Here is a 57,671-nt window from a genome sequence, read left to right as displayed (position 1 = left end):
AAATTGAAAGCGGTCGCCAAAACGCTGCTTCTGCAGCTCCAGAAACGCTTTCACATAATCCAGCTCCTTGTGCAGCGGAACGACGGTTTCCTCATTGTTCATGCTGTACCGCATCATTTTGCCGAGGGAAGAGATTAATTTATAAACATGCGGAGCTCCGGACTGTAGGGCTAAAGTTCCGATAGACTGCAGCGCATTGTTTAGAAAATGCGGATTGATTTGAGCCTGCAGCGTCTTCAGCTGATACGTCTTATTAGCCAGCTCAAGCCGATATTCTTGCATGATCAGCTTATTAATCGTCTGCATCAGAGAGCGGAAGCGCCTGGCGACCAGCCCGATTTCATCCTGGCTTTGCACTTCGATGTCTGCGTTGAAATTCCCGGTCTGAACCGCATTCATATATCCGATTAATCCTCGGATCGGCTTCGTAATACGGAACGATAAAAAGACCGTAGCTGTCACGGTAACAATTAAAAAGCCGAATAATACTTGGGTATTCAGTCCTGTAATCGTTCTTGCATCCCGAAAGAGCATATCGTTCGGAATTCGTTTGACCATCGTCCAATCCAAATATTCAGCAGTCATCCTCGTTACAAGATGGACCCCTTGAAATTTGTCGTCCCGCCATTCATAGCTGTTTTGATCCAATTGTTCGGACAGCGCCTCAGTTACCCACGATTCGTTCTTGGGCTGGCCGATCTCAGCCGGATTAGGGGAGTAAATGATCGTCCCCTTTTTGTCAAAAATAAAGAGTTCTTCTTCACCCGGAACGTACAGCTGCGAGCATAATTGACGGATCATATCCATGGAAATATCGATTGATAAAAATCCGAGTAAATGCTCGGTCGGCAGCCGGTATATCGGACGGTGCATCGAAAGCACGACAGGGCGCGAATAATAGGAAGGAAGTTGGATACCATATCCATGAGTGATATGCGGGGGCTCGATAAAAGCGCCGTACGCTTTTTCAGGACGCTCTAACTTCGTTCCGTTTCCCCGAGTACTGATTTGGAAGCCCTGCCTCATTAAGAACGAGCGATCGCTTTGGAGAAGATGCAAATTGACCTGCACGATCTCTTTCACAGCTTGCGAAGTGACGAGAAGCGCTTTCGTAATCTGCTGATTACTTGCCGTGTCGTCGTAATCCCGGTCGATAATTTTGTAAATGGTATCCTCGTAAAAGGTGTCGATATAGACGGACATCGAGTTTTTGTCGACGACATTTAAATAGTTAATGATATTAATTTTTCCTTGCTGCGTGAGCTTTAAGTTTTCGCTGACGCTCTGCTCGGTTACGGATTCTTTCGTATAAAAATACGTAATCAATATCGAGGTAGCAATCGGAATTACGGTAGCAATCAGCATAAACACGATCAATTTGCTGCGGATGCTTGTCCGTATGAAGTTCATGATGATGGCCTCCGAGAAAAGAATAACGGTCTCTTCTATTGTAGCATACAGGTCAATATATTCCACCAAACCGTTCATGTTCGTCAGTGCCAAATTTTTTACTCTTTTTCTATACTTAATAAATATCATCAATATGAGAAGGGTGAAACCAAATGTCCGGAACGAAAAAATCGAGCGAATGGCTGCAGCAAATCGTATTTGTGGGACCCGCTCTGATTTTCTTTACCATTATTGTGGTCCTGCCGTTTGTACTTGGCATGTATTATTCGTTCACCTCCTGGAACGGGGTGTCGGATGAGATTACGTGGGTCGGTTTGGCCAACTTTAAGGATGTACTGACCAACGATGACCAGTTTCGCAATTCGTTTTGGTTTACTGTCCGTTTTACGTTCACAGCAGTAATCCTTACAAATCTTGTCGGTTTCCTGCTCGCTCTGCTGCTTACTCGAAACCTGAAGACAAGAAACACGCTTCGTACCGTATTTTTCCTGCCTAACGTCATTGGCGGATTGCTACTCGGTTTTATCTGGCAGTTTATCTTTGTAAAAGGCTTTCAGTCCATCGGTGCAGTGACAGGTATTCCGTTCTTCACCATGCCTTGGCTTGGAACAGAGGAGACGGCATTTTGGGGCATTGTTATCGTTGAGGTTTGGAAGGGTGCCGGTTATCTGATGGTAATTTACATCTCAGGCCTGATTAACGTGCCGCGTGAGCTGATTGAGGCAGCAGATATCGATGGAGCCTCCTGGTTCCAGGTGCTTCGCAATATCATCGTTCCGCTGATTATGCCGGCGGTAACCGTTTGCTTGTTCCTCGCGATTTCGTGGTCCTTTAAGTCGTTTGACGTCATTATCGCCTTGACCAAAGGCGGACCGTTCAATTCGACGGAGGCGGTCGCAATCAACATTTATAATGAGGCGTTCACTCGAAACCGTTATGGAGCGGGAACGGCGAAAGCATTCATTTTCTTCATCATCGTAGCGGCAATTACGGCCCTTCAGGTTCGATTGACGAAGAGTCGGGAGGTTGAAGCATAATGGAAAACAAATATACGGGCCGGACCTTAACATTAGAAATACTGGGGATCCTCATTGGTCTGCTGTTTCTGGTACCTTTTTATTTCGTAATCGTCAATTCGTTAAAATCGTTCGCTGAACTGCTTACGAATTCGGCTGCGCTTCCGAAAGATATCGTTTGGAACAACTATACGAGGGCGTGGAAAATCCTTGATTATCCAAAGGTGTTTACGAATTCTCTGATCATTACCGTGTTCAGTAACCTCGGGCTCGTAGCCATCAGCTCGATGGCTGCTTATCGGCTCGTGCGCAACCCATCGAAATTCAATAATTTCGTTTTCGCCATATTCGTTGCCGCGATGGTTATCCCGTTCCAATCGATTATGATTCCGCTTGTGCGCGTAACGACCAATTTTGGTCTGATGGGAAGTATTCCGGGATTGATCGTATGTTATTTCGGATTTGGGGTATCTTTAACAATGTTCCTATATCACGGGTTTATTAAGACGATCCCGCGTGAAATTGAAGAATCGGCCCGTGTGGACGGCTGCAGCCCTTACGGGGTGTTTTGGCGAATTGTATTCCCGCTGCTGAAGCCGATGACGGTAACCGTAATCCTGCTTAACAGCTTATGGATTTGGAATGACTATTTGCTGCCGCTTCTTGTTCTTACGGATCCGGATCTCCGCACGATCCCGCTCGCAACAAGCGCCTTCTTCGCGCAATATACAAAGCAATGGGATTTGGCGCTTGCGTCGCTTGTGCTGGGGGTAACGCCAATTGTCATTTTCTTCTTGTCCATGCAGAAGCATATTATTGAAGGGATTACGGCTGGGTCGGTAAAAGGGTAACGCTTTCAAAGTTAATATGTTCCACCCTTTTGTTCAATATCGTCAGTGTAGCCAGTCATGCCAACCTTCTATAATTGGCATGTAAGCACATACAAAAATATTTTGGGAGGTCACATCCATGAAAAAGTTTTGGACCGTAGCGCTTGCCGCTACGATGCTTTCTTCCGCACTGACAGCCTGCGGCGGCGGTAAAGATGATGCAGGACAAACGAATACAGGTGGAGCTGGCGGAGATGCGAAGAAAGACGTAACCATCCGCATTTTCCAGTATAAGGTAGAGATTGCTGAGCAGCTGAACAAGCTGAAGGAAGAGTACGAAAAAGCGCATCCGGGCGTGAAGCTGCAGATTGAAACAGTCGGCGGCGGCGCGGATTACGGCGCAGCACTGAAAGCGAAGTTTGCTGGCGGCGAGGAGCCGGACATTTTCAATAACGGCGGTAACTCCGAGCTGGATTTGTGGATCGATAAAATGGAGGATCTGTCCGGCGAGCCTTGGGTTGCGAACATGATCGACTCCACAAAAGCTCAAATTTCCCGCGACGGAAAAATCTATGGGCAGCCGATTGGTATTGAAGGCTACGGCTTCCTTTACAACAAAGAGCTTTTTGATAAAGCAGGAATTACACAAGTTCCGAATACATTAGCTTCGCTTGAGGATGCGGCGAAGAAGCTTCAAGCTGCAGGCGTGGCAACACCGTTTGCGAACGGCTATCAAGAATGGTGGATTCTTGGCATTCACAACATGAACGTAGCACTTGCGAATCAGCCGAATCCGGACCAGTTTATTGCCGATTTAAAAGCAGGCAAGGTACAGCTTAAGGACAATAAGATTTTCCAAGATTGGGTTAACCTCCTTGACCTTACGGTAAAGTACGGCTCTAAAACTGCATTAACAACAGATTACAACACGCAAGTTACTGAATTTGCAACAGGTAAAGCAGGTCTGATGCAGCAGGGCAACTGGACGCAGGTTCAAATCAACAAGACGAACCCAGACATTAAGATTGGTGTGGCTCCAATGCCAATCAGCAACGAAGCTACAAGCAAAATTTTCACGGGCGTACCGAACAACTGGGCGGTTAACAAAAATTCGAAGGTAAAAGAAGAAGCAAAAGCATTCTTGAACTGGCTCGTATCTTCCGAAACCGGCAAGAAATACATTGTTAACGAATTTAAGTTCATGCCTGCATTCAAAAATATTGAATTCGACGCAGCAGCACTTGGCGATATCGCAGCATCGATTCAAACGTATACGAAGGACAACAACACGCTTCCTTGGCTGTGGTTCAAGCTCCCTGACGGAGCTACACAAGAAATCGGCGCTCATATGCAAGCTTATATCGCCGGCAAGATTCAAAAGGATCAGCTTCTGACAAACATTCAGGACACGATTGTGAAGCTGGCCTCCAAGAAATAAGCATAGCTCGATGAAAAACGGTCTCTGAGAGGCCGTTTTTTCCTTTTTCGGGAGATTTAGAGGTTTAATGGCGTTTCCTAATATTTGGATGAGTTTGCTACAATGAATGAAAAGGATTTCACAACGATGGAGAGAAGGCGCCGCCATGAACCTGATGTTTAGGAAATCGATTTTCTTTCAGTCCGCACTTCCTATGGAAAGGCGTTTATCGGGAAATGCGAAGCTTTCTCTAGCCATTCATTGGTGTTTTACATTCGGTTCGTCGATGTCTGGCGTATTTTTAAGCTTGTACCTATGGAGACTAACCAATGACCTCTGGGTAAATGGAATGTACCAGCTCATCAGCTTTGCCTGTACTCCTTTGGGGTTTGCTCTCGGCGGTTTGTTCGCCAAGAAGAAAGGCCCGATGGCCACTATCCGGGTCGGGATTGCCTTAACGGCGCTATTTTACTTGGCTGTTGTTATCGTACAAACGGACGTCGTTAAGTACTACGTTTGGTTTGCGATTTTTCAGGCTTTAGCCGGGTCGTTTTATTGGGTGAGCTATATTACGCTGATGTATGACGTATCTACAGATCAAAATCGGCTGCGTTACCTGGCACTCAATATGATCACGTTCACAACTGGCAATCTGGCGGGTCCGGCGTTGGCCGGTGCGATCATTGCGTGGAGCGTAGGCTTGACGGGATACATTTTCGTCTTTACGTTATCTTTTATTATGTTCGTGATGACGGCGCTGCTCAGCACCCGATTGCGGTCCGCATCCAGCCACCACAAGTCCTATTATTTAAAATACACCGGACTGCTCATGAAACGCAGCCGCCGGTTTACGAAGATGCTGTTCGGCTTTTTTACCATCGGATTATTCCAAGGAATTATATTATTTCTTCCAAATATATTACTGTTCGAAGCAGTGGGCCGTGAGGATGCTGTCGGTTATATCGGAATGGGGCTGGCAGCCTTAACGGTGACGACGGGTTGGCTGATTTCAAAGTACGGAAGGGAAAGCAGCGCTCAGCTTTATGTGAAAGCAGGAGCCGTGGGTTTGATTGCCGGGACTGTTCTACTCGTTGTAGACGGCCAGTCGTTATGGACGATCTTGTTGTTCATGTCTTTTCAAAATGTGTGCTTCCCCCTCATTGTCAATACCTTATCCGCATACCAATACCGAATCATTGGCGGGCTCCCGTTAAAAGGAAATTTGCGCATTGAAACCGTTGTCTTACGGGAGTCTTTCCTCAATGCCGGCAGAATGCTCGGTACATTTGGCATTATTTTATTTTCCGCAGAGGTGTCTTCGGTTTGGATCGGGATCATCTTATTGGCGGCTGCATCGGCTCAGCTGCTGCTTGGCTGGCTCATTGAGAAGGACGGGGATACTTTACAGAGATCTGCATAACCTACCCGTAGACCACGTTGAAGGAGGCAGTCTGTCTATGTACGATTGCATCATTGTCGGCGGTGGGATCGCCGGGCTTCAGGCGGCTATTCAATTGGGCCGTTACGGAAGGAACGTCATGGTTATCGATGCCGGTGAAGGCAGGTCGCTTTTATGTCACCGATACGGCAATATTCTAGGGTATCCGGATGGGGTGGACGGCGCGTATCTGAGAGAAGTAGGCAGAGCGCAGGCGGAATCGTACGGAACGCGGTTTGTAGCGGACAAGGTTGTGCGTGCGGCTCGTTTATCCGGGGGAGAAGGATTTCGCGTATTTGGGGAAAGCACGCTGCGTGAAGGGGAGGAATCTCGCGCACTGCTGCTTGCTACCGGTATTGCCGATCGTTTTCCAGAGCTTCCGGGCCTTAGAGAATGCTTTGGGATTTCCGTTTATATTTGCCCGGATTGCGACGGCTATGAAGTCCGCGGAAAGCGTACGGTTGTGCTAGGCGCCGGGGATGCAGGGGCCCGAATGGCACTCACCCTGACGTATTATACCGACGAACTTATTTTTGTTAATCATGAAAAAGAATTGGTACGAGAAGATCTGCGTGAAAAATTAGCGAAAAAGCAGATCGAGGTTGTCAACGAATCCGCGGCCGAAATTGTACAGGCTAACGGAGGATTTAACGGCATCCGCTTAAGCGGCGGGAAAGTAATTACCGGCGACAAAGCGTTCATTGCCTTCGGCGGCAATAAGGTGAAATCCGATTTGGCCTCCGACCTTGGAGCAGAACGGCTTGAAAGCCGCCACATTGTTACCGATCCGCGAACCAAAATGACCAGCGTACGCGGGCTCTGGGCAGCCGGGGACATCGGCGTCCATTCGGAGCAGCTTGTAATTGCGATGGCCGAAGGACATCAGGCCGCAATATGGATGCACAAATATTTAATGGAAAAAGGCTTTAAAAGACCTTATCAGGAGAAGTCGAACGAGTTTGTGATGTCGTAACGACCTCGGCAAATTCCTTCAGCCCGGCCTGGCCGCTTTCGGTTAAGCCGTATACCCCGCGCTCAATGCGGCGAAACCATCCGTATACGTTGCGTTGAAGGATGGCGGCTGCTTTGCTCGATCCGGTCCGTTCACGCAGTTCTCTGGGGCTGAGCGGGCCGTGTTCGGCAAGGCATTGCGCAATGGCGAGCGCTTTCTCGCGGTATGCGGTAACCAGCTTGACGCGTGTTGCGCCTCCGACGTTATAATCCCCGCTGCGTTCCGCAAATTCCTGGGCCATCCGAGCCCTTTTCAGCTTAGAAAGGCTTTTCGGCGGTAATCCAGCGGCATAGGGCTCACACAGCACTTCAACGAAGGGCTTTTTTTTGCTGTAGAAGGTTACCCCCAGCAGCCCGATGCCAAGACGCCGGCACAGCTCGAGAATATCTCTCCAGCGCCCGCCGGAAGCGGCGCGCTTGCGGTATTCGACGGCCGCATAGACGGAAGCTGTCAGGCTTTGCCGTTTCATGGCCTGCAGGACAAGCCCCAGCTGGAACGTTCGCTTCAGCTCCACGATCACCGGTTCGCCCGCTGCATCTCCCGTTGGGTAAGCAACCAAATCACAGCCGTTGACCTCGCTTTTTACCGTATAGCCCCGTTCCTCCAAAAATCGTTTGACCGGAGCGTACAGCTCCGTTTCATGCCTTATCGGCATGTCCATCAGCTCCTTCTTCATTCCCTCTACTATAGCAAAAAGCTTTTTCTTTAAAAACAGGTAAACTTACCTCACGCCGCCGCATACTTATTTAATACACTCTTAAAATCTTGTGAGCTGTGCAGTCTGGGAGGAGGGGTACCCATGAACCTTTTTGAGCGCATTCAACAGCATCGGTCGGAAGAGGAACGGTTAGCGTGGACGGGAACCTTTGCGGATTATATTGAATTACTGCGGCAAAATCCCCATTTGGCGATGACGGCCCATAGACGAGTTTATGAAATGATTGAATCGCTTGGCATTACCGATGAAAACGGACAGCGGACGTACAAGTTTTTTGAACAGGAGATTTTTGGCCTGGATCGGGCAATTGAAAAATTAGTCGAGGAGTACTTTCATTCGGCGGCAAGAAGATTGGATGTGCGCAAGCGGATTTTGCTGCTCATGGGACCGGTCAGCGGCGGGAAATCGACGCTTGTGACGCTTCTAAAGCGGGGGCTGGAACGCTTCAGCAGGACGGATCGCGGCGCTGTATACGCGATTAAAGGCTGTCCGATGCACGAAGAGCCGCTGCACCTCATTCCGAACGAGCTTCGTCCGGAGGTAGAGAAGGAGCTGGGCGTCATTATCGAAGGAAGTTTATGCCCTTCCTGCCAAATGCGTTTAAAAACGGAATACAACGGCCGAATTGAGGATGTTGAGGTGGAGCGGGTGCTCATCTCGGAAGAAGGCCGCGTTGGGATCGGAACCTTCTCTCCGTCTGACCCGAAATCGCAGGATATTGCAGACTTGACCGGCTCGATCGACTTTTCGACCATTACCGAATACGGCTCGGAATCCGACCCGCGGGCGTACCGCTTTGACGGCGAGCTGAACAAAGCGAACCGCGGTATTATGGAATTCCAAGAAATGCTGAAATGTGACGAAAAGTTTTTGTGGAACCTGCTTTCTTTGACGCAGGAAGGCAATTTCAAGGCGGGACGATTTGCCTTAATTTCCGCTGATGAACTTATCATAGCTCACACGAACGAATCGGAATACAAAGCGTTTATCGCTAATAAGAAAAATGAAGCGCTGCAGTCCCGTATGATCGTCATGCCGGTGCCATACAACCTTAAGGTATCGAAGGAAGAGCTGATTTATTCCAAATTGATCGGCCAATCCGATATGAGCCATGTCCATATTGCACCTCACGCGCTGCGAGCCTCCGCGATTTTCTCCATATTAACCCGACTCAAAGAAACGAAGAAGCAGGGCATCGATTTGCTGAAGAAAATGCGGCTGTACGACGGGGAAGCGGTTGAAGGGCTGAAGGATGGAGATTTGAAGGAGCTGCAGAGCGAATATGCGGAAGAAGGAATGTCCGGCGTCGATCCGCGCTATGTCATTAACCGGATTTCCAGCGCGCTGATCCGCCATGATCTGCAGTGCATTAATGCGCTTGACGTGCTGCGTGCGCTCAAGGACGGTTTGGATCAGCATGCCTCCATCAGTAAGGAGGAGCGGGAGCGTTATTTGAACTTTATATCGATTGCTCGTAAAGAATACGATGAACTCGCCAAGAAGGAAGTGCAGAAGGCCTTCGTCTATTCGTTCGAGGAGTCGGCGCGTACGCTGTTTGAAAATTACCTCGACAACATCGAGGCGTACTGCAACTGGCAGAAAATTCGCGACCCGTTAACGGGTGAGGAAATGGACCCGGATGAGCGGCTTATGCGCTCCATTGAGGAGCAGATCGGCATTAGTGAGAACGCGAAGAAGGCGTTCCGCGAGGAAATATTGATCCGGATGTCTGCCTATTCCCGCAAGTCCCGCAAGTTCGAGTACAACTCGCATGAAAGGCTGCGCGAGGCGATTGAGAAAAAGCTGTTTGCCGACCTCAAGGATATCGTTAAAATCACGACGTCGACGAAGACGCCGGATGAAACACAGCTGAAAAAGATAAATGAGGTGAGCGCACGGCTGATTGACGAGCATGGCTATTGCCCGGTCTGTGCGAATGAACTGCTGCGATATGTGGGAAGCTTGCTGAACCGATGAGGATGCTGTCAAACGAGTGTAAAGTGAACTGGCTGAGGAGCGCGTTTCTATTCCAAAGCCGGTTCATTTTTTTGAATAAAAAATGCCTGCTTATCTCATTCTACATTGGATACTAGGAAGGGATAGGATCAGTTCCTGCAGCGAAGGGAGGTAAAGGACATGAATGTAAGTTTAGACGAAATGTTGAAGTCCGGGAGGTTTAACGCGACGGCTTCCCGTGTGCTCGAAATTATGGAGGACTATATCCCGGTACATACTTGGTTCGTTGCTCTAAATAATCGAAAGCACAATGTAATTATTAAAGTGAACCGTAAGGATGGTATCGTGCAAGAAGGAGCGTCATCCCCCTTCGAGGAAACCTACTGCAAGCTGGTAACTGCCAACGGCAGGTTTCCAACCGTTATTCCCGATACGGAAAAAGACCCGTTAACCTCGGCCCTATTGATAACGAGCTCGCTCGGCAGCTGTTCTTTTGTCGGGCTTCCTTTGGTGTATGGAGAGACGGGGGAGTCGGTAGGGACGATTTGCGCTCTGGATAAAGAGGCACACCACTATACGAAGGCTGAAATTGAATTTTTGAATACGATGGCGGATGTGCTCTCTCGGGCAATCACGTTGGAGGTTACAAGTAAGGGAAGAGCATAAAACGCCGCACTCCAAAAGCCTAGGTAGAAAGGCTGGAGTCGGCGTTTTTGCGTGTAGTCCTAAGATTACTATTTATACAGGATATCGTCCTTTAGCGAAGCAACCTTTGCGATGACGGTATCGATGGAGTCCTGCGGTACATTGAAGTGAGCCAAGGCAGCGGCCAGGTGGTTGGCAATTGCCTGAAAATGCTGAGGCTGAATATTCATCCCCTCATGCGCTTTCGCCATGGAAAGGCCGGTGTACTGGTTTGGTCCGCCTAGAGCAAAACTGATGAATTTCGTCTGGTGCTTGCGCTGCTTTTCCATATCCGTGTGTGAAAAGAAATGGTTAACTGTGTCGTCAGCGAGAACCAGCTCGTAAAAATAATCGACAACCTTTCCAATCGTGCCTTCTCCGCCTAACTGCTCGTAAAGTGTAGTCATTCTCATTTTCTCCTCTCAATTTGTATCTAGCCAAATTTTAATCCTGCTACGCGGCATAGCGTGTGACCTGCGTCACAGGTGTACAACCAAATATAATTTGTGCGTGTTATAATTTGGATGAGGTGGATACCATGAAGCAAAATTCGATAGTATTATTCGACGGAGTTTGTAATTTATGTAATGGAGCGGTTCAATTTATATTGAAGCGAGATCGCAACGAACGGTTCCGCTTTGCTGCCCAGCAGTCGGAAGCGGGACAAAAGCTGATGAAGGCGCATGGGGTTGACCAGGAGGCTTCGGAGGGACATGGAGATACGGCAGGCAGCTTTGTTTTGATTGAGGGAGGGCGTGCGTACCTTCGATCTGCAGCAGCCCTGCGGATTGCCAAAGGGCTTGGCTTCCCATGGTCGCTGTGCTATGCCGGGATTGTGATTCCGAGACCGGTTCGGGATGCGATGTATCGATATGTGGCGAAAAATCGCTATCGCTGGTTCGGGAAGCAGGAGTCCTGCATGATGCCAACGCCCCAGCTGAAAAGCCGGTTTGTTGGCGACCATGAGGTTTAGTTACTCACTCCGAGAACACAAAGAGGCTTAGAAATTAAGGCTTTGAAACGGGAACGGAGTCGTTGAAATATTCTTCTAGGGTTATGTTCTTTTCTTTGATTGCTGCGGCGATCGTCTTGCCGACATAACGAATATGCCATGGCTCATAGGCATAACCAGTGATGCTTTCTTTGCCTTTCGGGTAGCGGATGATAAATCCGAATTCATGGGCATGCTCGCTCAGCCATTTTCCTTCCGGGGTCGTGCCAAAGACTTCTTCAAGCGCAAACTTGGCGCTTCGGCTGGAAACATCCATGGCGAGACCCGTCTGATGCTCGCTTTCGCCCGGGACAGCGCTGTAACGGGACGCTTCTTGTTTGCCTTGAGCAGCGACATTTGCTTGATAGATCACCTTCTGGGTTTGGTAGGAACGATAGCCCGAAACGGCATATAGTTCAATTTTATCTTCTTTCGCCTTTTCGAACAGCGCTTCTAAGGCGTCTGCTGCTTCTTGGCGAAGAAGTTTTTTTTCGCTTTTTCCGCTAAAGGAGAACGGGACGTCCGGCTGTACTAGGTTGCTTGGCACGTAGTTATCGGGAAGAGAGCGCTGCTTGTTCACAACAACGGTGACAGCTGTTGCATTGGTGACGACGGCTTTCCCGTTATCGTTTGCGGATACAGTTTGGTCCAGAGGTTCTATGATTGTAATATGAACGGTTGCGCTGACGCTGCCGCTAGCAGATATCTCTATGTCGGCTGTTTGGCCTGTGACGGCTTTGGCTGAGGCAGTTAAGGTGCCGTCACTGCTTATGGCAGCAACGTTCGGATCACTGCTCTTGTATTGCAGCTTGCCCGCCAAAGAGGAGAAATCAACCACTTCGCCTTTCGCGTTCAGTGCTGTAATCTTTAGCGGGTAGTCTTGGCTGGGGGCCAAGGTGAGCTCTTTCTCTTCAAGCTTAAGAGAAGTAAGGCTTGCGGCGGAATTACTTCCTTTGCCAGTAGTGCTTTGTGTGGTTTCACTTGCAGTTGTTTGTACACTGGGTTCACCGGGGACGGAGCAGCCTGCAACCGCTGCGGCAAGCAGGGCGGCGATCCAGACGGATTTCGTTTGATTTTTCATGAAATGGAAACACTCCTGTGTTACTTGGATTGTGTAGATGCATACATTTTTATTATATCATGTTAGAGGAGTGGTGAAAGGATGGGCATATGTTAAGTAATATTACATATATTACCTCTTTTCATGTAAATTCCTGTTGCGGTTATTTTACCGCTGTTATATAATTTCTGATTATATCTTTGTAAATTTAGCTTGTTAGGGGGAACTTATTTTGAAAAGAAAACAGATTATTCTTTCGGTGCTTCTGATGTTCTGTGTGGCGCTAATCGCTTCCGCCTGCGGTGCGAAAGAGGTGCAGAAGCCTGCTGACAATAACGCAGCTCAACCATCCGCTCAGGAGCCTGCGAAGCAGGAGCCGGCAGCCAAGCCGACGAAGCTGGACGAGATTAAGAAGGCCGGCAAGATCGTGTTAGGAACGAGCGCGGACTACCCGCCTTACGAGTTCCATAAGACGGTGAACGGCAAGGATGAAATCGTTGGTTTTGACATTGAACTGGCGAAAGAGTTTGCTAAGGATTTGGGCGTTAAGCTGGAAATTAAAGATATGAAGTTTGACGGTCTTCTTCCAGCGCTGCAAGCAGGCAACATTGATGTTATTATCGCCGGTATGACTCCGGACGAAGAGCGCAAGAAAGCGGTAGACTTCTCGAAGATTTATTATACGGCCGTACAGACTGTTGTCGTTCGTGCGGAAGATAACGATAAGCTGAAGACGACCGACGACCTGAAGGGCAAAAAGGTAGGCGCTCAGAAGGGGTCCGTGCAAGAGGATATCGTAGCGGAGCAAATTAGCGGTTCGACGGCTAAGATCCTGCCGAAGATTCCTGACCTGTTCATGGAGCTGAAGTCCAAGAAGGTAGATGCGCTGGTGGTAGAAGAGCCGGTTGCAGCTGCGTATGTGTCGAAGCATAAGGACTTGGCAATCTCCAGCATCCCGCTTAAGCAGGATGAGGGCGGTTCCGCGATTGCGTTCGCGAAAAACAACCCTGAGCTTGTAGAAGCTGCGAACAAAACAATCGATCGCCTGCTTAAAGATAAGCTGATCGAAAAGTTCGTTGCCGAAGCAAACGATATGGTTGAATAAGTAAACAACGTGTGAACAAAGAAATAGCGGCCTGCCGCCGCTATTTTTTCTTTGTTTCTTGGGATAATCGAATGATCCCGAACTATAATGAGAAGGTAACGATAGGAGGTGCAGATTCTCGTGTTTGATTTTTCATGGTTTCCGAAATATTATTCCTTTTTTATCGACGGCGCGAAGATGACCGTTATCGTGGCAGCCCTCTCGGTATTTTTCGGGGTTATTCTAGGTCTAGTTCTTGCATTAATGCGATTGTCGAACATCAAGCCGCTGCGCTGGTTTGCGGTGTCGTATATTGAATTCATTCGCGGTACGCCGATCCTTGCCCAAATCTTTTTGTTCTACTACGGGCTGCCGCAGCTGGGAATTAACTTTCCTGAGATTTCATTTATTCCGTTTTTTCCGGATTTGATGGCGGGGGTGCTGGCGCTTTCCTTCAACAGCGCCGCCTATGTAGCGGAAACGTTCCGTGCGGGCATTCAAGCGATTGATAAGGGGCAGATGGAGGCCGCACGCTCGCTTGGCATGAACCAGCGGACGGCAATGCAGCATATCATTTTGCCGCAGGCGATTCGAAATATTTTGCCGGCACTAGGCAATGAATTTATCGTTGTTATCAAAGAAACATCGATCGTTTCAATCATCGGGATTCATGAGCTCATGTACAATGCGGAAACGGTTCGCGGCAACACCTTCCAGGGCTTTACGCCTATTCTGGTCGCTGCGGTGTTCTACTTCTTAATCACGTTCCCGCTCTCGAAGCTGCTGGGCATAGCGGAAAGGAGGATGACGGCATCTGATCGCGGTAAATAATTTACACAAACATTTTGGCAAGCTGGAAGTGCTGAAGGGGATCGACCTGACGATTGAGCAGGGCGAGGTTGTCGTTCTCATCGGACCGAGCGGCTCCGGAAAGAGTACACTGCTGCGCTGCTTAAACCTGCTGGAGACGCCTACAGAGGGAGAAATCCAGTTTCTCGGCACATCGATTACGGACAAAAAGACAGACGTGAACGTTCTGCGCCAGGATATGGGCATGGTTTTCCAGCAATTTAACCTGTTTCCACACCTTAAAGTCATCGATAATATCACCCTTGCACCGATTAAAGTGCGCGGGCTCTCCCGGGAGAAGGCCATTGAAACGGCTCGGGCATTGCTCAAGCGAGTAGGGCTGGCGGAAAAAGAAAACGCCTACCCGGGCATGCTGTCCGGCGGGCAAAAACAGCGGATCGCGATTGCGAGAGCGCTGGCCATGCAGCCGAAGGTGATGCTGTTCGACGAGCCGACATCTGCGCTTGACCCGGAAATGGTCGGTGAGGTGCTGGAGGTTATGAAGCAGCTTGCGGCGGAAGGCATGACCATGGTTGTCGTGACCCATGAGATGGGGTTTGCCCGCGAGGTCGGAAGCCGCCTCATCTTTATGGACGATGGAAAAATCGTGGAGTCGGGAGATCCCCGCACGATTTTTGCCAACCCGCAGCATCCGCGTACGAAGGACTTTTTGGCGAAGGTGCTTTAAGGATTACGCTTGTTCATAAGTTATGGTTATTAAAGACCGGTAAAGCGAAGATCATCGCTTCGCCGGTCTTTTTATGTACGAAAAAAGGGCGCATGTCAGCGCCCCGTTCTTACTATATTATATCGCTTTGTATACTCGCGCTTCGAATGGGCGAAGCGTGAGTGTCGCCGATTCCGGCTGACCCGCTGTTTCGCTATAGTTGCTGAGAAGCAAAGTGGTGGCTTCCGCCTTAAACGGTTCGGGCAGGCGGAAGGTGGCCGCAAGCTTTGAAAAGCTGCACACGATGAGAAGCTTTTCATCTCCTAAGGTCCGGGTATAAGCGTACACAGACTTATGCTCTTCGCCGACCAAATCGTAAGTTCCGTATACCGCTGCCTCATGAGCAGCGCGCAAGCGGATCAGTGACTTGTAATAGTTGTAGATGGAATTCGGGTCTTCCAGCTGCGCTTCCACATTAATTTTTGTGTAGTTCGGGTTAATAGCAAGCCATGGCTTGCCAGAAGTAAAGCCGGCGTTTGCCGATGTATTCCACTGCATCGGGGTGCGCGCGTTGTCGCGGCCTCTCTGATAAATCCCTTCCATAATGACATCGACCGGTTTCCCGTCAAGCATTCCTTCGCGGTAAACGCCTTTTGCTTCTACATCATTGTAATCGTCGATGCTTGGAAAACGCACATTGGTCATGCCGATTTCCTGGCCCTGATAAATATAAGGCGTCCCCTGCATGAGGAAATACAAGGTTGCCAGCATTTTAGCGGATTCCAGCCAAAATTCTTTGTCGTCGGCAAAGCGGGAGACGGAGCGCGGAACGTCATGGTTTTCCAAGTAAAGAGCGTTCCAACCGCGTCCTTCGAGACCTTTTTGCCACTCGGTTAATATCTTTTTCAGCTCATCCAGATCAAATTTGCCGCGAACATCGTATTTACCGTCCGGCCCTGCATCGATATTCATATGGTTGAACTGGAAAATCATATTGAATACGCCGCGTCCCTCGCCGACATAATCCTCGGCTTGATCCATCGTCACCCCGTTCGCTTCGCCAACAGTCATAATATCGTAGCGGGCAAACGTCTCTTTTTTCAGCTCCTGTAAAAACTCGTGAATGCCCGGACGATTCATATGGCCTTCCCAAGAAGGGACATATCGCTTGCCTTCCGGATTCGGAAGATCAGGCATCCCGGGGATTTTCTTAATATGGGTAATCGCATCGACACGAAACCCGTCAATGCCTTTATCGAGCCACCAGCGGATCATATCGTAGACAGCGGTGCGGACCTTGGCATTTTCCCAGTTGAGATCCGGCTGGCGAACCGAGAACAGGTGCATGTAATATTCACCGGTCGACTGATCGAGCTGCCAAGCAGAGCCCCCGAAAATGGACTCCCAGTTGTTTGGCTCCTTGCCGTTCTTCCCAGGCCGCCAGATGTACCAGTCACGCTTCGGGTTATCCTTGGAGGAGCGGGATTCGATAAACCACGGATGCTCGTCCGAGGTATGATTTACGACAAGGTCCATAATGATCTTGATGCCGCGGGCATGCGCCTGCTCCAAAAGCTCGTCAAAATCGTCCATCGTGCCGAATTCTTTCATAATGTCTTGATAGTTGCTGATGTCATAGCCGTTGTCGTCGTTCGGTGATTCGTAGATCGGACAAATCCATATCACATCCACACCGAGATCCTTCAAATAATCAAGCTTGGACAAAATCCCGCGGATATCGCCGACGCCGTCGCCGTTCGAATCCACGAAGCTCCGAGGGTAAATTTGATAAACAACGGATTCTTTCCACCACTTTTTATTCATCAATCATGGCCTCCCGATCGTTAGTAGCCTGATCATACCAAAGGCTGCGCTAGGAACAAACGAACTGCATTGACCATTTATTATGAAAAATGTGACATTGTGTAATGCAGCCCGCTTCTATATAACGTATTATTAACCAGTGTTACCATCCTGATGCTGTAAAGTGAATAATCGGTTTTGGGGTGGGTCCCGGGAGCGGTTTTTTTATGAAGTTTTCGTAACAAAAGGTGAAAAAGTTTATATTGATCGACAAATTCCACCAAACTTTTCGTGAGTGATCCTTTATACTTTGACATGCTGCGCAACTTACTTGAACTCGAAAGGATCTTTGATATGAAATTTCGTACAAGATTAATTGTCGGTTTCAGCTCTATCTTGGCAGGAATTGTCTTTTTCTCGATCATAGTGTTCAGTATGCTGTCTGTTATGAATGCGAATATGAATAAAGTGGTTAACGAAGATTACTCCAATGTCAATCAAATTTATATTATCCGCTATGAGCTGAATAATTTAGCTAGAGATTTAAACTTCTTTCTCTTAAATCCAGAAAGCGATGAGCGGCAACGGATTATAGACAGCGTCGGGCAAAGACATGACAAAATTTTGGCTGCTTGGGATCAGATTTTGAAATCTACTCCATCCCTTTCTCAAGAGCCGATTATGACGCAATTTCAAGCTTTGTATGGAAATTATGTTGAATCAACAAATCAAGTATTGAAGAAGGTGGAGGAGGGTGCAAAGGAGGAAGCGATAAATTTTGCTTTATCGACGAATGAGCAAAATCGCAAAAATCTTTCAGTAGCGATTGAGGAGTACAAGCTTAAGCAGGAAGAAGCAATGGCCGATTCGGTTTCCGTCTCCCTCAGCTCTTACGAAAATGCGGTAAATACATTGATTTTACTTGTCGTTTCGACGCTGATTGTGAGCAGCGGCATTGCGATTTGGGTTTACCACAGCGTAACCAAAAATTTGCGGCGCGTAACGAGTGTTATTAACAATATCAATTATGCCGGGATCGAAAATATTCCAAGAATCGAAGTGTATACTCGAGATGAAGTCGGAGATATTGCCGTCGCCTTTAACCGAATGGCGGACAAGCTGGAGGATCATGTTGAACAGGAGCTGAGCTACCAGCGCACGCTGGAGGAGCAGAGCTGGAAGAAGGCGGCGATTGCAGAAGTAACCTTGTTGTATCAAGGGGTTCAGGATTTACATATGTTGGCCAACGCGTTTCTGTCTGAAATCGTGCCGAAAATTGGAGCCAGCCACGGTGTGTTTTATATCATGATGGACCATGACGGTGAACGGCCGTATCTAAAGAAGTCAGCTTCTTACGCTGAACAAGTGGAGCATTCACTGCCTGAAGAGCTGCAGCTGGGTGAAGGATTGATTGGTCAATGTGCCATGGACAATAAATCGATCGCTTTAACCAGCGTACCGAGCAATTATATACGAATCGGCTCGGGTCTCGGGTCAGCGGCGCCTGCGTCGATTATGATCCTTCCGGTCTCCTCGGAAAACACCGTATTGGCCGTGTTTGAGGTGGCTTCGTTCACCCCGTTTACAGGCTCGGAGCTGGCGCTGCTTGAGGAGCTGGCGGACACGATGAGCGTTCCGATTAACCGGATTCGCAATCATATGAAGGTGCAGCAGCTGCTCCGGGAGTCGCAGGTTTATTCGGAAGAGCTTCAAGCCCAGTCTGAGGAGCTGCAGCAGCAGCAGGAGGAGCTTCGTGCACTCAATGAGCGGCTTGAAGAGCAGGTGAAGCAATCCGAACGGAAAAGCAAGGAGCTGGAAAGATCCAAGAAGGAAATTGAAGAAAAAAACAAAGAAATTATGCTGGCTTCCAAATACAAGTCGGAGTTTCTCGCTAACGTGTCGCACGAGCTGCGTACGCCTCTCAACAGTATGCTGATTCTTTCTCAAATGCTGGCGGAGAACAAGAACGGGAATCTGCAGCCGAAGCAGCTGGAGTTTATTCGTACGATTCATTCCTCGGGTACAGATCTCTTAAACTTGATTAATGAAATATTAGATTTGTCCAAAATTGAATCCGGAAAAGCGGAGCTGTCAAGTGACATTACTACGGTTGGCGAATGTCTTACCGCAGCAATGAAACAGTTTGAACCGGTCGCTCTGCAACGAAAAATTCAATTTGTGCTTGAAAGTGACCCGGGCCTGCTAGAGCAAAAGATGGTCATTGACCAGCAAAAGCTGGATTCCATCATTAAAAACCTGCTCTCGAACGCGGTTAAGTTTACGGAAAAGGGCAATGTGAAACTGTCTGCACGCAAGGCTGAGCCTAGCGAAATTGAAGGCCATCCGGTGCTCACCATCCTGGACGACGTACTGGCGATCTCCGTTACGGATACGGGGATCGGCATTCCGAAGGAGAAATTTGATATTATTTTCGAGGCATTCCAACAGGCTGACGGTACGACGAGCCGAAAGTTCGGAGGTACCGGCTTGGGACTTTCCATCTCCAAGGAATTTGCAGCATTATTGGGCGGATTTATTCGCGTGGAAAGCCAGGTTGATGTTGGAAGTACATTTACGCTATACATCCCGATGGATTCTAGAGAGTGGATGGTGCGATTAGCCGAGGCTGAAGCGGCAGCTGCATCGGCGGCTGAGAAGGCGGAACGCTTAGAATTCGAAGATAACGGTAGCTCTGAGATTGAAACCCAGAGTTCGCCGAAGGTGGACCAAGAGCAGTTTGATCTGCTAAACGGTAAAAAAGTACTGCTGGTTGACGATGATATGCGCAACATTTATGCGCTAACTACATTTTTGGAAACGTATGGGATCCAAGTCCATTTTGCCGAAAATGGCGAGGAAGGTATCGAGCTCCTGTTGGAGCAGCCGGATACGGATTTGGTGCTGATGGATATTATGATGCCGCGTATGGACGGTTATGAGGCAATAGGGAAAATTCGTTCTATGCCAGAATTTGAGAAGCTCCCGATTATAGCTCTTACGGCCAAAGCGATGAAAAATGATAAAGAGGAGTGCATTAGAGCAGGCGCTAGCGATTATATCAGCAAACCGGTGCAAATCGACCAGCTATTATCGCTGCTGCAGGTATGGCTCCATCGATAGGAGGTTGCGAGTTAAGGAAATGACAAACCAAGACCAACGAAGCTCCTACGAAGCCTTAATTAAAATAGAAATTGATCTGCTCCTCGAAGGAGTTTACCGGCATTACGGATACGATTTTCGCAATTATTCGTTCGGTTCAATTAAGAGGCGAACGCTGCATAGAGTCCAAGCAGAGCGTCTCCCGACGGTCTCAGCCTTACAGGAGCTCGTCCTGCACAATCCGGATGCGATGCATCGGTTGATCAATGACTTTTCGGTTACGGTAACGGAAATGTTTCGTGATGATGATTTTTTCCGCGCCTTCCGTGAGAAAGTGGTTCCCAATTTACGCAATTTACCGCAAATCCGGATTTGGCATGCTGGCTGTTCGACAGGGGAAGAAGTGTATTCCATGGCGATCCTGCTTCACGAGGAGGGTCTTTATGATAAAACGAGGCTGTACGCAACGGATATTAATGCGGAAGCTTTGAATAAAGCTGAATCGGGGTTGTTTCCTCTACAAAAGATGCAGCTTTACACGAAAAACTATCTGCAGTCCGGAGGTAAGCGGGCGTTCTCGGAATATTATTCGGTTCGGAATGAAGTTGTTCGATTTCAGCCTTACTTATCCGATAATATGGTATTCTTTCAGCATAATTTAGCGACGGACCATTCCTTTAACGAATTTCATGTTGTCATCTGCAGAAACGTCCTCATTTATTTTAACGATGTCCTGCAGCAGCGCGTTCTTAAGCTGTTCGATGAAAGCCTTCACCGCTCCGGATTTTTGGGGCTCGGCAGTAAAGAAGGAATGACGTACAAGCTCAAGAGAAACCGTTTTACAGAATACGATGCAAAATGCAATATTTTCCGTAAAACAGATGAGAGGTTTGAATTATGGAACGTTCAGTAAAGATTATGTGTGTGGATGACTACCCGGAAAATTTGTTGGCGCTGGAAGCCGTATTGTCTTCACCGAAATATGAGCTGATCGGACTGCGCTCTGGCGAGGATGCTCTCAGGTATGTGTTGAAAGAGGATATTGATGATATTGCCGTTATTTTAATGGATGTCCAAATGCCTGGTCTTAACGGGTTTGAAACCGCGAGATTAATTAAGAAAAGAGAAAAGTCCAAAGATATCCCGATCATCTTTGTTACGGCGATCAGCAAATCGACGGAGCATGTGATGGAAGGGTATCAGGCGGGCTCGATTGACTATATATTTAAACCGTTTAATCCGGATTTACTGCGAATGAAGGTGGAAGCCTTTGTTAAGCTCCACACCTATCATCAGAAAATCAAGGAGCAGGGAGAGCTGCTGGCCCGCAGGGCTAAGGAGCTTGAAGACAGCAATCGCAAGCTTGAGCGGATGGAAGCCTTGTCGCGTATGATTGGTGAAACCTCAGCGGATACGATTGTCACGTTTAATGAAGAGGGTAAAATTTTATCGGTAAATCCTTCGGTTCAGGCAATGTTCGGTTTTACTCAAGAGGAGCTGGTCGGGCAGCCGGTGTGGAAGCTCCTTCCTTCCTTTAACGGGTTTGGGAAAATGGAAACGCCGGAAGGGCAGATTCAAGAGTCGTTTGCCAAGCGGAAGGACGAATCGACCTTTCCGGTGGAGCTTCAGGGCGGTGCGGCGACTTATGGCAATAAACGATTTTTTGTTTGCTCGATTCGCAATATCAGTGAAAAGAAGCAGAAAGAGCTGGAAAGCCGGCAACAGTACGAGATGCTTGAAAAGATGGTTCGTGATCGCACTCGGGAGCTAACCGAAATCAACGGGAAGCTTCGCAAGTCGCAGCAGCGCTTTAAGACTTTGTTTATGTCAAGTCCGTGTTTAATGGCGATTCGCCGGTTAAAGGATATGACATATGTTGATGTGAATGCAAGCTGGATGGCGGTTACGGGCTACAGTTACAAGGAAGCGGTCGGCTGTCGAGACGATCTCTTGCAAATTTCTATGGATGAGAATGAGCTTGTCGATCTGCACCGGGTGCAGCGAAATTTAAAAATACATTATGTCACGAAATCCGGCGATGCGCTTGAAGGGCTGCTTTCTACCGAGATTATTGATATTAACGAAGAAAAGTGTGTCTTGGAAGTTATCAACGATATTACGGAAAAAACACTCTATGAAAAAGAGATGGCGCGCCTGGCACGGCTTAATCTGGTTGGAGAAATGGCTGCCGGCATCGCTCATGAAATCCGCAATCCGATGACGACGATCCGTGGCTTCCTGCAGCTGCTTCGCAAAAACGAAAACAGCACATCCGTCCCTTATATCGATATCATGCTGGAAGAGCTGAATCGTGCGAATGGCATTATAACCGAATATTTAACACTGGCTAAAAATAAAACGACTGATTTAAAAACGATGGATTTAAATCAGATCATCGAAACGTTATTTCCGCTTATTCAAGCGGAAGCCGTGCTTGGAAATAAACGTCTTCATGTCGATTACGGAAGATGCCCGAAGCTTGCTCTCGACGAAAAGGAAATTCGGCAGCTCATTTTGAATATGGCAATTAACGGATTGGAAGCCATGCCTTCCGGCGGAATATTAGATATCCGGACGTATACGTTGGATGGAGATGTCATGCTGGAAATCGAGGATGAAGGCTGCGGAATTAAAGCTGGCGATTTGGAGAAGCTCGGAACGCCTTTCTTCACAACCAAGGATGAAGGCACGGGCCTTGGGCTCGCCGTTTGTTATAGTATCGCAGCAAGGCATAACGCGGTTATCGATGTGAATAGTACTCCGAACGGAACGACATTCATGATTCGCTTCAAGACCCAAAAAACGGAGAGCATAGAAGTCTCGTCCCATGATGCGGTTCAAGAACTGCTGCTTTAGCAGTTTCGACTTCGAACAACTGCGCGGCACGGGTTATTAGTGGAGGTCGAAACAATCATGGCGCCGGCTAAGGAAATATTATTTCAAACCGTCTTTGTGCTGATGCCGATTTTGTTGTATCAGATCTTTTATGTAGATCGGCAAACGGACGCGGACTCTCGAACAGGAAAATGGTTTTTATTTGGAAGCTTACTTGTTTCTATGTTTGTTGTGATGACAACGCCGGTTCAATTTAATCCTAACTTTTTGTATGATCTGCGACTAGTTCCCATAGTGCTTTGCTTCTTTTATTGCGGGTACCGGTGGGGAATTGTGCTCACAGGGGCTTTGCTCATTTACCGGTATTATTTGGGCGGAATCGGTTTCTACGGAGCAGTTATTAATTACACTTTATACGCAATGTATATTTATTATCCTTTGAAGGCGTTTCAGAGAGAGAGGCGGCTGTACATACCGGTCTTATCCGGCTTTCCTCTCGCAGTTGGCTCTTTATTCATTCCCAAATTGATCGCTGGATCGCTATTCGTCTTTCCGATCTATAGCTTCGCGCTGTTATATGTCGTGTTGTGTGTGCTTGTTACTTTTATCGGAGTACATGTCCTGGAAAGAGGAATCCAGAATGTAAGGCTGCGCTTTGAAATTAACCATTCACAAGCGAGGCTGAAGCGAAGTCTCGAGCAATACCGGATGATCACCGATAATAGCCATGATCTGATTGCGAAACGGGATATAAACGGGTATTACACCTATGTTTCACCGGCTTCGAACCGTCTGTTAGGTTATGCTCCTGAGGAAATGCTGGGCAGCCTAACGATGGAATATATTCATCCGGAGGATCGGACCGCCGTAAATGAAAGCTATAGTAAGCAGCTCTACTCCGGCAAGGACGCCTCCCTTTACAGCTGCCGGCTGCGGAGGAAAGACGGCGAATATATTTGGTTTGAATGTATCGTGCGAATTCTTCGGGATGAGGCTGGAAGGCCTGTTGAAGTATTATCGGTTTCAAGGGATACGACGGAACGGAAGCAGGCGGAGGAAATGATGCTCCATTCTGAAAAGCTTGCGATTGCAGGTCAGCTCGCGGCGGGCATCGCCCACGAAATTAGAAACCCGTTGACGTCGGTAAAAGGCTTTTTGCAGCTGCTTAAAGAGGGGAATAAAGGTAATTTTTATCCGGTGATGGAATCGGAGCTTGATCGGATTGAGCTGATCGTTTCGGAGCTTCTTGTTTTATCAAAGCCACAGGCCGATGCCTATCGTAAAAGAGAACTCACCTCGCTCATATCGAACGTCGTTGCTTTTATGGAGTCGCAGGCCAACCTCAATAACGTTCAGATTCATCAAGAGTTTGACGGAGAATGCTGGTTAGTTTGCGATGAAAACCGGTTAAAGCAGGTGTTTATTAACCTGATCAAAAATGCAATTGAAGCGATGCCGGACGGGGGGCCGATTACGATTCGGGTAACACATACGGCTGAAACGGCAGAAATTTCCGTGATGGACAAAGGGCGAGGGATTCCTGCGGAGCTGCTCCGATATATTGGCAAGCCTTTTTACACAACAAAATACGAGGGCACAGGCCTTGGACTGATGGTTGCTTATAAAATTATTCAAAATCATAGGGGCAGCATCGGAGTGCGAAGCGAAAAGCAGCGGGGCACGGTATTCACAATCCGCTTGCCGCTGAATGCCGAAACCAAATGAAAACAAGCACAAAGGATGAATTCGGGGTCCTTTGCGCTTGTTTTTTTTATACGGCAGCTGACTTATAAAAATCGGCGGTGATGCTTTTTTCCGTCGAAGGTAAAGACAACCCGCTTATCCTCAACTGTCGTTTCCAAATGAACGGTTTTTCCCCACAATCGGTATACATGCGGCAGCGTCTTTTCGCAATATTTCAGATCCAGCTCGATCCCTTCGAAATAATGCTTTAAATAAAGCTCACCGTTGCGCAAATAATCCCCGTTGTACACTTTCAGTACCGGAAATCCGCCGTTGACCCGTGAATACACAAGCTGGTCGCGGATATTTTCCCATGATTTATCGGTAATTTTCCACTCCGGGCCTTTCTTCTCGAACACATACAAGTCCAGATCCTCAACCAGCTCTTTGGTCATATAATTGCGGATGAACGAAATGTCGGAATCAAACTCACGTACGTCAAAAATTTTATTGCGATCGTACCGTTTCTCAATATCTTCGAAAATTTTGATGCCTAAGTAGTACGGGTTTAAGCTGCGTGAAGACGGCTGAACGACAGAGGAGTGGAGCTTGGCGAATTCAATCGTTTCCTCACTGGTCAAGTCCAGCTCGCGGAGGATTTTTAGATGCCAGTAGGAAGCCCAGCCTTCGTTCATGATTTTCGTTTCGAGCTGAGGCCAGAAATACAGCATCTCGTCGCGCAGCATGGTTAGAATGTCGCGCTGCCACTCCTTGAGGAATGGCGAGTGCATCTCAATGAACCAGAGCAAATCCTTCTCGGGGATCGGAGGAAAGCGATGCGGTTCTTCGCTGGCCGGTTCCTGATCCGACGATTCGTCGAGCTCCCATAAGTCCTCGTAGCCGGTGGTACGTGTAGTCGCCCTCGGCGGCTCCGGATGCCGCTCCTTTGTCAAATGCTGCTCAATCCGCAGCCGTTCCCGCGTCGGCGTTACGATGCTAGGGTCGATGTGCTCCTGAACGGCAAGCACCGAATCAATGAACTGCTCCACCTCATGCGAGCCGAATTCGATTTCGTATTGGCGGATGCGTTCGGCGGTGGCCGCCATGCTTTCGACCATATTGCGGTTCGTTTGGGAAAAACGAACGTTGTTTTTGAAAAAATCGCAGTGGGCCAAAACGTGAGCGACAATTAGTTTGTTTTGAATAAGCGAATTGCCGTCGAGCAGAAATGCGTAGCAGGGATTGGAGTTGATGACGAGCTCGTAGATTTTGCTGAGGCCGAAGTCGTACTGCATTTTCATTTTATGAAATGTTTTTCCGAAGCTCCAGTGGCTGAAACGCGTCGGCATGCCGTAAGCGCCAAACGTATAAATAATGTCCGACGGACAAATTTCGTAACGCATCGGATAAAAATCCAACCCGAAGCCAACGGCTACCTCCGTAATTTCATCAATGGCCTTCTCCAGCTGCTTCATTTCGTCCTTATTCATGGCCGGCTCACCCCCGTGCGGAAAGGTATTTAAGCCATTATATTCACCGGGGAAAAGGAACATGTGGGTTACAGCGCTAAATTGATTTCATCAAATCCGATTTTTACAATACACCCAGCCCCTTATGTCAGTATTATTTACATGAGCTACATATTGTGGAGTAGGGAGAGGATAAGCATGTGGCAAGGAAAGAAAAAGATTTGCCTTAGCTCGTTGGCGGCGGGGATTGCTCTTGCCGTTGTTACGACACCGTTCGCAGTTCCTGCGAAGGCTCACGGGGGAGAGGTCGAGTACGTTGCTCTCAGAAAAACCTTGGAGGAATTTGGAGCGGCTGTCAAATGGGATGGTTTCGCGGGGACGATTCAAATTACGAAGAATGGTACAACGGTTGTTGTAAAACCGGGCACGGCGGAAGCCGCTGTAAATGGAACAATGACTACCCTTGAGGCGCCGGTTGTGATCAAGGATGGAATCTCTTATGTATCCCATCATTTTATTAACGATGTCTTTCAATCGGAGCTTTCACAAACCTTTGTTGTTGGTGAGACTGGGCATCCCTTGGATCCTTTAACTGAGGAAGAAATCCAAACGGTTGCAAACGTGGTGAAGGCTTCCGAGCATTACAAAGAAAATATACGTTTTACGGAGATTACCTTAGCGTCCCCGGAAAAATCGAAGGTGTGGGATTATGTTTTCGGGAAGAAAAGCAGCTTTCAGCGTACGGCTGAGTTTATCGTTTTGGAAGGAAAGCAAGTAATTGAAGGGTCTGTCGATTTAATGACGAAGACACTTACGCGCTGGGAACCGATTGAGGGCGTTCATGGAATGGTCATCCTCGATGATTTTATGGCGGTCCAAGAAGCGATCGAGGCGAGCGCCGAATATGCGGAGGCATTGAAGCTGCGGGGCATCGATGACGTATCTAAGGTCGTAGCGACACCTTTGACGGTCGGTTATTTTGAGGGTGCGGACGGTCTTGCGCAGGATTTGAGACTTTTGAAGGTCGTCTCTTACTTGGATACAGGCGATGGAAATTACTGGGCTCACCCGATTGAGGATTTGGTAGCGGTTGTGGATCTGGAACAGAAGAAGGTAATAAAAGTCGAGGACGAAGGAGTCATTCCGGTTCCGCTCAAGCCGAATCCATATGACGGGAGAGATCAGGCTGCACTTGCTGCAGTGAAACCTTTGGATATTGCGGAGCCGGAGGGGGCGAACTATTCCATTTCAGGGCATCGAATTCATTGGCAAAACTGGGATTTCCACTTACGGCTGGATTCCCGGGTAGGCCCTGTGCTCTCGACTATGACTTTTAACGATAACGGTACGAAGCGCAAAATCATGTACGAAGGCTCGCTTGGAGGGATGATCGTTCCTTACGGGGATCCGGATGTAGGCTGGTATTTTAAAGCGTATCTTGACTCCGGTGACTATGGAATGGGTGTGCTGACCTCTTCGCTGCAGCGGGGGACCGACGTGCCGGACAATGCGGTTCTTATGGATGCGACCATTTCGGACAATGACGGAAATCCATTTACGATTCCGAACGCAATTGCGATCTTTGAGCAGTACAGCGGGCCGGAGTACAAACACAATGAAATGTTTTCCGGAAATGAGAGTCGTGAACGTAGAGAGCTTGTCGTCCGCTGGATCAGTACCGTCGGCAACTACGATTACATCTTCGATTGGGTGCTTCTGCAAAATGGGACGATTAAGCTGGATGTCGGTGCTACCGGTATTGAGGCTGTGAAGGCGGTAAAATCGTCTACGATGCACGATGAGGGTGCGGAGGAAGATACCCGATACGGTACATTGATCGATCATAACATTGTTGGTACAACACATCAGCATATTTATAATTTCCGGCTGGATATGGACGTGGATGGCGAGCAAAATACGCTCATGGAAGTAAATCCTGTCGTTGCTGAAAACACAGAGGGCGGTCCGCGTAAAAGCGTTATGGTTACGGAGCAAAATATCGTGGCAACCGAACAGGAAGCGATTCAAAAGTTTGATCCTTCGCAAATTCGTTTATTGAGCAACACGAATAAAGAGAACAAAGTCGGTAATCCGGTCTCTTATCAAATCATTCCGTTTGCAGGGGGGACTCACCCCATTGCGAAAGGGGCCCTCTTCTCCGAGGATGAGTGGCTTTATAATCGGGTAAACTTCATGGATAAACAAATTTGGGTGACACAGTACGATCCTGCAGAGAGGTTCCCTGAAGGCAAATACCCGAATCGTGCAGCGACGGACACAGGTCTAAAGACATTTACAGCTGACAATCAAAGCATTTTGAACACTGATAATGTCGTATGGATAACGACGGGAGCTACCCATGTCGCTCGCGCTGAAGAATGGCCGATCATGCCTACGGAATGGGTCCATGCGATGCTTAAGCCGTGGAACTTCTTCGACCAGACACCAACCCTAAATTTACCTAAAGAATAGCAAGCCAAACGCCTCACTCATAAATGGGTGGGCGTTTTTGTTTCGCCATAATCGGTCGGCTGCAGAGGGAAGGGGCCCGTAAAAGCGGTGTTTAGGTTTTTGATTTGGAGAGGGGTTAGCAGGCTGAATTGCTTCATTTCTTTCACAAAATGCGACTGGTCGTAATAGCCGAACTCCGACACAATTTCGAGGAGTGTGGCCGGCTGATTCATCAGCACATGTAAAGCCTGCTGAAACCGGATGATGCGGCAAAACAGCTTCGGAGAGATTCCGACGACCTGCTCGAACAGTTTCCTGAAATGGCGAGGCGAGTAGCCTGTTTCTTCCGCTAAGTGATCCACAGAAATATTGCCGTTTGCTCGATAGATTCGTTGGACCTGTTTTGAAATAAGTTTGTAGGGGGATGCCGATTCTGATCCAAACAGGATTGGAATCAATTTCGATTCGATGATCGAAACCCGTTCGGTGAAGCTTGATTTTTCTGCGAGGAGTTCAGGGAGATTATCTTGATTTTTTAATATATCGTTCAAGGGAATCCGCTTATTTATGATCTCCCGAAAGGGAAGGAAGGGGATATTTATGCTTTGCGATGCCGATAAACGAACACCAAAATATACGGCGTTGGCCTTGAAAGTAATCATTTCACCTTTAAGAACCGTCCCGCAAACTTCGACGATAGGCTTAGACGGTTGAAAGCTGAACAAAATATCAATGCAGCCGTCGGGGACAACGTGCAGCCTATTGGTATGTCCGCAGACGGTAAATTGATACAGTAGATGAGGGAATCCAAGATAGGTGTTATGGATTTGGTGATAGTTTTCCGTTTCCAATTGAAACCCAGGCTGTATGGGGCAGGTGCATATGCTTGTGAGAATTGGGTTGTTCATGGATTCCCTCCAATGCAGTGTATTGTGTTAGGTATATTAACATTAAATATTCATTGAAGGCAAGAAAGAGAGTTTATAAATATAAATTTAACAAATAGGGTGTTTTTTTAAAATATTTATTGAATATTGTCCTGCTACCTCACTATAATGTCATTTATAGTTACATATAAATGACGTACTAAGGAGGGGTTGGGATGATCTCCTATGAAAGCTTCTTTTTGCTTATATTAGTCAGCATTTTAGGGCCAGTTATCGGTTTTTTGGTGCTAATTTTCTACAATTCGAATGAGAAACGTGTTTATGTGCTGGAAATGGAGAACAGACAGGTGAAGCTGGAGAAGGATTTGGAGATTAGCCGATACCTCCAGTTAAGCCAGCAAATTCAGCCTCATTTCTTGTTTAATGCTCTTAATTCGCTGCTTGGACTCGTGCGTCTCCGGCAGTACGAACGGCTCTCGGAATCGTTTGAGCATTTGGCCCTCTACTTACGCTCGAAATATATGGATAAGGAACCGCTGTACCCGCTTTCGAAAGAAATCGAATATACGATGCATTATTTGACAATCCAGCAGCTTCGTTTTGGAGAGCGCTTGTCCGTGGAGTGGAAGGTGGAAAATGGGGTGGAAGAAGCGCTGGTCATCCCATACTTGCTGCAAACCTTGGTGGAGAACGCTTTTAAGCATGGTTTGGAAATGACGGAGGAGCAGGCGAAGCTTTCGATAAATATCGGTCGGCTTTTGGAGGATCGCATTTTTCTCTATGTGAAGGATAATGGTCCCGGCTTCCTGAAGGACCCGTTTGCGGGAGAGGGGGGTTCGGAGGTAGGACTTCGAAATATTGAGCGCCGGTTGTCGCTTTTATTTGGCTCACAAGCTTCAATTGCGATTGGAAACGAAGCGGGAGCGCCAGGGGGAGCTGTTACGGTGGTTTGGCCTAACAGCACGCAAAGGGAGGGGAACAACAATGAAAGTGCTTGTGCTTGACGACGAACCGATTGAACGGGACCAGCTGCAGATGATGATCCATGAAAATTATCCGACATGGACGGTTGTTCAAGCCCAAACGGGGAGGGAAGCGATCGATTTGGCGGACGAATGGGGTTTGAATGGGGAAAGCTTTCAGTTAGGCTTTATCGATATAAAGCTTCCGGGTCGAAATGGGCTGGAGGTTGCGGCGCTGCTAAAGGAACGCATGCCGGCAATGAATTTCATCGTGACGACAGCGTTTCAGGATTTTAGTTATGCGCGGCAGTCGATTCAATTAAAGGTTTACGATTACTTGGTTAAGCCGATTATCAGTCGAGAAATGCTGTCTGTCCTCACTGCGTACGTGCAGGAACATCCGGAATACGGCATGAAGTCCGGCATTGTGGAAAAGGCGATTGAGAAAATAAAGCTTCACTATCATGATAATCTGAAATTGGCCTCTGTAGCGGCTGAGCTGCATATTAACCCGAACTATCTCAGCCGCTTGTTCAGCGAAGAGGTCGGCATGTCGTTTTCGGAATTTTTACTGCAGCGCCGAATCGAAATGGCTAAGCACATGCTCGTGAAGCAGAGGCAGTGGAGTATTCAGCGAATTGCCGAAGAGTGCGGCTTTAGCAGCCAGCATCACCTGAGCAGCGCATTCAAGAAGCATACAGAGCTGTCCCCTAAAGATTTTCGCAATATGGGGGTGGCCCGATGAACCCCTCTGTGTCGCCATCCGCAAATGTGAAAATGGTCCAGCAGCCTCCACAGCTTGGTGCACTCCTATCCGGCTGGCTGTCCACCGGATTGCTGTTTGTCGCGGGACAATCGGTATATTCGTATGGCGCCCTTGCAGGCTTTTTGATTGCAGGGGCTTTTTTTACAGGCTTCTTGTTGGCGATCCCCTTCTTTCTCTACAAACCCAAGCAAACCAAGAGTCCCTCGCTGCTGATGCGCTTGGCGGCACAAATCGCTGTGCTGGAGTCGATGTGCATACCTTTGATTGTTTTGATTTTATTGACGAATACATCAATAGCTGTTACGCCAGCGCCGATTGTCTTCCTCACGGTGTTTGCCGCAGGAGTGCTTGGGCTGGGGCTAGTGTGGAGAAAGCAAAGAGAACGTGTGATTCTGCTGCACGCGCTGCTGATCTTGGGAGCGGCGATTATTTTGCCAAGCTATGTTTATCTTCAGAAAGGACTTGAGACGGTATACCATAACCTGCTCCATTACTATCCGCGATACTTACATATCGACCAAGATGGGGCCTGGCCCTTCTACGCGCTGATGACGCTGATCTTCTTCTCTAAGCTTCGGCTCACGGCCGAACGCATTCATGCCGAAGGTACAGCGGAACAGCGGCTGAGAGGCTTGGCTGCGGGAGCGCTGCTGTGGGCGACCGTGGTGCTGGCGTTCTCGACAATGACGGTTGTCGCGGTAAATTATATGTCGCTCCCGGATCCGAATCGGATGCTGAGTGCAATGCTGGCCCGGCAGGAAGGCAAAATTGTGCTGCTGCCTGTATTGGGCGGCTTGATGCTCAGTGCCGGTATCGAGCTCGGACGGGCGTGGGAGCAGTCTTACGCCGAACGAAAGCCGCTGCGGATTGTGATAGTTGTTTTGGCATTCGCGCTGGCGGGAGTCAGCTACAGATTAGGCGTGCCGCTTCTTGCGGTGTTTCTTGGCTTTGGTGTGGTATTGACGCTATGCACGCTTCTTTTGCTTCCCCGTTATTTTTATCATCTGGATATAAAAACTGTGAAGCTCCGTATAAATTCAATTTTTAAAATATTCTTATAATAATTATCAAACGCAGGGGAGGTAGAGAGATGAAGAGGATAGGAGCACTTCTAGTAGCTGCAGTTTTGATGGGGTCAAGCGTGTTGGCGGGATGTACGAACGACAATGCTGCGGGCAATACGACGGACGGTGTCAAGGAGAAATCCATTGTGATTGGGCTCGAAGCGGAGCCGACTTCGCTGGATGCGCATCAAATTTCGGATTACAATTCCAGCCGGGCGGCGATGGATCTGTACGATCAATTGGTTCAGTTTAAAGAGGAAAGCACCGAAATTGAACCGGATTTGGCGGAAAAATGGGATGTTTCGGATGATGGTCTAACGTATACGTTTTACCTCCGGAAAGGTGTCAAGTTTCATGATGGAACGCCGGTAAACGCCGAGGCGGTCAAATTTAGTATCGACCGGCAGCGCGATCCGAAGCATCCGTACCATAATACCGGAACATATGCTTATGCGGAGTTTACGTTCAGTCCGATTGAAACGATCGAAGCGGTGGACGAAACGACAGTTAAAATGAAGCTCAAGGAGCCGTTCGCACCGTTCCTCGGCAATATGGCGATGCACGCGGCGAGCGTGGTAAGTCCGGCAGCCGTTGAAAAGTACGGGGCGGACTTTACGAAGAATCCAGTCGGAACGGGACCTTATAAGTTTGTCAGCTGGAACCCCGGCGTCGAAATTGTATTGGAGAAAAACGAGTCGTATTTCAAGGACGCGCCGAAGATCGACAAGCTTGTGTTCAAGCCGATTACGGAAGCCCAAACCCGGCTTGCGGAGCTGGAGGCGGGAACGATCGATGTGATCGTCAACATTCCGCCGGATGATCTGGAGGCGCTTCGCGCAAACAAAAGCCTGCAAGTTATCGAGCAGGCGGGCATGCATGTATGGTGGACGGCATTTAATACGCAAAAGGCGCCTTTCGATAACGTCAAGGTGCGTCAAGCAGTGAATTATGCGATTAACAAGGAAGCAATCGTAGACGGGATATTGAAGGGAACGGGAGAACTGGCCAATACGCCGCTTCCGCCTACCGTTTGGGGACACAACCCAAAGGTGAAGAACTACGAATATAACGCCGAGAAAGCAAAAGCACTGCTGACGGAAGCCGGATATCCGAATGGCTTTGAAGTGACGTACTGGGTTCCGGAATCTGGCTCGGGCATGCAGCAGCCGCAGGCGATGGCGGTCGCCATCCAGTCCGACCTGCAGAAGATTGGCGTGAAGGTGAACATTCAAACGCTGGAATGGGGCGCATATTTGGATAAGGTTTTTGCGCCGGCGGATCAGAACGATATGGATATGCATCAAATGTCCTGGATTGGCGATAACGGAGATCCGGACAACTTCCTATACATCCTGTTCAGCGGAGCGCAATGGCCGACGGCCGGGTTTAATGACTCCTACTATAAAAATGCTGCGGTTGACGAGCTGCTTGCTAAGGCAAGAACGACGAAGGATAAAGGGGAGCGCACAAAGATGTACGAAGAGGCTCAGAAGCTGATTATGGCGGACGCTCCTTGGATCGTGGTGGATCACGAGAAGCAAATTATCGCAACCTCTGCGCGACTGAAGAACTTTAAGCTTCATCCGACCGGTGTGTTCCGGTTCGCGAACGCAGCTGTGGACTAAAGGTGTAGGAGTGAGGGGGGAAGGGGATGCTCTTCCCTCCTTTTTTGAACCTCAAGCCGGCTAGAAGGGAGGCAAACCTATGGTTACGTATATCGGAAGACGGCTCGTCGGACTAATTCCGGTATGGCTGGGCGTTACGATATTAGTGTTTTCGATTATGCATTTGTCGCCGGGGGATCCGGCGACCATTATTCTTGGACCGAAGGCGACGGAGGCATCCATTGCGCAGATGAGAGCGCAGCTTGGCTTGGACCGGCCTTTAGTGGAGCAATACGCAGCATGGATGCTCAACATGTTTCAAGGGGATTGGGGGCGCTCCATTCAGATGAAAATGGAGGTGCTGCCGCTTGTGGCGAATCGCTTTTCGGCTACGCTGCTGTTGGCCGTTTCAAGCATTGCCTTGGCAGCGGTCGTTGGTGTAGGGGCCGGGGTGGTCTCGGCGGTCCGTAAGCATTCGCTGCTGGATCGCGGCTTGATGCTGCTTGTGCTGATCGGCTTTTGCCTGCCGGTGTTCTGGCTCGGTGTTATTTTGCAAATTGTATTTGGTCTGAAGCTAGGCTGGCTGCCGATTTCGGGGATGTACTCGACCGGCGGAAGCGGGGCCGCCGATCTAATAAAGCATCTTGTACTGCCGACGATTGCTCTGTCGGCCGGCGCAGGTGCGGTTATTGCAAGGATGACCCGCTCAAGCATGCTGGAAGTTATGGGCCAGGACTATATTCGCACAGCGGCTGCGAAAGGACTGCGCGAAAAGCGGATCGTGCTTATTCACGCGCTGAAGAATGCCTTTATTCCGGTGCTAACGGTCATCGGCATGCAGCTCGGGTATTTGTTGGCGGGAGCGGTGCTGGTTGAGATGGTTTTTGCATGGCCGGGAATCGGACAGCTGATGGTGAATGGGATTTTGGCGCGGGACTTCCCGCTGGTGCAGGGTATTATTTTATTCGTCGCAACGGCTTACGTGTTAGTGAATCTGATTGTAGACGTGCTTTATGCAGTGTTTGATCCACGGATTTCATATAAGTAGGGAGTGTGACTGCCATGGAACCGGTTGTCGCTGCCGAATCGGCATCGCCGGAAACAGGTATGGGCCGTGGCGGGGGGCTGTCCCCCTGGCGACTGGCTTGGAAGAAGTTTAGCAGTGATAAGGCGGCTGTAATCGGACTTGCCATGCTCAGCATGTTATTGCTAATTACAGCCTTGGCGCCGCTGCTGCCGATCGCCGACCCTAACGAAGTAAATCTGTCCAACCGTTTACAGCCGATAGGAAGCGAGGGACATTTGCTCGGCACCGATGAGGTCGGCCGGGATCTGTTGAGCCGCTTGATCTGGGGCGGACGCGTTTCCATCTTAGTCGGTTTTGCGGCTGTAGGAATCTCGATACTATTTGGCACGGTGTTTGGGGTTGTGGCCGGATACTATCAGAAGGCATTCGATACGGTCATTATGAGAAGTATGGACGTGCTGATGGCATTCCCATACGTCTTACTGGCCATTGCCATTATTGCGGCGCTGGGTCCAGGCCTAATGAACACGATGATTGCCATTAGCATCGTCGGCATTCCGTATTACGCCCGCATCGTCAGAGGAGAGGCGCTTGGCTTGCGCAGCAAGGAATTTATTCTGGCGGAGCAAGCGTTGGGCGCCGGATCGATGCACATTTTATTCCGGCACGTGCTGCCGAACTGTTTTCCGTCACTTATCGTCGCGGCGAGCCTAGATGTCGGCTGGATGATTCTTGCTGCCGCGGGGATGAGCTTCCTCGGACTCGGTGCGCAGCCGCCGATGGCGGAATGGGGCGTCATGCTGAGCCAAGGGCAGAAATTTATTCGTTCCGCCCCGCATGTCAGCATACTGCCGGGACTAGCGATTTTTTTGATTGTGCTGGCGATTAATTTAATCGGAGACGGACTGCGGGACGCATTGGATCCAAAAATAAAATCCTGAAGGAGTTGATGGCAATGAAGTATAGAGCCTTGCAAAACCAATCAAATGGGTGTGTTAATACGTTTTCGATCGTCGGCTATGATCCGGAAACCGGTGAACACGGCGTAGCTGTCGCATCCAAATTTTTGTCCGTCGGCGCCGTTGTTCCATGGGCGAAGGCCGGAGTCGGGGCGGTTGCCACGCAATCGTGGGCCAACCCGGTGTATGGGGCGAAGGGGCTGGAGTTTATGGCCGAAGGTAGAAGCGCGGAGGAGACGATGCAGCTTTTGGTCGCGCAGGATGAGGGACGCGAGGTTCGCCAAGCAGGCTTCGTGGACCGAAACGGAAGCTCGGCGACTTACACGGGCAGTGATTGCCACGCATGGGCTGGGGGTATTGCCGGTCCAAACTTCGCGGTCCAGGGCAATATTTTGACCGGCGGAGATGTGGTCGAAGCGATGGCGGCGGCATTTCGGGACGGTACCGGTGATTTGGCAACAAGGCTCCTGCTGGCGCTGAAGGCTGGGGACGATGCAGGCGGGGATAGCCGGGGCAAGCAATCGGCTGCGCTGCTTGTCGTGAAGGACAAAGGAGGATATGGCGGGGCGACCGACCGTTTTATCGATTTGCGCGTTGACGATCACAAGGAGCCGGTGCGGGAGCTGGTACGTATTTTTGGCTTGCATCAGCTTTACTTTTACCGTTCGAAGCCGGAGGACATCGTTGCGGTCGAGGGCGAGAACAGAGCGGAGATCGTGGAATATTTGCGGCGTTTGGGCTACCTTGGGGGTTCATCACCGACGGAAGAAGAGGTGCTGGACGCGCTAAACACATTCCAGCTGATCGAAAATTTTGATGAGCGCATACAGGCGAAGGGCTTCGTTGATTGGAAAGTCGTTCTCTTCATGAAAGATTTGGCGGCACGGAAGGACGCCTAACGATGGGAAATGTGTTGGAGGTTCGTGGATTAGAGGTGTCGTTTCGGAAAGAAGGGACGTATGTGCCCACGGTGTGCGGCGTGAGCTTTGCGGTCGAAGCGGGCGAGATGCTGGGGATCGTCGGGGAATCCGGCTGCGGTAAGAGCGTAACCTCGCTCGCCGTCATGGGCTTGCTTCCAAAGGGAGCGAGCCGTCTCGGCCAATCCAGCGTTGTCCGCTTCGGCGGCAAATCATTAAGCGGATTATCGGAAGAGGAGTATCGGCAGCTTCGCGGGAAAGAGATGGCGATGATTTTTCAGGATCCGATGACATCCTTGAATCCGGTTCTTACTGTCGGCTATCAGCTGGTTGAATTGATTCGCGAGCATGAAGCAGTTAGCAAAAAGGATGCTGCCGCAAGGGCGATCAATATGCTTCATAAGGTCGGCATTCCGCGGGTCGAGCAGGTCATGCGGGAATACCCGCATCAGCTTTCCGGCGGGATGCGTCAGCGGGTCATGATTGCGATGGCGATGCTGCTGGAGCCGAAGCTTCTCATCGCGGACGAACCGACGACGGCACTCGACGTAACGGTGCAGGCCCAAATTCTGGATTTGATGAAAACGATGCAGCGGGAATCTAATGCAGCAGTCGTCCTGATTACGCATGATCTCGGTGTTGTGGCGGAAGTGTGCGACCGGGTCGTCGTCATGTATGCCGGGGTCGCTGTGGAGGAGGCGACGGTCGATGCGCTGTTCGAGCAGCCGAAGCATCCTTATACGCAGGGGCTGCTGGGAGCCATGCCGACACTGCTTGGTGAACGGAATCGCCTGCAGGCGATTCCCGGGACCGTTCCGCTGCCGGATGATATGCCGAAGGGATGCCGGTTTGCCCCGCGCTGTGACAAGGCGCTGCCTCATTGCTTTGAGCAGGAGCCGCCGACAGTGCAGATCGCGGAAGAGCATGCAGCTGCTTGTTGGCTCTACGCGGAAGGAGGTGTGGAAGGGTATGAATGAGCTCATCGAGGTCAAAGGGCTAAAATCCTACTATCCGATCAAGCGGGGCGTACTCCAGCGAACGGCCGGTTACGTTAAAGCGGTCGACGATGTCAGCTTCGTGCTGCGCGAAGGAGAGACACTGGGACTGGTGGGCGAGTCGGGCTGCGGTAAGTCTACGCTCGGCCGGACCTTGCTTCAGCTGGCGAAGCCGACGGACGGCGAGGTGCTGTACCTCGGCACCGATCTGACCAAGCTCAATCAAGGCCGGCTGAAGCCCTATCGCAGGGAACTGCAAATGATTTTCCAGGATCCGTACGCTTCCCTGAACGGGAGAAAGACGGTACGGGATATTGTGAAGGAGCCGCTATTGATCCATGGACTGTTCACGCCGCAGGAGCGGGAGGAGCGCATGCTTATGATGCTCGAGAAGGTCGGGCTGCGAGCTGCCTTCGCAGACCGGTATCCGCATGAATTCAGCGGCGGGCAAAGGCAGCGCATTGGCATTGCCCGCGCTTTAATGCTGCGGCCAAAAGTGATCGTCGCCGACGAGCCGGTGTCGGCATTGGATGTTTCGGTGCAGGCACAGGTGCTGAATCTCATGCAGGATCTTCAGGAGGAGCTCGCTCTAACCTATCTTTTTATCGCCCACGATCTAAGTGTCGTCAAGCATATCAGCACGCGCGTCGGGGTAATGTACTTGGGGCGGATCGTTGAGCTGGCGGATAAAGCCTCTTTATATGCGAATCCCCAGCATCCCTATACAAAGTCGCTGCTCTCGGCGGTGCCGGTGCCAAACCCGAAGGCGAAACGGGAGCGTATCTTGCTGAAGGGCGATATTCCAAGCCCGGCAAATCCACCGGTGGGCTGTGCTTTCCACACGCGATGTCCTGTCGCTGTAGAGATTTGCTCACAGCGCAGACCGGAGCTTCGTGAAATAGCGCCGGGGCACTCGGCGGCTTGTCATTTAATTTGACAGCGGCGCTGCGTGAGCTATACTTCGCTGCTTTTCGCTCTTCTAGGGTGCAGCGGATGCTCCTCCTTTGACTGCATACAAGGAGCGCAAGCTGGCTTCGCCGTACCCGTCGGCATAAAATCCGGCGTCCAGCATTCGCTGAAAATAATGAATGCCCGCTTCGGTAACGGCCCTAACCCATTCATCCTGAGGAAAGATATAATGAAGCAAGGGCTCGCGTTTAGGAAATAAGAAATGGCGCAGAGCTTCTTCGTCCTGAAACTGTGGGGGAAGAGTAGGTGAGGGAGTGGCGTCACTTTCTGCTTCTGCTTGAAGGGACTTCAGTAGGTGAACGAGTGAGGGATCCACTTTGGTAGGGCTGCCGATTTGCAGAAGCAGGCTGCCGCTGTCCAAGGTCTTTAAGGATAAATAATGCGGTCCATTCCCTTGTAATACTTCGCCTGCACCTCGCGTCTGCCATTGATATAAAACGCTTGTCAGATCGGCCCAAAGCTCCAAGCCTGCATGTCTTGAATCCATAACGACTGTACCGTTGTGGATCATTTCAAGATACATTAAGAAGAATGGCTGCTCTTTGTCGGCCCCTAATCGATTAATAAAATCCGGATCGTCAAGGGCCACGTACTGCAATTCCGGGTAGTGATCGCGATCCTGCGGATAGGGAATGCCGCGAAGCGCACAATCATTTTTAATTACGGCGTCATTTCGACCTACATACGTTTTGAGCTGGAGCATGCTTTGGCCATCCTTTATAAAACATCTATGAATTTGCATATATGATCCATTTTACCACAAAAAGGATTCCGGCTGGCAGTACTGTACATCTGGCCATTGTATCCTAACAAACAAACCCCCTACGTCGCGAATGACATTGGGGGTTCTTCTTCATGATCTACACGATATGGTGAACGCCGTAGTAGCGGTCGGTTACCCGAGCGGCTGGCTGGAACGTTTGCGTCATTGCACGAACATCGTTGGCAGGCATCGTCGGAACCTCATAAAAACCGCGCTGGTTCATCAGCTGGAATACTTCATAAGCCATTTGCTGGCAGTTGTTCGCACTAGTCACATGCAGCGAGCGAACATCCGGATCCACGCATTCGTTAGCCCATAACATACCGAACATTGCTCCGGCTTTATGCGAATTCAAAATCAAGGTGCCGATCGTTACGTCGTTTAAACGGGTTGCATTCGTGTTGGGCGCAGGGATCATGTGCGGGTTTTGGAAACCGACATGCGGATGGTGCTCTGCGTGAAGCTGATACGCTCTAGAAGCGGTCACATCCATGCCTTTGTTGCGAAGAAGGTTCACTGCTTGATGATAGGTGGCATCCATAAGCTGAATGTGGCGTTGAAGCATGTGCTTCAAGTCGCGGTCTGTCGTCATTTCGGCGCAGAGTGCATGCAGTTCGATGTCGGCGGTCAGCTTCCGGAGAAGCTCGTTCGTTTCCAAAAATTCATGTGCAGCCCAATTTCTCATCATTTGCTTTTTTCATCCTTTTTTGATGGTATTTGGTGAAAAATCACCGACATTATTATGAGTTTCGGAAATCTTTTTATCCATCAATAATGACGGGAAAGTAGTACATCCTAAAGGATAAAAAAGGATGTGTGAAGGATGGGCTGGATTAATTGGGAAATCGTTTTGAGGTTAACGCTTACGTTCTTTACTTTATTAATTTTGGCAAGGTTTATGGGCCGGAAAGAAATCAGCCAAATGACGTTTTTTAATTTTATTTCAGCCGTCGCGATCGGATCAATCGCGGCTAGTCAGGCGATTAGCACGGATATAAGCATAGCAAACGGAATGCTGGCGCTGGTAGCGTGGAGCTTGTTTACAATTTTGATGGGTTACGTGGACATTAAATCAAAGCTTGCGCGGAAGGTGCTGGATGGCGAACCCGTCATTGTCATTAAAAATGGTAAAATTATGGAGAAGGCGATGCGCAAAACCCGTCTAGACCTCGATGCGCTAAAGGCGATGCTTCGCTTAAAAAATGTGTTCAGCATCAGCGATGTTGAGTATGCCATCTTTGAAACGAATGGCTCGCTCTCAGTGATGAAAAAGGAGCAGCAGCTTCCGGTTACGAAAAACGATTTGGGGCTGCAGACGCCTTCGCAAAGCTTAGCCATTGCTACGGAGGTCGTTTCGGATGGAAGCATCAATTATACGAATTTGTCGCGGCTGCATGTAAATGAAGATTGGCTGAAACAGGAGCTAAAGAAGCAGGGGATTATGTCCGTTCAGGATGTATTTTATGCCGAAGTAAAACAGGATGGTTCGCTGTATATTAACAAGAGAGAGGATATTCATTAGGAGCGAACTGCGACGAGCTGTAAATGTAATCAAAGCCTTGCTGGTCGTTATCCAGCAGGGCTTTTACGCATGAGCGAGGCTTCCGACACCGATGTCCGCCATGCCTGATAAGGGTAGAACGCTTTACATTTGGGGTCCTGCAGGCTTTCGGAGGCGCTGCCTGCTTTGCTCATTCCGGTATTCCTTCGGGGTCAGCCCGCAAATGCGTTTGAACACGCGGGTAAAATGTGAGGAATCGCTAAAGCCGGTTTGCTCGGCAATATCCGTAATGCGCATGTTGGTGTTACGCAGCAAACGCTGCCCTTCTTTTATGCGGGTGCTGGTCAAAAATTCAATGAAATTGAAGCCGGTGACCTGCTTAAACGCGCGGCTGAGATGAAACGGACTCATATAAAAACGGCCTGCAATCTCTTCCAAGGTGAGCGGCTCCATATATTGCCCATGAATGTAGGTGATAACCTCCGAAATCTTTTCATGCTTAGGGCTAGGAGCGGTGTAAGGAGCTTCCAATCTTGTTTCAAACATGCGTGCAGAGCAGAGAAGGAGCTGGGCGAGCAGGGTTCTTGTATATAAACGGGTGCCTCGAAGATCGGATCGCTGTTCGGCAAGCATCTGTTCCAACAGCCGTTCCACCAGCTTACGTTCTTCTGGCGCTGTACGGAGCACCCGGTTTTTGTTTTGGAAAGAGGAAAAAAGCAGGTCGAGCTCTGAAGCGTCGAGGCCGCCGAGGAAGCTTTTTGTAAAATTGATGAGAATCCGCTCATGCTGGGGCACACCGGTATCCAGTGTTTTATGGAGGTCGTATTTGTTGATGAAAACGAGGTCGCCGGCCTGAATGCGGTACGTTTTGTCCTGGATAAAATATTCCCGTTCCCCGGATAGCAGGTAATAAAGCTCATAACCCGCATGCATGTGGTTTTCATCCATAGCAAAATACCCTGTGCGCGCCACGCGTTCAATGAAAAATGGCTCCTGCATTTAGATCGCCTCCCGCGTTCCCGTATCAACTGTAGATATCATTATTATAGCAAGAATATTCAATTATGAGTTTAATTCAGCAAAAATATTATGGTTTCTCTTACAATCTTGCACTAGGATTAAGGTATCACTCAAGGAGGCGATACCATTGGCGAAGAAAACCTATGCATTAGTCGGTACAGGCGGGCGGGCTGAATTTTTTTACGGCGCGATCGCAAGAGATTTCCGTGATTCTGCGGAGCTTGTAGCATTTTGCGATGTAAACCAGACGCGCATGGATTATGCAAATGACATTCTGGTTGACAAATACGACTACAACAAGATACCTACGTTTAAGGCAGAGCGGTTTGACGAAATGATCGAGACGATCAAGCCGGATTATGTGATCGTTACCTCCGTTGACCGGACGCACCACACCTATATTATTCGCGCCATGGAGCTTGGCTGCGATGTAATCACCGAGAAGCCGATGACGGTTGATGAAAACAAATGCCAAGAAATTTTGGATGCGCAAAAACGTACGGGACGCCAGGTTCGTGTAACCTTCAACTACCGTTATGCGCCGCACAATACCAAGATTCGCGAGTTGATTGAAAGCGGTACCATTGGCAAAGTGACGAGCGTTCACTTTGAATGGCTGCTCAATACGCAGCATGGAGCGGATTATTTCCGTCGTTGGCACCGCGACAAGCGCAACAGCGGCGGGATGCTGGTGCACAAATCGACGCATCACTTCGATTTGGTTAACTTCTGGCTTGGCACACAGCCGAAGACGGTATTTGCGTTTGGCGATTTGATGTTCTACGGACGCGAAAATGCCGAGCAGCGCGGAGAGACGAAGTTCTACCAGCGCGCGCATAACAGTGAGAACGCGAAGGATGATCCGTTTGCGGTGCAATTGAAGGACAACGACCACCTCCGCCGTATGTATCTGGAGGCTGAGCACGAGGACGGCTATCAGCGTGATCAAAGCGTCTTCGGCGATGGCATCTCCATTGAGGATACGATCGGATTGATGGTTCGTTATAAGAGCAATGCGATTTTGACGTACTCGCTTGTATGCTACCAGCCGTGGGAAGGCTTCCAGGTGATGTTCAACGGAACGAAGGGCCGCATCGAAATGCGTGTCGTGGAACGCTCCTACATTAACTCCGGCGGCAACAAGGCGGACGAGGGCGCGCTAAAGAAGAAGCAAATTACGGTTCATCCGATGTTCGGCGAGCCGTACGATGTGGAAATTATCGAACGCGAGGGCGGCCATGGCGGCGGCGATCCGCTGCTGCTGAAGGATCTGTTCGCCGACGAGCGCGAACACGATCCTTTCAACCGTGCCGCTTCCGAGGTGGATGGCGCGATGTCGATCCTCACCGGGATCGCGGGCAATATTTCGTTGAAAACCGGCATGCCGGTGAATGTGGATTCGCTGGTGAAGTTTTAGAGGTGAGTAAGTGGCCGTTGGCGCATTGCGTCAGCGGCTTTTTACTTATTTGAAGAAATAAAACAGAGCTCCTAATAACCCTCACAAGCAGCAAAAAGACTCCGGCGGGCGCTTGCTTCCGCTAGAGTCGTTCACATCATGCCAATATAGTTACGCCCCCGCGCCTTCCACGCCGCGGTCGGAAAAGAACGTCTTCAGCGCCTTGTATACCTCGCCTTTTTCACGAATCACGCAGTGTAGGAAGGCTGGATCCTGTATGTTCCGGTACGCCGACATAAGTGTCGAGCTGCGGTTATATTGGTTGACTTCGCCGTAGCCGAACATGTTGCAGCGCTTAAGCAGCTCGCCGATCAGCTTCACGCATTTCTCATTGTCGCTTGATAAATTATCGCCGTCCGAGAAATGGAACGGATAAATATTGTACTGCTCCGGCGAATACTTGGTATCGATCAGCTCCAGCGCCTTCTGATACGCAGAGGAGCATATGGTGCCGCCGCTTTCGCCTTTGGTGAAGAACTGCTCCTCCGGCACGACCTTGGCTTCCGTGTGATGGGCAATAAAGACGATTTCCACGTGCTCGTATTTCCGCCGCAGGAAGCGGGTCATCCAAAAGAAAAAGCTGCGCGCGATATATTTTTCGAAGAGACCCATGGAACCCGAGGTATCCATCATCGCCAGAATCAACGCATTCGAGTGGGGCTTTTGGATTTCTTCCCAAGTCTTATACCGTAAGTCATCTGGAGTAATGCCGTGGATGCCGGGAGTGCCTTCTTTGGCATTGCGGCGCAGGTTTTCGAGAATCGTGCGTTTCTTATCGATGTTCGATTGAATCCCTTTTTTACGGATATCGTTAAAGCGGATTTGCTGTGCTGTAAAATCCTTTTTGTCCTTCGGCTTCAGGTTGGGCAGCGAAAGCTCCTCAAAGAGCATATCCTCAAGCTCCTCCAAGTTCACCTCAGCTTCGACATAATCCTCGCCGGGCTGATCTCCCGCCCCTTCGCCTTTTCCAGGTCCCTGCTGACCTGCAGAGGGATCAATTCCAATGACGTCGCCCACTTGACTATCCCCGTCGCCTTGACCGACATGCTTGCTCTTATTGTAATTGAAGCGAAAACGATACTCATCCAAGCTGCGGATCGGCACCTTGACAACCTGTTGACCGTCCGACAAGATAATGCTCTCATCCGTGACAAGATCGGGCAGATTTTGCTTTACAGCTTCCTTCACTTTTTGCTGATGCCTAGTTTGGTCTTGGTATCCTTTACGGTGCAGTGACCAATCTTCGCGGGAGACGATAAAGAGCGGCTTTTCCATGGTGCACCTCCTGAATAACGGATGATAAAACCGAGCTTCGGGATGATCCTGCAAAAGTACGGGCTTCGAAAAGGTTTTATAATCAGTATATTCAGGACCGGGGGCGATATGTGATTACATATGGGGATTGAAAGAAGTGTAGTTAATTATAAGTTGAGTATCTGAATTAGCGGACAACGGACGATTCATCAGACATGGAAAATATGTGTGTTAACACCATAGATTAAGAAAATATATAGTTGGAGGATTTTACCTTTAATGTGTCGAAGTAGGGTTAATTACTTTGATTATCCTATTTAGAGAGGGGAGTAATATGAACCAATTCGCCACCGAAATTCAACGTACTCCGCGGCTTGTCCCAGATTATCCTCAAGGGGAGCTAAGGCTAGAGGACCCGGCTAAACCTAGCGAAAAGCCTGTATTTTCCTGGATGACAATTCTCATTCCGCCGTTAGCTATGATGTCAATCTCCATATTCTTATCCCTTATGATTCGCTCTCATTACATATTAATATCTACTGTAGGTATGACGATGGTGACGGTTATCATGTCTATCGTTACATATAACTCTAATGTCAAACGTCATTTGGAAAAAAATAAGAAGCTGGAAAAGAAATACTTGGATTATCTGTTTCAGATTCGGTACGAGCTAAAGCAAGCGGCAAATCGGCAGCGGGAGAGTATGCTGTACGTGCATCCCAGCGTTGAGACATGTATGGACATCTCAAGGTAATCCTGTACTTTTTGCGGTAAATGGAGGTGCCCATTGGATGATTGCCGTTAGATACGATTCATCGGGAGAAGTTATAATTTATGATCCAGGGAATGGTCCGCAGGCACTCTTGAGAAATTAAATGAAAAACGTCGTGAGCGGAATAGATACAAGTATAAAACGATAAATCGATTCTACGAAATTTCAATATCGTAAATACGGGGGTTCAGGTGAAACGTAAAATTGCACTGTTTATTGTGTTTATCTTAACTGTAATTTTCCTCTCAGGTTGTGTGCAGCCATCGGTCAAACAAAGTAAGAATCAAGAAGGCGAGACAAAGTCCCATCCGCCTAAAGTGATTGCTACGGTAAAAGAGGCCATGTCGGATATATGCGGATGTTTGCCAACGGACGATCAACAGATTCAAGTTAGGCAAAACCACTCCGAGTTCGAGACCATTCTCACTTTAGAGAAGACTGGAGAAGACAAGATAAAACATCTATTTTTTTTCACCGAGAAGGTGGAGAAGCTGGACCGGGAAGGTGTTCTATTCTCGAGTGTGACGAACAAATATATTTATGACGCATCCGAGTATAACTATGAAATGATAGAATCTACGGTTAATCCAACCAAAGCTAAGGAATTTTCATGTACACAATCATTGGAAAGGTTGGGTCAGTTTTCTGAGGAAGGGGATTTTGTGGATTATAAATCCGGTCTTCGGATCTTCCCATTACTGTACTTTATGCTAACCAAGACATCCATCCCGGCTGCTCTACCCAACCAGGCAGTATATATGCAGGATAATCCGATTTTTGTTACGAGGGATGAGAAGCATCCGAATTTGCTTTTGTTTTCTCCCGTTCATTCGAAAAGAACAGGAGCTTTACAGGGAGTCATAGGGTTTCCTGACAATGAAATTACCGAATATTATGAGCCCATGGTTTTCGGTAAAAAGACCGGATATGTCAAGCAAGTACCGTCAACGGAGATCGGGCCTCTGAATAAATTAATTGATGTAACACGAAAAACATGGGGGAACGAGCTGGCCGAATATACTGAGCCTTGCAAGGAATTGTTGTTACTGCCTCCTGCAAAGGAGGAGCCACCGTTCTTTCCATACAACGGGAAAGTGTACCCCTTCTCTAAAGAGATCGACTTTGTGGCCGGTGCGGAAGGAGTAGGCCTGGGGCTGATTGAGAACGGCATTCTATACCCTGGAGACAACAAGATACAAATCCCTATATTGTTGTATTGTCCGAAATGCCAGGTGGAGGACGTTGTAATGGTACAAGATCAAGAGGAATTGGAGTTTCAACCGGATCGATATAATGACCTTTGGAAAAAATGGTTGGGCGAATCATGGCACATGTTCCTGTCTGAAAAAATTGATTTTGACGAGGAACGTTTTGCTAAGGCGGATTTGGGCAATATCAAGAGCTCATCCCCTCCCTTTACCGATAATAAACCTACTACCATACGTGTGAAGATTAACGGGGAGTTCGTCGAATTCGTGAATCAGTGAACGAAATCGGGAGAGTAAGGGGGTAAACAGAGATGGTGCGGAATCAAATCCTCTATCAATCCGACTCTATGCGCAGGCTTCATCAGAAAATGAAAGCTGTAAGCGAGGAACGAATTTATTGAGACTAATTGAACGGACAGAGCACTGGCAGGAGAAGGGGCTGCGGCAAAATACTCTTCGTTTTTGATGAATAATCCTGTTCCATGGCCTGAGGGTCTTCCGAAGCCGACAGTTCGTTTCAAGGTAACTACGAACGGTACGAACTCTGATGGAAGTGTCAGCGGCTATCCGATAGTCGAGCCGTATTAAGTAGGAGGATTTATGCAGAGGCGCTATGTATTATTATCTGTTATTGTGTTATCTCTTTTGTCTACAGGATGCTATGACATGAAGGAGGAGGCACCCCAAACCCATATTCAAGCTGAGAAACCTGCGGAAGAAAAAAGAATGGTATTCGTCGACAAACATCTGGAACTTGAGTTGCGAGAACAGCTTCACTCCTCTGGGCCATTGTCAAGAGAAGCTCTGGAAACCATAACATCTCTTGAACTAACCCAAGGAGAAGTTGCTGTTTTAGATGATCTGAAATGGCTGCCTAACCTCAAAAGTTTAACGATCATCGATCATCCTATTCGAGATATACAAGGGATTAGACATGCCAGAAATCTTGAGTTTGTGACCATTACGAATGGAAAACTGAGATCGATTGACGGCTTAGAAGAGCTATCGTTATTAAAAGGTTTAGAACTGCAGAACCATGAAATTGACGATATTTCATCTCTCGGTGGACTAACCAATATGATCAGCTTGGATCTAAGCGGGAATCAAATACACAATATTGAGGTGCTGTCCGGTTTCACCCGTCTGAATGAGGTCATATTAAACGACAATCAAATTACAAACCTTGAGCCTTTGTCGAAACTGAAAAACTTGGAAATTGTAAAAGCTGATAACAATCGGATCAGCAAAATTCCGGCGATGTCCTCTTATCACAAGTTAGCAAACCTATCCCTTAATCAGAATCAAATAATAAATATCGAATCGCTAGACAACTGTAGGGTACTTGCCATTGTCTCGCTTAACGGCAACAAAATTTCGGATGTAAAGCCACTATCCGGCCTGCACCCGGGTGAGCTGTACTTAGCGGACAATCGGATTACCGATATTTCTTCCTTAGAAGGGATAAAAGAAATTGGAACTCTTGATATCTCAAACAATCCGATTGAGGATTACAGTCCTTTAACAAGAATGAACATCGGAAAAATTGTTGGATGGAGTTCTTCTTCAACACCATTGTTCAAACTGATGAAAGGAGATCTCCAGGTTCTATTCACAATCGAATTCCCAGTCTCTTGGAGCAATCAATATTCCGTGAACCAAGCGGGCGACACCATTAACATTAATCATCGGTCAGACGTGGAGCCGCAAGCCCTATTCTTTTCTATAATGGCTGTAACGAGCGAGGAATGGAAGGAGTACCTTCAGGATATGAAGGACGGCTGGCCATGGAAGAAGCTAGGGGAACAGAATGGTCTAGTTGTTGTGAGAACATTGCCCACGGAGCTTTCTTACGGTTACGGACATGAGGATCCTGAGATGATCAAGCTTGTAGAGCAATATAATAAGATGAACGAAGATGTGACAGGTATTTTATCAAGCTTTAAGTTGGAATCGGCGCAAATAAATAATAGCCCATGAAACATACCCGATCGATTCGATATGAAGAAGCATTACAAGCAAGAGTAAATTATTAAAAGCAAGTCCCTAACTAGAAGGAGCCATTCAGCTTCTGGTTAGGGACTTTTGGCGTATTGCAACGCTCGTTTTGGCTTAAGTTGTGATTATTTCTTGATCGGTTCAACGATCTTCCCATCCGGGAACACATAGTACACTTGATCGTCTTTGTATAGGATAGCCATGCCATCAGCTTCATCGGAAAATGGGCGATACATCGATGGTCCAAATTCGTGTAACGTACTTATTCCTTTGACGCGGGTGTAGGTAAAAGGCAAAATGACCTCGCCTTTTGTATTAATAAATCCCAATAAACCATCTCTTTTGACAAGGGCTTGTCCGTTACGGAATGGATAGGCAGAATCATAAACCGCTGGAATGACAAGTTGTCCGGAGGAATCAATATAACCGCATTTGCCATCGATGAAGACAGTCGCGAAGCCCTCACTGAAGTTATAGGTTAATTTATAGGTCGGAGGAATAACAAACTGCCCCTCATTATTAATAAAACCGACCTTTTCGTCTTTGCGTACCGACGCAAGCTTTTCAGAGAACTGGCCATACTCCAAGATTCCCAGGGCCTCAAAATCGATTGTCAGATCCCCTTTTGTATCGATAAAGCCTGGACGTTCGCCATGTACCAGTGCTCGTCCATCCCGAAATGGAAAAATCCAATCATACTTGGGCTCAAGGATGATTTCACCGGATTTATCGATTAAGCCCCATTTCCCATTCACTTCTACAGAAGCAAGTCCTTCCGAAAAAAGCTGGGCGTAGTCATATTGTGGTTCGATGATAAATTGGCCGGATGTATCGATGTATCCCCATCTATCGTCTTTTCCTACGGGAGCTAACCCCTCTTTAAACTCTCCTGATGATAGGTCGGGTTCAAATTCAAACGTAAAACGGAATTTGCCGGTCTTATCAATATAGCCGGATTGAAGTCTATCCTTTGACACAGCGAAAGCCAAGCCTTCAGAAAAGGGAGCGATAAAGGAAAATCTAGGCTTAATCGCAACAGCTCCTGTGTCATCCAAGAACCCCCAGCTTCCCCATTCTCCCATATAAGGGCGGAACGGATTTCCTCCATTAAACGGGATCAAGGGCTTGTCCTCTGACAAGATCAGGGCATCCTGCTGAATTTTATGCTGGAGGATATCAATGATTTGTTCCAGCTTTTCTTTGTGTGCAGAATTGGTTTCCGCAAGCAATATGCTTTTCGCAGCATCCAACGCTGTGCCTTCTTTGCCTGAATTGGAAGGGTCTGCACCATAATCCAGCAATAATCGAACAAACTCCGGATTTTTTTTCTGAATCGCCGATTCCAAAGGACTAGCATAGGGAGACGGACCATGTACGCCTGCATTCGCATCTGCACCGAATGAAAGGAGAATTTCGGCTATCTTTATATTTTCATGATGAATGGCTGCGCCTAAGCTGGTAAGCTTGTCGGTTGGGCTAAAATAATTGGCCAAGTCGCCTTTCTCCAACCAGTGCTCCGCCTGCTGCAAATCATTTTGCAAAGCGGCTAAAAATACATTTCGCCCGTGTTTACTAATAATATCAACGCGGCTTCCAGTTTCATCCCATAGAACCTCTCCACCGATACTTTCAGCGATAAATCGCAAGGGAACAAATGTAGATTGATCAATAATCCTAGGAGCAATTGTAATCGTGGAGGGCTCGCCGTTAATGGTTACTTCTTTGGAGTTGATTTGCATGACAATGATCGTTTGATCCTTCGAACTTGTGATCGTTTGTGTCTTCCCGTCCCACTTCATTTCAATGCCTAGACGTTCATACACAGGACGAAGCTGCACGAGGGTAGTCGCCTTTTCAACGACAGGAGGCTGCGTAAAATAAACCTCGACTCCATCGATGTAAACGCGAGTGGGTTCAGTTGAAGCGGCGTTACCGGTTACGGGCAGGAAGCATAATAAAAAACCTAGTAGTATAGAAATAAAACGAAGATTGCAAGGCATTTTTTTTGGTTTTCTTTCTTTCACAATGAATCTCCTTTTCACAAATATATTGTAGAGAAAGACGATACAATGGATGAACGAAAGCATGTTTTTCGATAATGGTCGATTTCTCTCCATAACAATTTTAACCCCCAACATTATCCACATCAATCAAAAGATAGTTATGGGTTCACGCCGCCGCCCTGCTGTGCTATAGTACAAAAGATATGCAAGAAGAGGTTCGCAAACTCCCTCTATAAAAAACTAAATCGAAAAGGATGAATCAGCATGGGGAACCATTCACATCAGGCAGGAAGAACAGCAGAGGAGCTGAAGGATATTACGCTGCTCGGCAATCAGGGGACGAAATACGATTTTTCGTATGCGCCGCAGGTGCTGGAGGTATTCGAAAACAAGCATCCGGGCCGCGATTATTTTGTCAAATTTAATTGCCCTGAGTTTACGAGTTTATGTCCGATAACGGGACAGCCGGATTTTGCAACGATTTATATTTCGTACATTCCGGATATTAAAATGGTAGAAAGCAAATCTCTCAAGCTGTACCTATTCAGCTTCCGCAATCATGGTGATTTCCATGAGGACTGCATGAACATCATTATGAACGATCTGATCGCGCTCATGGAGCCGAGATATATTGAGGTATGGGGGAAGTTTACGCCAAGAGGCGGGATCTCCATTGATCCGTACTGCAACTGGGGGAAGCCGGGGACCAAGTACGAGCAAATGGCGGAGCATCGCTTATTGAATCATGATTTGTACCCAGAGAAGGTTGACAATCGATAATTTTGCCGAGCCGAAGGGTGAAAAGCTTGTATGAGCGGGAAACTGCTTATGCGGGCTTTTTTTTACGTTTAGTTCACAAATTTTTTAAGTAAAAAGTGTTACCTCCGGCGATTTTGTACGTACGGAAAATAAGGTGTTTTTTTCGGGGCGCCTGTATTCCTATTTGTATCGAATCACTTTCACGTATTCTCTTGGGGCAAAGCTTGTGCTTTCATCCTCAAAAGTGTAATCACGGTTCATTTCAAGAGTTTGAATACGCGGAGCAACTTGGGAAAGGGCTCCGGATCGCGGTGAATGGATGGATTTTTCGACTGTTTGTTGGGCTTGCCAGCCCCAAAACAGCAGCAATACAAAAACAGCTGCGCAGGGGAGCCATTTGGTTAACAGCATGAAAGAACACCTCAAAACGTGGTAAGATAAAAAGGATGGCTTGTCCGGTCCCGAACAATCATTATTCATAAGGTTTGCTTCTCTCAGCAGGTTTATACAAAAAACAGAAAACTTTTTTTACCTGCAGATGGATGATTTTGACCTTCTGGGCAGAGGTTAAGGAAAGGAAAACATTTCATCAAGACTGGGGGTTGAACGGTGTCTTTGCTTCATGCCGCAATTTTATTGCCGTTATTTTATGCCATTGCTGTACCCTTGTTTCACAAGGCTGCTAAACCGATTCATACAGGATGGTTTGTGCTTCCGGTGCCGGTGCTTTTATTCTCGTACCTGATATCTTATTTACCTGCCGTGCGTGGAGAAGGTCCTGTAACAGAAAGCGCTCCTTGGATTCCTTCTCTGGACATTAACTTTACGGTATACCTAGACGGGCTCGGGCTGTTGTTCGCGCTTCTCATTTCCGGGATTGGGAGCCTTGTCGTTCTGTATTCGATCTTTTACTTGTCAAAAACAAAAGAAGCGATACAAAATTTTTACGTGTATTTGCTGTTGTTCATGGGGGCCATGCACGGGGTTGTCTTATCGGATAACCTAGTAGTCCTATACGGCTTCTGGGAGCTAACGAGCTTATCTTCCTTTTTGCTAATTGCTTTCTGGTATCAAAGGGAGAAATCACGGTACGGCGCGCAAAAGTCGATGCTGATCACCGTGTTCGGCGGTTTTGCGATGCTGGCCGGCATCGTGCTGCTGCACATCATGACGGGAACGTTCAGCATCCGCGAAATCATCGCGAATGCCGACCAGGTGCAGAGCAGTGCTCTGTTTGTGCCGGCGATGCTGCTCATTTTGCTTGGAGCCTTCACAAAATCGGCGCAGTTCCCGTTTCACATTTGGCTGCCCGACGCGATGGAAGCGCCAACGCCGGTCAGCGCTTATTTGCACTCGGCGACGATGGTGAAAGCGGGGATTTATTTAGTCGCCCGGTTAAGCCCGGTGTTTGCCGGAGCGGCCGAATGGTTTTGGCTTGTCTCGGCCTTCGGGCTGGCAACCTTGTTCTGGGGCTCCTTCTCGGCGGTCAAGCAAACCGATTTGAAAGCGATTCTTGCGTTTTCAACGGTCAGCCAGCTTGGACTCATCATGTGCTTGTTCGGACTTGGCTCCGCGGCGGTCTATTACGGGCCTGGAGAGGACTCAAAGCTGTATGTGCTGGCTACAACGGCAGCGATTTTCCATCTCATCAACCACGCTACCTTTAAAGGCGCATTGTTCATGGTGACCGGGATTGTCGACCATGAGACAGGCACGAGGGATATCCGCAAGCTGGGCGGACTCGCCTCGCTGATGCCGATCACCTTCACGCTTGCGATGATCGGGGCCTTTTCGATGGCGGGATTGCCTCCTTTTAACGGCTTTCTCAGCAAGGAAATGTTTTTCACTGGGGTTCTTAATGCGTCGAAGATGGACATTTTCAGCATGGAGACGTGGGGAATGCTTTTCCCGATGTTAGCCTGGATTGCCAGCATTTTCACTTTTGTATATTGTATGATATTCGTGTTCCGCACCTTTACCGGCAAGCTGAAGCCGGAGGAGCTGGATCGCAAGCCGCATGAAGCGCCGCTTGGTTTGCTTCTGTCGCCTGCGGTGCTCGCGTCCTTGGTCGTCGTTTTCGGGCTCTTCCCGGATATCTTATCCTATTGGTTGATCGAGCCGGCGTTAGCTTCGGTGCTGCCGGGTCTGCTTGCTGACGAATTCTACGTCCACATTTACTTCTGGCATGGCTGGACGACCGAATTGTTTATGACAATTGGAGTTGTCGCGCTTGGAACACTGCTGTACATGCAGCTGAAGCGCTGGCAGGGGATTTACGGAAAGCTGCCGCAGAAGCTTACGCTTAATCGGATCTATGATCGCGGCTTGTTCTATGTAGACCGGCTCTCGCTAAAGCTGACCCGCGTTTATATGACAGGTTCGATTCGAGACTATTTAGTTTATATCTTCACGTTTGCGATTCTGGTAGTCGGTTACGCATTGCTTCAAACGGGAGATTGGGATTTTTCCAGCGCGCAGTATGCGGAAATTACAATCTATGAAGCGCTTCTAATCACGGTATTGATTATTTCCGCTCTGGCGATTCCGTTTGTCCGTTCCAGAATAACGATGATTATCGTCGTCGGTGCTGTCGGGTATATGGTTACATTATTTTTCGTCATCCTGCGCGCCCCGGATTTAGCGTTGACGCAGATGATCGTTGAAACGGTGTCCGTCGCCTTGTTCCTGCTATGCTTCTACCATCTGCCGAAGCTGAGAAAGGAACGGTCACCGGCCACCTTCCGCCTAACCAATGTACTGATTTCGGTAGGTGTAGGCGCAATGATGACTCTGGTGGCTCTGACAGCTAACGATTCAAGACTGTTTGAATCGATTTCCGATTATTACGTAAAGGAAAGCTACAATTTGGCGGGCGGCAAAAATATCGTGAACGTCATTTTGGTCGACTTCCGCGGGTTTGATACGCTGCTTGAGATTATGGTGCTCGGTATCGCATCCTTGGGGATTTACGCATTGATTCGGCTGCGGCACAACGGAAAGCAGCAGCTATTATCGCAGGACCGCAAGGGGGGAGAGCGATGAAAACGAATGATGTGATCCTGCAGGCGGCAACGAAGGTAGTTGTGTTTATTATTTTGACCGTCTCCGTCTTTCTGTTTTTCGCAGGGCATAACCATCCGGGCGGCGGCTTCATTGGAGGGCTGATGACAGCTGCGGCGCTCGTGCTTCTGGCTTTAGCCTTCGATTTAAAGACGGTTCGTGAAGTGCTGCCTTTTAACTTTCACAAAATTACAGCTATCGGACTGCTTATTGCCGTACTTACGGGCATCGGTTCGTTCGTCTTTGATGCTCCGTTTCTAAGCCATACCTTTGCTTACAAAGTTCTTCCGCTGCTCGGAAAAACGGAATTGGCTACGGCGGTGCTGTTCGATCTGGGCGTATATTTAGCCGTCGTAGGCGTTACGATGACTATCATCTTATCGATCGGGGAGGACAAATAGCTATGGAAGTGTGGATGTCCATCACCGTCGGTGTTCTGTTTACGATCGGCACGTATTTAATTTTAACGCGCAGTCTGCTGCGCATTGTATTGGGCACTTCTCTGCTCAGTCACGGCGTACATTTGCTGCTGCTCACCATGTCACGCCTGAAAAGCGGTGCGGCACCTTTGCTGGACGGCCACTCCGGTACCTATACCGATCCGCTGCCGCAGGCGCTCATACTAACCTCCATCGTTATCAGCTTTGGTGTAACGTCGTTATTTTTCGTGCTGGCGTATCGCGCTTATCAGGAGCTGGGGACTGACGATATGGAGGAACTGAAGGGACGGGACGATGAATAACACAGTTGTAATACCTTTACTGATCCCCTTAGTAACCGCGATTATTTTAATTTTCTCAAATGGAAAACGTGCGTCGCGCTGGATCTCCGGGGCAAGCGCGCTGCTGAATATTGCGGTCTCCGCATACCTCGTCTATGAAGTGCAGCAGAAGGGGATCCAGACGCTGCACATGGGCGGCTGGGCACCGCCTTACGGTATTATTTTCGTCGCCGATATGCTTGCTGCGCTGCTGGTGCTGACGACCGCAGTGATCGGTGCGGCCTGCCTGTTTTATGCGTTTCGCAGCATAGGCGAGGAACGAGAGAAGCACTATTTTTACACCTTTGTGCAGTTTCTGCTCGTCGGTGTCATCGGTTCCTTTTTGACCGGAGATATTTTTAACCTGTTTGTGTGCTTTGAGGTGATGCTGATTGCATCCTATGCGTTAATTACGCTTGGGGGCAAGAAGCTGCAGCTTCGCGAATCGCTCAAATACATTTTGATCAACATTGTTTCGTCCATTTTGTTTGTGGCGTCGATGGCGTACCTGTACGCGGTTGTGGGCACCTTGAACATGGCCCATTTGTCCGTTCGGGTAGCGGAAGCGGGGCAATCGGGAGTCCTTGATGTAATCGCGGTGCTGTTCTTGATTGTGTTCTCGCTGAAAGCCGGCTTGTTCTTATTCTACTGGCTGCCGGGCTCTTATCTGGCACCGCCTGCTGCAATTTTAGCGCTGTTCGGCGGGCTGCTGACGAAGGTAGGGATGTATGCGATTATCCGTACCTTCACGTTGATTTTCCACGATACGGGCGGCATCGTTTATACCTTAATCGGCTGGATGGCGGTTGGAACGATGGTGCTTGGCGGCATCGGGGCTGTGGCTTACCGCGATGTCAATCGCGTGCTGATCTATAACATCGTGATTTCGATCGGTTTTATCAGCTTTGGCTTAGCGGCGGCGAATCAAGCCGCGCTGGAAGGCGTCGTCTTTTATTTAGTGCATGATATGATTGCCAAGACGCTGCTCTTCTTGCTCGGAGGCGCACTAATTGCTGCAGCCGGAACCGGCAAGCTGAAGGAAATGGGAGGTTATATCCAGCGCTATCCCGCTTTAGGCTGGATGTTCCTCGTGGCAGCAATGGCGATCGTCGGCGTACCTCCGCTGAGCGGTTTTATCGGAAAGCTGCTTATCGTGGAAGGCGGGCTGCGCAGCGGGCATTACCTGATGACGGGGATTGCGCTCCTCTCCAGCTTGTTTGTCCTTTACTCCATGATCAAGCTGTTTATGGGTGCTTTCTGGGGGAAGCCGAGAGCAGCGCTTAGCAGCGCGAAGGATGCTCGAATTGCCGGACTGCTTACACCGGCGGCATTGCTGCTGGTTCTTGTTATTGCGATCGGGTTAGGCGCGGAATGGATGTACGGCTTTGCCGCTCGTGCCGGAGAGGTGCTGCTTCAGCCGCAGTTTTACGTTGAAGCGGTATTAAAGGGGTAGATCATATGACCTTCCAATTTATTTTGAATTTGATCATTGCTGTCACTTGGATGCTGATCAATGAAAGCAGAGATGCTGTCAGTCTGCTTATTGGATATTTGATTGGTCTCGTTTTCATCTTTGCGCTCCGCCGTTTTTTCCCCGGGCCTTTTTACTTGCAAAAGGGCTTTGCCGTGGTCAAGCTGCTGCTGTTGTTTATGAAGGAGCTTGTGTTGTCCAACATTACCGTCATCCGTGAAATTTTGCGGCCAAGGCTGGTGGTACGTCCCGGAATCGTGGCAGTGCCGACGGACCTGAAGTCGGATGGGGAGATTACGATGCTGGCCTGCCTGATCACGCTGACGCCGGGAACGCTGACGCTGGAGGTTTCTCCGGATCAGCGGACGCTGTATATACACGCGATGGATATCAGTGACGCGGATGAGCTGGCGAAGCAAATCAAGAGTTCGTTTGAAAAAGCGATAATGGAGGTGACGCGATAATGCTATCCGGTATGCTGCTTGCTGCTCTAGTGATTTTGTCTGTATCGATATTAGGCGGCCTTTATCGGATCCTGATCGGTCCCTCCATGCCGGATCGAATTATTGCATTGGACGCGGTGGGGATTAACCTGATCGGGATTATCGCGATTCTTTCCATCTTACTTCGTTCACAGGCGTATATGGAAATCATTTTGTTAATCGGAATCCTCGCGTTTTTGGGCACGGTCGCCTTTTCAAAGTATTTGGAGAAAGGGGTGGTCATCGAGCATGAGCGGGATGATAACCATCGGTGAGCTGATTATCGGCTTGCTCGTTCTGCTGGGGGCGCTGCTGAGTGCAATCAGCTCCTTCGGCTTGATCCGGCTGCCCGACGTCTATATGCGTTCCCATGCGGCAACCAAAAGTACGACACTGGGTGTGCTGAGTATTTTATTTGCTGCGTTTTTGTACTTCTTGCTGTTCGAAGGTCAAGTGAGTGTGAGGCTGCTGCTGGGGATCCTGTTCGTTTTCATCACAGCGCCCGTAGCCGGGCATCTCATTGGGCGTGCCGCGTATCGCACCGG

At 48.7% G+C, this 57,671-nt stretch carries 51 protein-coding genes and 1 riboswitch (2 of these 52 cut by a window edge); of the genes, 38 read left to right on the top strand and 13 right to left on the bottom strand.

Annotation, left to right across the window (positions count from 1 at the left end; all coding sequences use genetic code 11):
* A protein-coding gene (locus GQS10_RS11110) for a cache domain-containing sensor histidine kinase (RefSeq protein WP_166242047.1) crosses the window boundary here: on the bottom strand, positions 1 to 1,410 show its 5' portion. It extends 423 nt beyond the left edge of the window; 1,410 of the gene's 1,833 nt are visible here — the first part of the coding sequence; its start codon is at positions 1,408 to 1,410; the stop codon falls past the left edge of the window.
* Between the two features lie 152 nt (positions 1,411 to 1,562).
* On the opposite strand from GQS10_RS11110, the gene GQS10_RS11105 reads away from it, so the two are divergent.
* The 5 genes from GQS10_RS11105 to GQS10_RS11085 all read left to right on the top strand — a co-directional run bounded on the left by GQS10_RS11105 (position 1,563) and on the right by GQS10_RS11085 (position 7,084).
* The gene (locus GQS10_RS11105; protein WP_166242045.1) at positions 1,563 to 2,447 is read left to right on the top strand and encodes a carbohydrate ABC transporter permease; all 885 of its coding nucleotides are present in this window, start codon (positions 1,563 to 1,565) and stop codon (positions 2,445 to 2,447) included.
* Entirely contained in the window at positions 2,447 to 3,277 is an 831-nt protein-coding gene (locus GQS10_RS11100; RefSeq protein WP_166242043.1) for a carbohydrate ABC transporter permease, read from the top strand. The genes GQS10_RS11105 and GQS10_RS11100 overlap by 1 nt, the downstream gene beginning before the upstream one ends.
* Positions 3,278 to 3,395: 118 nt before the next feature.
* On the top strand, positions 3,396 to 4,694 hold the full coding sequence (locus GQS10_RS11095) for an ABC transporter substrate-binding protein (protein ID WP_166242041.1): 1,299 nt from the start codon (positions 3,396 to 3,398) through the stop codon (positions 4,692 to 4,694).
* Positions 4,695 to 4,887: 193 nt separating this feature from the next.
* Complete coding sequence (locus tag GQS10_RS11090; RefSeq protein WP_243735109.1) at positions 4,888 to 6,093, top strand: MFS transporter; 1,206 nt, start codon at positions 4,888 to 4,890, stop codon at positions 6,091 to 6,093.
* Positions 6,094 to 6,130: 37 nt separating this feature from the next.
* The gene (locus GQS10_RS11085) at positions 6,131 to 7,084 is read left to right on the top strand and encodes an NAD(P)/FAD-dependent oxidoreductase (RefSeq protein WP_166242037.1); all 954 of its coding nucleotides are present in this window, start codon (positions 6,131 to 6,133) and stop codon (positions 7,082 to 7,084) included.
* On the opposite strand, the gene GQS10_RS11080 is transcribed toward GQS10_RS11085, so the two are convergent.
* The gene (locus GQS10_RS11080) at positions 7,038 to 7,799 is read right to left on the bottom strand and encodes a DUF2161 domain-containing phosphodiesterase (protein ID WP_243735108.1); all 762 of its coding nucleotides are present in this window, start codon (positions 7,797 to 7,799) and stop codon (positions 7,038 to 7,040) included. The genes GQS10_RS11085 and GQS10_RS11080 overlap by 47 nt on opposite strands.
* A 123-nt stretch (positions 7,800 to 7,922) precedes the next feature.
* Between GQS10_RS11080 and GQS10_RS11075 the strand changes: the two genes are divergently transcribed.
* Both GQS10_RS11075 and GQS10_RS11070 read left to right on the top strand, forming a co-directional pair.
* Complete coding sequence (locus GQS10_RS11075) at positions 7,923 to 9,818, top strand: PrkA family serine protein kinase (protein WP_166242035.1); 1,896 nt, start codon at positions 7,923 to 7,925, stop codon at positions 9,816 to 9,818.
* A 159-nt stretch (positions 9,819 to 9,977) separates the two neighbouring features.
* Positions 9,978 to 10,463 carry a GAF domain-containing protein gene (locus GQS10_RS11070; protein ID WP_166242033.1) on the top strand — a complete coding sequence of 162 codons (486 nt, stop codon included), beginning with the start codon at positions 9,978 to 9,980 and terminating at the stop codon, positions 10,461 to 10,463.
* A 68-nt stretch (positions 10,464 to 10,531) separates the two neighbouring features.
* On the opposite strand, the gene GQS10_RS11065 is transcribed toward GQS10_RS11070, so the two are convergent.
* Positions 10,532 to 10,888: a group I truncated hemoglobin gene (locus GQS10_RS11065; RefSeq protein ID WP_166242032.1), complete on the bottom strand. Its 357-nt coding sequence runs from the start codon at positions 10,886 to 10,888 to the stop codon at positions 10,532 to 10,534.
* 131 nt (positions 10,889 to 11,019) lie between these two features.
* Here GQS10_RS11065 and GQS10_RS11060 point away from each other — a divergent pair, with 131 nt between their 5' ends.
* Positions 11,020 to 11,454: a thiol-disulfide oxidoreductase DCC family protein gene (locus GQS10_RS11060; RefSeq protein ID WP_166242030.1), complete on the top strand. Its 435-nt coding sequence runs from the start codon at positions 11,020 to 11,022 to the stop codon at positions 11,452 to 11,454.
* Between the two features lie 34 nt (positions 11,455 to 11,488).
* Here GQS10_RS11060 and GQS10_RS11055 read toward each other — a convergent pair whose 3' ends face one another.
* The gene (locus GQS10_RS11055; RefSeq protein WP_166242028.1) at positions 11,489 to 12,553 is read right to left on the bottom strand and encodes a M15 family metallopeptidase; all 1,065 of its coding nucleotides are present in this window, start codon (positions 12,551 to 12,553) and stop codon (positions 11,489 to 11,491) included.
* A gap of 211 nt (positions 12,554 to 12,764) precedes the next feature.
* On the opposite strand from GQS10_RS11055, the gene GQS10_RS11050 reads away from it, so the two are divergent.
* From GQS10_RS11050 to GQS10_RS11040, 3 genes are all read left to right on the top strand, one after another.
* Positions 12,765 to 13,637 carry an ABC transporter substrate-binding protein gene (locus GQS10_RS11050; RefSeq protein WP_166242025.1) on the top strand — a complete coding sequence of 291 codons (873 nt, stop codon included), beginning with the start codon at positions 12,765 to 12,767 and terminating at the stop codon, positions 13,635 to 13,637.
* A gap of 120 nt (positions 13,638 to 13,757) precedes the next feature.
* The gene (locus tag GQS10_RS11045) at positions 13,758 to 14,447 is read left to right on the top strand and encodes an amino acid ABC transporter permease (protein WP_341805048.1); all 690 of its coding nucleotides are present in this window, start codon (positions 13,758 to 13,760) and stop codon (positions 14,445 to 14,447) included.
* The gene (locus GQS10_RS11040; protein WP_166242192.1) at positions 14,431 to 15,153 is read left to right on the top strand and encodes an amino acid ABC transporter ATP-binding protein; all 723 of its coding nucleotides are present in this window, start codon (positions 14,431 to 14,433) and stop codon (positions 15,151 to 15,153) included. The genes GQS10_RS11045 and GQS10_RS11040 overlap by 17 nt, the downstream gene beginning before the upstream one ends.
* Positions 15,154 to 15,270: 117 nt before the next feature.
* Here GQS10_RS11040 and GQS10_RS11035 read toward each other — a convergent pair whose 3' ends face one another.
* Positions 15,271 to 16,956: a glycoside hydrolase family 13 protein gene (locus GQS10_RS11035; protein ID WP_166242023.1), complete on the bottom strand. Its 1,686-nt coding sequence runs from the start codon at positions 16,954 to 16,956 to the stop codon at positions 15,271 to 15,273.
* Between the two features lie 333 nt (positions 16,957 to 17,289).
* Between GQS10_RS11035 and GQS10_RS11030 the strand changes: the two genes are divergently transcribed.
* Genes GQS10_RS11030 through GQS10_RS11015 form a run of 4 tightly spaced genes read left to right on the top strand, consistent with a single transcriptional unit; the run spans position 17,290 to position 24,594 of the window.
* Complete coding sequence (locus GQS10_RS11030) at positions 17,290 to 20,055, top strand: response regulator (RefSeq protein WP_166242020.1); 2,766 nt, start codon at positions 17,290 to 17,292, stop codon at positions 20,053 to 20,055.
* Between the two features lie 19 nt (positions 20,056 to 20,074).
* The gene (locus GQS10_RS11025) at positions 20,075 to 20,947 is read left to right on the top strand and encodes a CheR family methyltransferase (RefSeq protein ID WP_166242018.1); all 873 of its coding nucleotides are present in this window, start codon (positions 20,075 to 20,077) and stop codon (positions 20,945 to 20,947) included.
* Positions 20,932 to 22,890, top strand: a complete 1,959-nt coding sequence (locus tag GQS10_RS11020) for a PAS domain S-box protein (protein WP_166242016.1) — start codon at positions 20,932 to 20,934, stop codon at positions 22,888 to 22,890. Before GQS10_RS11025 ends, GQS10_RS11020 begins: the two co-directional genes overlap by 16 nt.
* Before the next feature lie 57 nt (positions 22,891 to 22,947).
* Positions 22,948 to 24,594, top strand: a complete 1,647-nt coding sequence (locus tag GQS10_RS11015; protein ID WP_166242013.1) for an ATP-binding protein — start codon at positions 22,948 to 22,950, stop codon at positions 24,592 to 24,594.
* 62 nt (positions 24,595 to 24,656) lie between these two features.
* Here the strand turns inward: GQS10_RS11015 and GQS10_RS11010 are convergent, their stop codons facing one another.
* Positions 24,657 to 26,042 carry a SpoVR family protein gene (locus GQS10_RS11010; protein WP_166242011.1) on the bottom strand — a complete coding sequence of 462 codons (1,386 nt, stop codon included), beginning with the start codon at positions 26,040 to 26,042 and terminating at the stop codon, positions 24,657 to 24,659.
* A gap of 177 nt (positions 26,043 to 26,219) precedes the next feature.
* On the opposite strand from GQS10_RS11010, the gene tynA reads away from it, so the two are divergent.
* The gene (gene tynA, locus GQS10_RS11005) at positions 26,220 to 28,493 is read left to right on the top strand and encodes a primary-amine oxidase (protein WP_166242008.1); all 2,274 of its coding nucleotides are present in this window, start codon (positions 26,220 to 26,222) and stop codon (positions 28,491 to 28,493) included.
* A gap of 17 nt (positions 28,494 to 28,510) precedes the next feature.
* Here tynA and GQS10_RS11000 read toward each other — a convergent pair whose 3' ends face one another.
* Positions 28,511 to 29,380 carry a helix-turn-helix domain-containing protein gene (locus tag GQS10_RS11000; protein ID WP_166242006.1) on the bottom strand — a complete coding sequence of 290 codons (870 nt, stop codon included), beginning with the start codon at positions 29,378 to 29,380 and terminating at the stop codon, positions 28,511 to 28,513.
* Positions 29,381 to 29,574: 194 nt separating this feature from the next.
* On the opposite strand from GQS10_RS11000, the gene GQS10_RS10995 reads away from it, so the two are divergent.
* The 9 genes from GQS10_RS10995 to GQS10_RS10955 all read left to right on the top strand — a co-directional run bounded on the left by GQS10_RS10995 (position 29,575) and on the right by GQS10_RS10955 (position 38,590).
* Positions 29,575 to 30,363, top strand: coding sequence for a sensor histidine kinase (locus GQS10_RS10995; protein WP_166242004.1), 789 nt, complete (start codon positions 29,575 to 29,577; stop codon positions 30,361 to 30,363).
* Positions 30,344 to 31,066 (top strand): response regulator transcription factor, encoded by a 723-nt coding sequence (locus tag GQS10_RS10990; RefSeq protein WP_166242002.1) that lies wholly within the window; start codon positions 30,344 to 30,346, stop codon positions 31,064 to 31,066. Before GQS10_RS10995 ends, GQS10_RS10990 begins: the two co-directional genes overlap by 20 nt.
* On the top strand, positions 31,063 to 32,148 hold the full coding sequence (locus tag GQS10_RS10985; RefSeq protein ID WP_166241999.1) for a hypothetical protein: 1,086 nt from the start codon (positions 31,063 to 31,065) through the stop codon (positions 32,146 to 32,148). Before GQS10_RS10990 ends, GQS10_RS10985 begins: the two co-directional genes overlap by 4 nt.
* A 29-nt stretch (positions 32,149 to 32,177) precedes the next feature.
* Complete coding sequence (locus tag GQS10_RS10980) at positions 32,178 to 33,776, top strand: ABC transporter substrate-binding protein (protein ID WP_166241998.1); 1,599 nt, start codon at positions 32,178 to 32,180, stop codon at positions 33,774 to 33,776.
* Between the two features lie 79 nt (positions 33,777 to 33,855).
* Entirely contained in the window at positions 33,856 to 34,803 is a 948-nt protein-coding gene (locus tag GQS10_RS10975; RefSeq protein ID WP_166241996.1) for an ABC transporter permease, read from the top strand.
* A 14-nt stretch (positions 34,804 to 34,817) separates the two neighbouring features.
* A complete protein-coding gene (locus GQS10_RS10970) occupies positions 34,818 to 35,723 on the top strand; it encodes an ABC transporter permease (RefSeq protein ID WP_243735107.1) in 906 nt (301 codons plus the stop codon).
* Positions 35,724 to 35,737: 14 nt separating this feature from the next.
* Positions 35,738 to 36,640: a DUF1028 domain-containing protein gene (locus tag GQS10_RS10965; RefSeq protein ID WP_166241994.1), complete on the top strand. Its 903-nt coding sequence runs from the start codon at positions 35,738 to 35,740 to the stop codon at positions 36,638 to 36,640.
* Between the two features lie 2 nt (positions 36,641 to 36,642).
* Complete coding sequence (locus GQS10_RS10960; protein WP_166241992.1) at positions 36,643 to 37,635, top strand: ABC transporter ATP-binding protein; 993 nt, start codon at positions 36,643 to 36,645, stop codon at positions 37,633 to 37,635.
* On the top strand, positions 37,628 to 38,590 hold the full coding sequence (locus GQS10_RS10955) for an ABC transporter ATP-binding protein (RefSeq protein WP_166241989.1): 963 nt from the start codon (positions 37,628 to 37,630) through the stop codon (positions 38,588 to 38,590). Before GQS10_RS10960 ends, GQS10_RS10955 begins: the two co-directional genes overlap by 8 nt.
* 42 nt (positions 38,591 to 38,632) lie before the next feature.
* On the opposite strand, the gene GQS10_RS10950 is transcribed toward GQS10_RS10955, so the two are convergent.
* Complete coding sequence (locus GQS10_RS10950; RefSeq protein WP_166241986.1) at positions 38,633 to 39,325, bottom strand: hypothetical protein; 693 nt, start codon at positions 39,323 to 39,325, stop codon at positions 38,633 to 38,635.
* Positions 39,326 to 39,482: 157 nt separating this feature from the next.
* On the bottom strand, positions 39,483 to 40,073 hold the full coding sequence (locus GQS10_RS10945; RefSeq protein WP_243735106.1) for a spore coat protein: 591 nt from the start codon (positions 40,071 to 40,073) through the stop codon (positions 39,483 to 39,485).
* Between the two features lie 135 nt (positions 40,074 to 40,208).
* Here GQS10_RS10945 and GQS10_RS10940 point away from each other — a divergent pair, with 135 nt between their 5' ends.
* Positions 40,209 to 40,907: a DUF421 domain-containing protein gene (locus tag GQS10_RS10940; protein ID WP_166241984.1), complete on the top strand. Its 699-nt coding sequence runs from the start codon at positions 40,209 to 40,211 to the stop codon at positions 40,905 to 40,907.
* Between the two features lie 123 nt (positions 40,908 to 41,030).
* On the opposite strand, the gene GQS10_RS10935 is transcribed toward GQS10_RS10940, so the two are convergent.
* Positions 41,031 to 41,885, bottom strand: a complete 855-nt coding sequence (locus GQS10_RS10935; RefSeq protein WP_166241982.1) for an AraC family transcriptional regulator — start codon at positions 41,883 to 41,885, stop codon at positions 41,031 to 41,033.
* A gap of 148 nt (positions 41,886 to 42,033) precedes the next feature.
* On the opposite strand from GQS10_RS10935, the gene GQS10_RS10930 reads away from it, so the two are divergent.
* Positions 42,034 to 43,323, top strand: a complete 1,290-nt coding sequence (locus tag GQS10_RS10930) for a Gfo/Idh/MocA family oxidoreductase (protein ID WP_207952231.1) — start codon at positions 42,034 to 42,036, stop codon at positions 43,321 to 43,323.
* Positions 43,324 to 43,473: 150 nt separating this feature from the next.
* Here GQS10_RS10930 and yhbH read toward each other — a convergent pair whose 3' ends face one another.
* The gene (gene yhbH / locus GQS10_RS10925; protein ID WP_166241980.1) at positions 43,474 to 44,637 is read right to left on the bottom strand and encodes a sporulation protein YhbH; all 1,164 of its coding nucleotides are present in this window, start codon (positions 44,635 to 44,637) and stop codon (positions 43,474 to 43,476) included.
* A 313-nt stretch (positions 44,638 to 44,950) separates the two neighbouring features.
* On the opposite strand from yhbH, the gene GQS10_RS10920 reads away from it, so the two are divergent.
* The 3 genes from GQS10_RS10920 to GQS10_RS10910 all read left to right on the top strand — a co-directional run bounded on the left by GQS10_RS10920 (position 44,951) and on the right by GQS10_RS10910 (position 48,573).
* On the top strand, positions 44,951 to 45,370 hold the full coding sequence (locus tag GQS10_RS10920) for a hypothetical protein (protein WP_166241978.1): 420 nt from the start codon (positions 44,951 to 44,953) through the stop codon (positions 45,368 to 45,370).
* A 209-nt stretch (positions 45,371 to 45,579) separates the two neighbouring features.
* On the top strand, positions 45,580 to 46,875 hold the full coding sequence (locus tag GQS10_RS10915; protein ID WP_166241976.1) for a hypothetical protein: 1,296 nt from the start codon (positions 45,580 to 45,582) through the stop codon (positions 46,873 to 46,875).
* A 387-nt stretch (positions 46,876 to 47,262) separates the two neighbouring features.
* A complete protein-coding gene (locus GQS10_RS10910; protein ID WP_166241974.1) occupies positions 47,263 to 48,573 on the top strand; it encodes a leucine-rich repeat domain-containing protein in 1,311 nt (436 codons plus the stop codon).
* A gap of 143 nt (positions 48,574 to 48,716) precedes the next feature.
* Here GQS10_RS10910 and GQS10_RS10905 read toward each other — a convergent pair whose 3' ends face one another.
* On the bottom strand, positions 48,717 to 50,615 hold the full coding sequence (locus GQS10_RS10905; protein WP_166241972.1) for a WG repeat-containing protein: 1,899 nt from the start codon (positions 50,613 to 50,615) through the stop codon (positions 48,717 to 48,719).
* 185 nt (positions 50,616 to 50,800) lie between these two features.
* A riboswitch (PreQ1 riboswitch) is annotated at positions 50,801 to 50,844 on the top strand.
* Positions 50,845 to 50,858: 14 nt separating this feature from the next.
* Here GQS10_RS10905 and queF point away from each other — a divergent pair.
* Positions 50,859 to 51,374: a preQ(1) synthase gene (gene queF, locus GQS10_RS10900; protein WP_166241969.1), complete on the top strand. Its 516-nt coding sequence runs from the start codon at positions 50,859 to 50,861 to the stop codon at positions 51,372 to 51,374.
* Between the two features lie 159 nt (positions 51,375 to 51,533).
* Here queF and GQS10_RS10895 read toward each other — a convergent pair whose 3' ends face one another.
* Positions 51,534 to 51,764 (bottom strand): hypothetical protein, encoded by a 231-nt coding sequence (locus GQS10_RS10895; protein WP_166241966.1) that lies wholly within the window; start codon positions 51,762 to 51,764, stop codon positions 51,534 to 51,536.
* A 198-nt stretch (positions 51,765 to 51,962) separates the two neighbouring features.
* Here GQS10_RS10895 and GQS10_RS10890 point away from each other — a divergent pair, with 198 nt between their 5' ends.
* The 7 genes in view from GQS10_RS10890 to mnhG are tightly spaced (at most 5 nt apart) and all read left to right on the top strand, a layout consistent with a single transcriptional unit that may run on beyond the window.
* A complete protein-coding gene (locus GQS10_RS10890; protein ID WP_166241963.1) occupies positions 51,963 to 54,395 on the top strand; it encodes a Na+/H+ antiporter subunit A in 2,433 nt (810 codons plus the stop codon).
* A complete protein-coding gene (locus GQS10_RS10885) occupies positions 54,392 to 54,814 on the top strand; it encodes a Na(+)/H(+) antiporter subunit B (protein ID WP_166241960.1) in 423 nt (140 codons plus the stop codon). The genes GQS10_RS10890 and GQS10_RS10885 overlap by 4 nt, the downstream gene beginning before the upstream one ends.
* 2 nt (positions 54,815 to 54,816) lie before the next feature.
* On the top strand, positions 54,817 to 55,155 hold the full coding sequence (locus GQS10_RS10880) for a Na(+)/H(+) antiporter subunit C (RefSeq protein WP_166241958.1): 339 nt from the start codon (positions 54,817 to 54,819) through the stop codon (positions 55,153 to 55,155).
* The gene (locus tag GQS10_RS10875; RefSeq protein WP_166241955.1) at positions 55,148 to 56,626 is read left to right on the top strand and encodes a Na+/H+ antiporter subunit D; all 1,479 of its coding nucleotides are present in this window, start codon (positions 55,148 to 55,150) and stop codon (positions 56,624 to 56,626) included. Before GQS10_RS10880 ends, GQS10_RS10875 begins: the two co-directional genes overlap by 8 nt.
* 5 nt (positions 56,627 to 56,631) lie before the next feature.
* Positions 56,632 to 57,108, top strand: a complete 477-nt coding sequence (locus tag GQS10_RS10870; protein ID WP_166241953.1) for a Na+/H+ antiporter subunit E — start codon at positions 56,632 to 56,634, stop codon at positions 57,106 to 57,108.
* On the top strand, positions 57,108 to 57,401 hold the full coding sequence (locus GQS10_RS10865; protein ID WP_166241950.1) for a Na(+)/H(+) antiporter subunit F1: 294 nt from the start codon (positions 57,108 to 57,110) through the stop codon (positions 57,399 to 57,401). Before GQS10_RS10870 ends, GQS10_RS10865 begins: the two co-directional genes overlap by 1 nt.
* On the top strand, positions 57,385 to 57,671 hold the 5' portion of the coding sequence (gene mnhG / locus GQS10_RS10860) for a monovalent cation/H(+) antiporter subunit G (protein ID WP_166242183.1). 82 nt of this gene lie beyond the right edge of the window; only the first 287 of its 369 coding nucleotides appear in the window; the start codon lies at positions 57,385 to 57,387; its stop codon lies off the right edge, out of view. The genes GQS10_RS10865 and mnhG overlap by 17 nt, the downstream gene beginning before the upstream one ends.

The organism is Paenibacillus turpanensis, assembly GCF_011421635.1.
Taxonomy (GTDB): domain Bacteria; phylum Bacillota; class Bacilli; order Paenibacillales; family YIM-B00363; genus Paenibacillus_AK; species Paenibacillus_AK turpanensis.
Note: the sequence above shows the minus strand (reverse complement) of the source record. Positions and strands in the feature narration are given on the sequence as shown.

What these genes read in the sequence shown, in the direction of transcription:
- GQS10_RS11105 (WP_166242045.1), top strand. Translation starts at nt 1,563, where the DNA reads ATGTCCGGAACGAAAAAATCGAGCGAATGGCTGCAGCAAATCGTATTT.
- GQS10_RS11100 (WP_166242043.1), top strand. Translation starts at nt 2,447, where the DNA reads ATGGAAAACAAATATACGGGCCGGACCTTAACATTAGAAATACTGGGG.
- GQS10_RS11095 (WP_166242041.1), top strand. Translation starts at nt 3,396, where the DNA reads ATGAAAAAGTTTTGGACCGTAGCGCTTGCCGCTACGATGCTTTCTTCC.
- GQS10_RS11090 (WP_243735109.1), top strand. Translation starts at nt 4,888, where the DNA reads ATGGAAAGGCGTTTATCGGGAAATGCGAAGCTTTCTCTAGCCATTCAT.
- GQS10_RS11085 (WP_166242037.1), top strand. Translation starts at nt 6,131, where the DNA reads ATGTACGATTGCATCATTGTCGGCGGTGGGATCGCCGGGCTTCAGGCG.
- GQS10_RS11080 (WP_243735108.1), bottom strand. Translation starts at nt 7,799, where the DNA reads ATGAAGAAGGAGCTGATGGACATGCCGATAAGGCATGAAACGGAGCTG.
- GQS10_RS11075 (WP_166242035.1), top strand. Translation starts at nt 7,923, where the DNA reads ATGAACCTTTTTGAGCGCATTCAACAGCATCGGTCGGAAGAGGAACGG.
- GQS10_RS11070 (WP_166242033.1), top strand. Translation starts at nt 9,978, where the DNA reads ATGAATGTAAGTTTAGACGAAATGTTGAAGTCCGGGAGGTTTAACGCG.
- GQS10_RS11065 (WP_166242032.1), bottom strand. Translation starts at nt 10,888, where the DNA reads ATGACTACACTTTACGAGCAGTTAGGCGGAGAAGGCACGATTGGAAAG.
- GQS10_RS11060 (WP_166242030.1), top strand. Translation starts at nt 11,020, where the DNA reads ATGAAGCAAAATTCGATAGTATTATTCGACGGAGTTTGTAATTTATGT.
- GQS10_RS11055 (WP_166242028.1), bottom strand. Translation starts at nt 12,553, where the DNA reads ATGAAAAATCAAACGAAATCCGTCTGGATCGCCGCCCTGCTTGCCGCA.
- GQS10_RS11035 (WP_166242023.1), bottom strand. Translation starts at nt 16,956, where the DNA reads ATGAATAAAAAGTGGTGGAAAGAATCCGTTGTTTATCAAATTTACCCT.
- GQS10_RS11030 (WP_166242020.1), top strand. Translation starts at nt 17,290, where the DNA reads ATGAAATTTCGTACAAGATTAATTGTCGGTTTCAGCTCTATCTTGGCA.
- GQS10_RS11025 (WP_166242018.1), top strand. Translation starts at nt 20,075, where the DNA reads ATGACAAACCAAGACCAACGAAGCTCCTACGAAGCCTTAATTAAAATA.
- GQS10_RS11020 (WP_166242016.1), top strand. Translation starts at nt 20,932, where the DNA reads ATGGAACGTTCAGTAAAGATTATGTGTGTGGATGACTACCCGGAAAAT.
- GQS10_RS11015 (WP_166242013.1), top strand. Translation starts at nt 22,948, where the DNA reads ATGGCGCCGGCTAAGGAAATATTATTTCAAACCGTCTTTGTGCTGATG.
- GQS10_RS11010 (WP_166242011.1), bottom strand. Translation starts at nt 26,042, where the DNA reads ATGAATAAGGACGAAATGAAGCAGCTGGAGAAGGCCATTGATGAAATT.
- tynA (WP_166242008.1), top strand. Translation starts at nt 26,220, where the DNA reads ATGTGGCAAGGAAAGAAAAAGATTTGCCTTAGCTCGTTGGCGGCGGGG.
- GQS10_RS11000 (WP_166242006.1), bottom strand. Translation starts at nt 29,380, where the DNA reads ATGAACAACCCAATTCTCACAAGCATATGCACCTGCCCCATACAGCCT.
- GQS10_RS10995 (WP_166242004.1), top strand. Translation starts at nt 29,575, where the DNA reads ATGATCTCCTATGAAAGCTTCTTTTTGCTTATATTAGTCAGCATTTTA.
- GQS10_RS10990 (WP_166242002.1), top strand. Translation starts at nt 30,344, where the DNA reads ATGAAAGTGCTTGTGCTTGACGACGAACCGATTGAACGGGACCAGCTG.
- GQS10_RS10985 (WP_166241999.1), top strand. Translation starts at nt 31,063, where the DNA reads ATGAACCCCTCTGTGTCGCCATCCGCAAATGTGAAAATGGTCCAGCAG.
- GQS10_RS10980 (WP_166241998.1), top strand. Translation starts at nt 32,178, where the DNA reads ATGAAGAGGATAGGAGCACTTCTAGTAGCTGCAGTTTTGATGGGGTCA.
- GQS10_RS10975 (WP_166241996.1), top strand. Translation starts at nt 33,856, where the DNA reads ATGGTTACGTATATCGGAAGACGGCTCGTCGGACTAATTCCGGTATGG.
- GQS10_RS10970 (WP_243735107.1), top strand. Translation starts at nt 34,818, where the DNA reads ATGGAACCGGTTGTCGCTGCCGAATCGGCATCGCCGGAAACAGGTATG.
- GQS10_RS10965 (WP_166241994.1), top strand. Translation starts at nt 35,738, where the DNA reads ATGAAGTATAGAGCCTTGCAAAACCAATCAAATGGGTGTGTTAATACG.
- GQS10_RS10960 (WP_166241992.1), top strand. Translation starts at nt 36,643, where the DNA reads ATGGGAAATGTGTTGGAGGTTCGTGGATTAGAGGTGTCGTTTCGGAAA.
- GQS10_RS10955 (WP_166241989.1), top strand. Translation starts at nt 37,628, where the DNA reads ATGAATGAGCTCATCGAGGTCAAAGGGCTAAAATCCTACTATCCGATC.
- GQS10_RS10950 (WP_166241986.1), bottom strand. Translation starts at nt 39,325, where the DNA reads ATGCTCCAGCTCAAAACGTATGTAGGTCGAAATGACGCCGTAATTAAA.
- GQS10_RS10945 (WP_243735106.1), bottom strand. Translation starts at nt 40,073, where the DNA reads ATGATGAGAAATTGGGCTGCACATGAATTTTTGGAAACGAACGAGCTT.
- GQS10_RS10940 (WP_166241984.1), top strand. Translation starts at nt 40,209, where the DNA reads ATGGGCTGGATTAATTGGGAAATCGTTTTGAGGTTAACGCTTACGTTC.
- GQS10_RS10935 (WP_166241982.1), bottom strand. Translation starts at nt 41,885, where the DNA reads ATGCAGGAGCCATTTTTCATTGAACGCGTGGCGCGCACAGGGTATTTT.
- yhbH (WP_166241980.1), bottom strand. Translation starts at nt 44,637, where the DNA reads ATGGAAAAGCCGCTCTTTATCGTCTCCCGCGAAGATTGGTCACTGCAC.
- GQS10_RS10920 (WP_166241978.1), top strand. Translation starts at nt 44,951, where the DNA reads ATGAACCAATTCGCCACCGAAATTCAACGTACTCCGCGGCTTGTCCCA.
- GQS10_RS10910 (WP_166241974.1), top strand. Translation starts at nt 47,263, where the DNA reads ATGAAGGAGGAGGCACCCCAAACCCATATTCAAGCTGAGAAACCTGCG.
- queF (WP_166241969.1), top strand. Translation starts at nt 50,859, where the DNA reads ATGGGGAACCATTCACATCAGGCAGGAAGAACAGCAGAGGAGCTGAAG.
- GQS10_RS10895 (WP_166241966.1), bottom strand. Translation starts at nt 51,764, where the DNA reads ATGCTGTTAACCAAATGGCTCCCCTGCGCAGCTGTTTTTGTATTGCTG.
- GQS10_RS10885 (WP_166241960.1), top strand. Translation starts at nt 54,392, where the DNA reads ATGAAAACGAATGATGTGATCCTGCAGGCGGCAACGAAGGTAGTTGTG.
- GQS10_RS10880 (WP_166241958.1), top strand. Translation starts at nt 54,817, where the DNA reads ATGGAAGTGTGGATGTCCATCACCGTCGGTGTTCTGTTTACGATCGGC.
- GQS10_RS10875 (WP_166241955.1), top strand. Translation starts at nt 55,148, where the DNA reads ATGAATAACACAGTTGTAATACCTTTACTGATCCCCTTAGTAACCGCG.
- GQS10_RS10870 (WP_166241953.1), top strand. Translation starts at nt 56,632, where the DNA reads ATGACCTTCCAATTTATTTTGAATTTGATCATTGCTGTCACTTGGATG.
- GQS10_RS10865 (WP_166241950.1), top strand. Translation starts at nt 57,108, where the DNA reads ATGCTATCCGGTATGCTGCTTGCTGCTCTAGTGATTTTGTCTGTATCG.